Raw genomic sequence first — 57,671 nt, forward strand, 5'->3', positions numbered from 1 at the left:
CGGTCCGGTCCAGAAGGTGCGCCCGGTCGCGGTCGTCGAGCTCGCCGCGGAGCCGGTGGCGGATATCGCCGCCGCGGTGCGGGAGACCGCGGGCATCGGATTCGATGTGGCCGAGCAGGTCCCGGTGCGGATCCGGCTGCTGCGCGCGGCCACCGACGATCACACGCTGGTGCTGGTGGTGCACCACATCGCCGCCGACGGTGTGTCCATGGGCCCGCTCCTGCGCGATCTGATCATCGCCTACGCGGCCCGCCGCGAGGGACACGCACCGCAGTGGGCACCCTTGGCGGTGCAGTACGCCGACTACGCGCTGTGGCAGCAGCAGATGCTCGGCGACGACGCCGATCCCGCATCGGTGGCCGCGCGGCAGCTCGAATTCTGGACCGCCGAACTGGCCGATCTGCCCGCGCAGCTCGATCTTCCGGCGGACCGTCCGCGTCCGGAGCAGGCCTCCTATCGGGGCGCGGTCCACGAATTCGGCATCGACGCCCGGCTGCGTGCCGATATCGACCGCCTGGCCGCCGAGACTCGCTCCACCCCGTTCATGGTGCTGCACGCCGCGCTCGCCGCCCTGCTGGCCCGGCTGTCCGGCACCACCGATATCGCCATCGGCACCCCGGTCGCGGGCCGTGGTGCGGCCGAACTGGACGATCTGGTCGGCATGTTCGTCAACACCCTCGTGCTGCGCACCGATGTGCCCGCCGGGCTTCCGTTCGCCGATCTGCTCGCCCATGCCCGCGACCGCGATCTGCGCGCCTTCGCCCACAGCGACGTCCCGTTCGAGCGTCTGGTCGAGGTGCTGAACCCGGCCCGCTCCCAGGCCAGGCACCCGCTGTTCCAGGTGGCGCTGTTCATGCAGAACCTCGGCCCGCTCGCCCTGGAACTGCCGGGACTCACCGCCGAAACGGTGGATTTCGGCGCCGAGTTCGCCAAGTTCGACCTGCAACTCACCATCTCGGATGCCGGCGACGGCTACCGTGCCGAATTCACCTATGCCACCGACTTGTTCGATGCGGCGACGGTCGGCGAGTTCGCCGTGAAGTTCCTGCGGCTGCTGGGTGCCGCACTCGCCGACCCGGCCACGCCGGTCGGGGATATCGAGCTGCTGGACGCCGGCGAACTGGACTACGTCACCGCGAGCTGGAATGCCAGCGGCCACAAGGTGGCCGACCGTTTCCTGCACGAGGGTTTCGACAACCAGGTGCGCCGCAGCCCGAACGCCCTCGCCCTGGTGGCCGAGGATCCGGTGCCGGTCGAGCTGACCTACGCGCAGCTGTCCGAGCGGGTCAACCGCCTGGCCCGCTTCCTGATCGGTACCGGCGTGGGCCCGGAATCGCTGGTGGTGCTGGCGATGCCGCGTTCGGTGGAGCTGGTGGTGGCCATGTACGCGGTGGCGCGGGCCGGCGGCGCGTACGTGCCGGTGGACCCGGCGCATCCGGTCGAACGGATCGGCCACATCCTCGACACCGCACGGCCGCACTGTGTACTGAGCACGCGGGCGGCGGGTTTCGCGGCGGCGACGGAAGCGCCGGTGCACCTGTTGGACGCGCTGGACCTGTCCGAGGTGCCCTCGCGCGCCATCGCCGAGAGCGAGCGCCGAACCCCGTTGCGCCCCGATCATCCGGCGTACGTGATCTTCACCTCCGGCTCGACCGGCAAGCCCAAGGGCGTGGCGGTGCCGCATCGCGCCATCGCCAACCAGCTGGCCTGGATGGAGCACGAGTACCGCCCGCGCACCGGCGATGTGTATCTGCAGAAGACCGCGACCACCTTCGACGTGTCGCTGTGGGGCTATTTCCTGCCGCTGCGCACCGGCGCGACCCTGCTGCTCGCCGCGCCCGACGGGCATCGCGACCCCCGCTACATCGCCGAGACGATCGCGCGCCACGGTGTCACCCTGACCGACTTCGTGCCGTCCATGCTGACGGTGTTCGCCGCCCACGCCCGCCGCGAGGAGCTGGACTCGCTGCGCGATGTCTTCGTCATCGGCGAGGCGCTGCCGCCGGAGACCGTGACGGCGTTCCACGCGGTGAGCGACGCCGGACTGCACAACCTCTACGGCCCGACCGAGGCCGCGGTCTCGATCACCTACCGTGAGGTCACCGCGGCCGATGCGCCGCTGGTGCCGATCGGTGAACCGGAATGGAATTCGCAGGTTTACGTGCTGGATTCGCGGCTGCGTCCGGTTCCGATCGGGGTGCCGGGCGAGCTGTACCTGGCCGGCGAGCAGCTGGCGCGCGGCTACCACGGCCGCGTCGACCTCACCGCGGACCGGTTCGTGGCCAATCCGTTCGAGTTCGACGGTGCGCGGATGTATCGCACCGGCGATCTGGTGCGCTGGACCGCCGACGGCGAACTGGTGTATCTGGGCCGCGCCGACTTCCAGGTGAAGTTCCGTGGACAACGGATCGAACTGGCCGAGATCGAGAGCGCGTTGCTGGCCGATCCGCGGGTGAGTCAGGCGGCGGCGCGGTTGGTCAGCGGCGCGGAGGGGGATTTCCTCGCCGGTTACGTCATCGCGGCGGTGGGCGCGGACCTGGACGTCGCCGAGCTGAAAGATTCGCTGTTCCAGCGGCTTCCCGCGTACATGGTGCCGACCGCGGTGGTCGAGTTGACGGAGTTCCCGCTCAATACCAGCGGCAAGCTCGATCGTAAGGCGCTGCCGGTGCCGACCTTGCGGACGGTGCGTTTCCGCGCGCCCGTCGACGCCGATCAGCGGCTGGTCGCCGAGGTGTTCGCCGAGGTCCTGCGGGTGGAACGGGTCGGCCTGGACGACGATTTCTTCGCCCTCGGCGGCAGCTCGCTCGACGCCACCCGGGTCACCGCGCGTGCCGGTGCGGTGGCCGGTGTGCGGATCCCGGTGCGCGCGCTGTTCGACGCCCCGACCGTCGCGGGCTTCGCGGCCGCCGTCGCGGAACTGCGCGCCGGAGCACACCCGCGCCCCGCGCTGACCCGCCGCGAACGTCCCGAGCGCATTCCGCTCGCGCCCGCCCAGCAACGGCTGTGGTTCCTCAACCGCCTGGAAGCCCAGGGCTCGGCGGCTACCGGCGTCTACAACCTGCCGGTGGTCTTGCGGTTGACCGGAACTCTTGATCCGCGAGCCATGCGGCAGGCTGTGCTCGACGTGCTGACCAGGCACGAATCACTGCGCACGCTCTACCCGGAGAGCGAGTCCGGGCCCTATCAGTCGATTCTGCCCGCGGCGGCGATCGGCCTCGACGTGCCTCCGGTTGCGGTGCGCTCCCGCGATATCGCGGCGACGGTGGCCGCCATCGCGCGCGGCGGATTCGACGTGACCACCGAACTGCCGGCGCGGGTCGCGCTGCTGGCCGTCGACGGCACCGACGAACACCTGCTGGTGTTCGTGGTCCACCACATCGCCGCCGACGCACTGTCGCTGACGCCGCTGGTGACCGATCTGATCGCCTCCTATACGGCACGGGTCGCCGGCACCGCACCCGAACTGCCCGAACTTCCGGTGCAGTACGCCGACTACAGCCTGTGGCAGCGCGAGCTGCTCGGTGCCGCCGACCAGCCCGGCGATCCGGCCCATCAGCAACTCCGGTTCTGGCATGCGGTGCTCGACGGGCTGCCCGCCGATCTGTCGCTGCCCACCGACCGGCCGCGTCCGCCACAGCCGACACAGCGCGGTGCCGTCGTCGAGTTCGCCGTCACCGCAGCAATTTCCGAGGGGCTGCGCGCCCTCGCGCGTCGGGCGAGCGCCTCCCTGTTCATGGTCGTGCACGCGGCGTTCGCGGCGACGCTCGCGCGGCTGAGCGCCACCACCGACGTCGTCGTCGGGACCCCGGTGGGCGGGCGCGGCGCACGTGAGCTGGACGCGCTGATCGGCATGTTCGTCAATACCGTCGTGCTGCGCAGCGAGGTGCGGCCCGAGGCCACCTTCACCGAACTGCTCGACGCGGTGCGCGCCACCGACCTCGCGGCCTTCGCCCATGGCGAGCTGCCGTTCGAGCAGCTGGTCGACAGCATGGATGTCGACCGGAGCAGCGGCGCGCATCCGCTGTTCCAGGTGATGCTGAGTTTCGGTGAGCAGCGCGCTGCGGCCGAGGCGATCGAGTTGCCCGGGCTGCGGGTGCAGCCGGTGGACATCCCCGACGAGACCGTCAAGTTCGATCTGCATCTGGTGGTCACCGACACCGGTGACGCCGCCCTGACGGGCAACCTGCGCTACGCCACCGATCTGTTCGACGCCACCACCATCGAATCGCTGACCGTGCGTTTCCTGCGCGTACTCACGGCCGTCAGCCAGGATCCCGAGGTCCGGGTGGGCGATATCGAGCTGCTCGACCCGGCCGAGCGCACGCGGATCCTCACAGCCTGGAACGACACCGTCCACCCGGTCCCCGCCGGGACCCTCGCGGACCTGTTCGCCGAGCAGGCCGCCCGCACCCCGGACGCTCCTGCGATCACCTTCGACGGGGAAATCGCCGAGCGTACTTCCTCCGGCCAGAACACGGCCTCCGGTCGGCCGGAGCCGGCACCCGTCGGGCAACCGTCGGCGAGCTCGTTGGACGACCAGGTGCGCGCCGAGGAAGAGCACTCGGCCCGCAGCGCGCACCGGTTCGGGTCGGCAGCCGGCGACACCCTCTCCTACGGCGAGTTCGCCGCGCGGGTCAACCGGCTCGCCCGGTATCTGATCGCGCACGGCGTCGGCCCGGAAATGCGGGTCGCGCTGGAGATGCGCCGGTCGATCGACCTCGTGGTCGGTATGTACGCGGTGACCGTGGCCGGCGGCGCCTATGTGCCGCTCGATCCGGATCATCCGGTGGAGCGCACCGCGCACATCCTCGAAACCGCCGCACCGCTGTGCGTGCTCACCTCCGATATGGATGCGGAACTCCCGGTCGAGGCGATCCGCATCGATCGCCTCGACCTCGCGCCGTACTCGTCGGCTCCGGTGACCGACGCCGACCGTCGCGCTCCGCTGCGCGCCTCGAACACCGCGTATGTGCTGTTCACCTCCGGTTCCACCGGCCGCCCCAAGGGGGTGGCGATGAGCCACGGCGCCATTGTGAACCGGCTGCGCTGGATGCAGTCGGCGTACGTGGCGATCGACTCCACCGACGCGTTGCTGCAGAAGACGCCCGCGACCTTCGACGTCTCGGTGCCGGAGTTCTTCTGGCCCTTGCAGGTCGGGGCCCGGATGGTGCTCGCCAAGCCCGACGGCCACCGCGACCCGGCCTATCTGGCCGACCTGATGCGCCGCGAATCCATCACCGTCGCGCATTTCGTGCCGTCCATGCTGGCCGCCTTCCTCGCCGAAGAGCCGGTAGACGTCCCGGCGCTGCGGCACATCTTCTGTTCCGGGGAAACCCTGCCCGCCGCCATCGCGCATCGCGCCCGCGCGCTGACCGGCGCCCGCGTGCACAACATGTACGGCCCCACCGAAACGGCCGTGGAGATCACCGCGCACGAGGTGACCGATGCCGACGACACCGTGCTGCCCATCGGCGGGCCGGTGTGGAACAGCCAGGCTTACGTCCTCGACAGCCGGCTGCGCCCGGTCCCCGCGGGAGTGCCCGGTGAGCTGTACCTCGCCGGTGCCCAGCTCGCGCACGGCTATCTGGGCCGCCCCGACCTGACCGGCGACCGTTTCGTCGCCAATCCCTTCGGCGCTCCAGGCTCCCGCATGTACCGCACCGGCGATCTGATGTCGTGGACCGCGGACGGTGAATTGAACTTCCTCGGCCGCACCGACTTCCAGGTGAAGGTGCGCGGCCTGCGCATCGAGCTGGGCGAGGTCGAGGCCGCGCTGCTGGCATTGCCTGCGGTGGCCCAGGCGGTTGTCCTGGTGCGCGACGATCACGGGTCCGGTGCCCAGCTGGTCGCGTACCTGGTGCCCGAGGCCGCCGCGGACACCGTTACCGCGCCCAGCACCGATATCGAGTCCATCCGCGCCCAACTGGCCCGGGTGCTCCCCGCCTACATGATCCCCACCGGTTTCGTCGTGCTCGACGCGTTCCCCGTGAACGCCTCCGGCAAGCTGGACCGCAAGGCGCTTCCCGCTCCGGTCGCGGCACTGGTCGAGTTCATCGCTCCCGAGGGCGCCGCGGAAACCCTGGTGGCCGAGCTCTTCACCGCGCTGCTCGGCGCACCGCGGGTGGGTGCAGGCGACGACTTCTTCGGCTCGGGCGGCAACTCGCTCATCGCCACTCAGCTGGCCTCGCGCCTGAGCAAGGCCACCGGCAGGCAGGTGCCGGTGCGCGCGATATTCGACGCCCCGACCGTCCGCGAGCTGGCCCGCCTGATCGAGGCGGACGCGCCGGCCATCGCGCCGGACCTCCCGCCGCTGACGGCTCAGGACCGCACCGCGCCCATCCCGCTGTCCATCGCCCAGCAGCGCATGTGGTTCCTCAACCGCTTCGATGCCGCGAGCGCGGGCTACAACATTCCCTTCGCACTGCGGCTCACCGGCCCGCTCGATGTGGCGGCCCTGAACGCGGCCATCGAGGACCTCATCGCCCGCCACGAGACGCTGCGGACGCTCTACCCCGAACACGATGGCACCGCCTCGCAACTGGTGCTGCCCGCCGCTGCCCGGGCGCTGACGCTCGAGCCGCGCACGGTCACCGTTGCCGAGGTGCCGCACCTGGTGGCCACGGCCGCCGGGACAGGTTTCGACGTGACCAGCGAGGTGCCGCTGCGCATCGAGCTGCTGCGGCTGACCGGGCCGACGGAACCCGTCGACGACAGCGAGACCCATGTGCTGCTGTTCGTCATCCATCACATCGCCGCGGACGGCTGGTCCTTCGCCCCGCTCACCCGTGACCTGGCGCTCGCCTACCTCGCGCGGTCCTCCGGCACCACACCCGAATTCGCGCCGCTCCCACTCCAGTACGCCGATTTCGCGCTCTGGCAGCGCGCTGCCCTCGGCCGTCCGGACGATCCGAATTCCATGCTGTCCCAGCAGCTCACGTACTGGATCGAACGCCTCGCCGACCTGCCCGACGTGATCACGCTGCCCGCGGACCGCCCACGTCCCGCGGTCGCGTCCCATCGCGGCGCCGCGCTCACCGCACGTCTCGACGCCGAACTGCACCGCCGCGTCCAGAATTTCGCCACCGACCATCGCGCCACCCCGTTCATGGTGTTGCATGCCGCGTTGGCCACCCTGCTGTCGCGGCTGGCCGGCACCGATGACGTCGTGATCGGCACGCCGGTGGCCGGTCGCGGTGATCAGGCCCTCGATGATCTGGTCGGCATGTTCGTCAACACACTGGTGCTGCGCACCCGGGTGCGCCCGGACGTCACCGCCGCCGAGCTGCTCGCGCAGGTCAGGGCCGTCGATGTGGCCGCGTTCGAGCACGCCCACGTTCCGTTCGAGCAGTTGGTCGACGCCCTGAACCCGGTGCGTTCCCAGGCCCACGCCCCGCTCTATCAGGTGGCGCTGACCCTCCAGAATCAGGCCGCACCGGACCTGCGCCTGGACCGGCTCGCCATCAGCGCCCTCGACGTGGACGCCGCGCCGATTCAGCTCGATCTGGACTGGACGCTGACCGACCGCTATGCCGCCGACGGCGCCCCAGACGGCATCGACGTGCACCTGCACTACGCGCTCGACCTGTTCGACGCCGACACCGCCGCCCGCTTCCTGGCGGGCTTCGAGCAGGTGCTGCGTGCCCTGGTCGACACTCCGGACGCACGCGTCGGCGATCTCGATCTGCTGTCGCCTGCCGAACGCGACCTGCTGCTGGCCGAAGGCAATGCCACCGATCAGGTGCTGCCCGCGGAAACCCTGGACGACCTGTTCGCCGCCCGGGTCGCCGCTACCCCGGATGCCGTGGCGATCCGTTTCGAGGGTGTGGCCCTGACCTATGCCGCGCTGGGTTCGCGGGTGAACCGCTTGGCCCGCAGGCTCATCGCCGAGGGCGCGGGCCCGGAGACGATCGTCGGCCTCGGCGCGCTCCGCTCGATCGACATGCTGGTGGCGATGTACGCGATCGTCCGGTCGGGCGCGGCCTATGTCCCGATCGATCCCGATCATCCGGCCGAGCGGATCGCGCAGGTCATCGCCGGAGCGGCGCCGCTGCTCGTGGTGCGGGCCGGTGGTGCCCGGCTCCCGGAACTCACTGTGCCCGTGCTGGATTACCCGACGCTGGATCTGTCCGAGGTCGATGACGCGCCGGTCACCGATGCCGACCGCAGGCATCCGCTGCGCCCGGACAACGCCGCCTACGTGCTGTTCACCTCCGGCTCCACCGGCCGCCCCAAGGGCGTGTCGATCTCCCATCGGGCGATCACCAACCAGCTGCGCTGGCTGGAATCCCGGTACGAGATCACCGGACGCGACCGCCTGTTGCAGCGCGCCCCGCTGACCTTCGACGTCTCGGTATGGGAATGCTTCCTGCCGGTCGTGGTCGGCGCGCCACTGATCGTCGCCCGTCCGAGCGGCCATCTCGACCTGGACTACCTGTCCGGCCTGCTGCGTGCGCACCGCATCACCTTCGCCGAGTTCGTGCCGTCGGTGCTGGCGGCGCTCATCGGTGAAGGCATGGGCGATGCGCTCGCCTCGCTGCGGCACCTGCACTGCGGTGGTGAGGCCCTCACCCCGGATCTGCTGGCCGCGCTGCGCGCCGATGTCCCCGGCGCGGTGCACAACTCCTACGGACCCACCGAGGCCGCGATCTCGGCGGTGTTCCACGAATTCACCGATCCGGACTCCGAATCGGACCGGGACGTGGCGATCGGGCGGCCCTGCTGGAACACCCGCGCCTACGTGCTCGACTCGCGGCTGCGCCCGGTACCGATCGGCGTCACCGGTGAGCTGTATCTCGCGGGGGAACAGCTGGCACGCGGATATCAGGGCCGGGCCGCGCTCACCGCGGAACGCTTCGTCGCCGACCCCTTCGGCGCGCCGGGACGGCTGATGTACCGCACCGGCGATCTGGTGCGCTGGAACCGGAACGGCGATCTGGTGTACCTGGGCCGCAATGATTTCCAGGTGAAGCTGCGTGGTCAGCGCATCGAGCTGGGGGAGATCGAGGCGGCGCTCACCGCGATCGCCGGGGTGCGGAACGCGGCGGTGGTCGCGGCCCGCGATGCGTCGGGGCAGGACTGCCTCGTCGGCTACGTCAGCGGTGACGCGCTGTCGGCCGAGGTGGTGCTGGACGAGGTGCGCGGCCGGCTGCCCGCCTACATGGTGCCCGCGCATCTGATGGTGCTCGAACAGATGCCGCTCACCACCGCGGGCAAACTCGACCGCAAGGCGCTGCCCGCCGTCGAGGTCGCCGCCGCCGGTCCGGCCTACCGAGCCCCGCGCGAAGGTGCCGAAGCGGTGCTGGCCGCGCTCATCGCCGATCTGATCGGCGCCACCACCCCGGTCGGCGCCGATGACGACTTCTTCGCCCGTGGCGGCAATTCCCTGCTGGCCATGCGGCTGGTGGCCCGAGCCAATGCGGCGCTGGGTTCGGCGCTGACGGTGCGCGAGGTGTTCGAGGCGCCGACCGTCGCAGGCCTCGCGGCGCGCGTCACCACGGAGTCGGCGGCGCGTCCGGAACTCGTGGCCGGCCTGCGGCCGGACCGGATTCCGTTGTCGCTGGCACAGACCCGGATGTGGCTGCTCAACCGGATCGACCCGGAGTCGGCGGTCTACAACATCCCGATCACCATCCGGTTGACCGGTGCGCTGAACGTGCCCGCCCTGGAGAAGGCACTGCGGGACGTGGTGGCTCGGCACGAATCGCTGCGCACGATCTTCCCCGCCGACGCCGAGGGGCCCACCCAGGTGGTGCTCGACCGCGTTCCCGCCGGCGAACTGAGCCTGCGCCCCGTCGAGGTGTCCGAGGCGGACCTGAGGGATGCGGTGCTGGCCGCCGTCTCCGGTGGGTTCGATCTGCGCACCCGTATCCCGGTCCGCGCGGCGCTGCTGCGCGCCGCCCCCGACGATCATGTGCTCGCGGTCGTGGTCCACCACATCGCCGCCGACGGCGTCTCGACCGCGCCGCTGGCCCGCGACCTGATGACGGCCTACACCGCCCGCACGGCGGGCGCCGAGCCCGGCTGGTCGCCGCTACCGCTCCAGTACGCCGATTTCACGCTCTGGCAGCACGCCGCGCTCGGTTCGGCCGACGATCCGGATTCGGTGCTGGCCGCCCAGATCGCGCATTGGCGGCAGGAACTCGCGGGTCTCGCGCCCGTGCTGGAACTGCCCACCGACCGGCCGAGGCCGGCCGTGGCCTCGGGGCGCGGCGCGGCGGTGGAGTTCGTCATCGGAGCCGAGCTGGCTGCACGGGTCGCCGAACTCGCTACGTCCCACGGTGTTTCAACGTTCATGGTGGTGCACGCCGCCTACGCGGCTCTGCTGGGCCGGTTGGCAGGCGTGGACGATATCGCCATCGGCACCCCGGTCGCGGGGCGGGCCGAGGAAGCGTTGGACGATCTGGTCGGCATGTTCGTCAACACGCTGGTGCTGCGCACCCGGGTCGATGCCGACAGGTCGTTCGCCGATCTGCTCGCCGAGGTCCGCGCGGCCGATGTGCGTGCCTTCGCCCATGGCGAGCTGCCCTTCGAGCGGCTCGTGGAGGAGCTCGATCCGGTGCGCTCGCAGGCACATTCGCCGATCGTGCAGACGCTGCTCACCTTCGAGCACCGCGAGGACACCGTGCTGCGGCTGCCCGGGCTCGAGGTCGCCGCGTATCCCATCGACAACCGGGTCGCGCAGTTCGATCTGGCGCTGGAACTGAGCGAACAGGCCGACGCCTGCGCCACCGTCCTGCGTGGTGTGCTGCGCTATGCCACCGACCTGTTCGACCGGTCCACCGCGCGGTCGGTGGCCGAGCGGTTCGTGCGGCTGCTGGAGGCCGTCGTCGCGGCGCCGGAGCTGCCGGTGGGTGATATCGACCTGCTCGGTGAGGCCGAACGCCGCGCGCTGGAACACTGGAACGACACCGCGCACCCGGTCGACCCGGCGGCGACGCTGGTCTCGATGTTCGAGGCGCAGGTCGCCCGAACCCCCGACGCGACCGCGGTGACCTTCGAGACGGCGGGCATGTCGCGCGGCCGTATCAGCTACGCCGAGTTCGCGGACCGGGTGCACCGCGTGGCGCGCTGGCTCGTGGATCAGGGCGTCGGCTCGGAATCGGTGGTCGCGCTCGGTATGCGCCGGTCGCTGGATCTGGTGACGGCCATGTACGCCGTCACCGCCGCGGGCGCGGCCTACCTGCCGCTGGACCCGGACCATCCGGCCGAACGCACCGAGTACGTGCTCACCACCGCCCGCCCGGTATTCGTGCTCACCTCCGGTCTCGATCTCGACGCCGGCGTCACCCGTCAGGTGCGGATCGACCGGCTCGATCTGTCCGGCTACGCCACGCACCCATTGACCGCCGCCGACCGCATCGGCACGCTCACCTCCGGTTCCACCGCCTACATCATCTTCACCTCCGGCTCCACCGGCCGTCCCAAGGGCGTCGCGGTGCCGCATCGCGCCATCGTCAACCGGCTGGTGTGGATGCAGGAGCAGTACGCGCTGACCGCCGCCGACACGGTGGTGCAGAAGACCCCGGCCACCTTCGATGTGTCGGTGTGGGAGTTCTTCTGGCCGCTCCAGGCCGGCGCTCGGCTGGCGCTCGCCCGGCCCGACGGGCACCGCGACCCGGCCTACCTGGACCGCCTGATCCGCGAGGAGCAGGTCACCGTCGCCCACTTCGTGCCGTCGATGCTCGCGATGTTCCTGGACGCTCGGGCAGCCGACGATGGGCGTTGCGGCGGCCAGGGCGCGGGCCAGACCCTGCGCCTGCTGTTCGCCTCCGGCGAAGCTCTGCCCGCCGCCACCGCGCAACGCGCCCGCGACCTGACCGGCGCGGCCGTGCACAACCTCTACGGCCCGACCGAGGCCGCGGTCGACGTCACGTTCCACGAGGTCTCCGATGACGACCAGACCTCCGTGCCGATCGGCCGCCCAGTGTTCAATACTGCACTGCTGGTGCTGGATTCGCGCTTGCGGCGAGTTCCGCCCGGCGTCGCGGGTGAGCTGTACCTGAGCGGTGCGCAGCTGGCCGCCGGATATGTGGCCAGGCCCGAGCTGACGTCGGAGCGTTTCGTCGCCAACCCGTTCGGCGCGCCCGGCGAGCGGATGTACCGCACCGGCGACCTGGTGCGGCAGCGGGCCGACGGCGAGGTGGAATACCTGGGCCGCACCGATTTCCAGGTCAAGCTGCGCGGCCTGCGCATCGAGCTGGGTGAGATCGAGTCGGCGCTCACCGACCTCGACGCCGTGCGTCGCGCGGTGGTCGTGGTGCGCGCGGACGCACGGCTCGGCGACCAGCTGGTGGCCTATATCGTCGCGGCCGACGGCGGCCTCGACACCGACGCGATCCGTACGGAACTCGCCGCCGCGCTGCCCGGGTACATGGTGCCCGCGGCGTTCGTCGTGCTCGACGAGTTCCCGCTGAACTCCTCCGGCAAGCTCGACCGCGCCGCCCTGCCCGCCCCGCGGTTCACCGCCGCACCGTTCCGTGCGCCTGCCGCGGGCCTGGAACAGACCGTGGCCGCTCTGATGGGTGAGTTGCTCGGACGCGAGACCGTCGGCGCAGACGACGATTTCTTCGCCCTCGGCGGCAACTCCCTCATCGCCACCAGGCTGGCCGCCCGGCTCGGCGCCGAGATCGACGCCGAGATCCCGGTGCGGCTGCTGTTCGAGGCGCCGACGGTCGCCGCGCTCGCCGCGCGGGCGGGAGGATTGCGTGGCAGCGGCGCCACGACGGCGCCGACCCGCAGGGAACGCCCGGACACGGTGCCGCTGTCGCTCGCTCAGCAGCGCATGTGGTTCCTCAACCGGTTCGATCCGGACGAGACGGTCAACAACATCCCGATCGCGATCCGGCTCACCGGCGGCCTCGATACGGCAGCCTTGACCGCCGCCGTCGCCGATGTGGTGGGCAGGCACGAAACACTGCGTACGGTCTACCCCGATATCGGCGGGGTCGGCAGCCAGCGGGTGCTCGATGCCGGGCAGGTGCCGCCCATCGTCGCACTGGACGCGCGGCATGCCGCCGAGGCCATCGCCGAATTCGTCGGCACCCCGTTCGATGTGACGAGCGAGGTCCCGGTCCGCATCGGCCTGGCCCGGCTCGACGCCGATGACCACATCCTGGTGCTGGTCGTGCACCACATCGCGGCCGACGGATACTCGATGGCACCGCTGGCCCGCGATATCGCCACCGCCTACGCCGCCCGCGTCGCCGGCCGCACACCGAGCTGGCGCGAGCTGCCGGTGCAGTACGCCGATTACGCGCTGTGGCAACGCGAAACGCTCGGCGCCGAAGACGATCCGGCATCGCCCGCCGCCACCCAGCTGGCCTACTGGCGGCACCGCTTGCGTGGCCTGCCCGCCCAGCTCGACCTGCCCGCCGACCGGCCCCGCCCGGCCATCGCCTCACACGCGGGCGCCACCGTCACCATCGGCCTGAGCGCCGAACTCGGCGACCGCATCGCGGCACTGGCCGCGCGCACCGGCAGCACCCCGTTCATGGTCGTGCACACCGCCTTCGCCGTGCTGCTGGCCCGGCTATCGGGTACCTCCGATATCGCGATCGGCGCACCGGTAGCCGGCCGCGGTGACGCCGCGCTCGACGACCTGGTCGGCATGTTCGTCAATACCGTGGTGCTGCGCACCGACGTCGACGCGGCCACCGGCTTCGCCGAACTGCTACGCCGGGTGCGCGAGCGCGATCTGGAGGCCTTCGCGCACGCCGAGCTGCCCTTCGAACGCCTGGTGGAGGTGCTGGATCCGCCGCGTTCGCAGGCCAGGCATCCGCTGTTCCAGGTCGCGCTGTTCTTCCAGAATCTGGAACCGGTGCGGCTCGAACTCGACGGGCTCACCCTCAGCGAATACGACCCCGGCCACGACACCATCCGCTTCGATCTGCAACTCACCGTCACCGAGGACCAACTGCGGTTCGGTTATGCCACCGACCTTTTCGACGCCGATACCGTCATCGGATTCGGCACCCGGCTGTTGCGCCTGCTGAACGCGGCGGCAGCGGACCCGGACCTGCCGGTCGGCGATATCGACCTGTTCGGCTCCGGCGAACGCCACCGCGTGCTCACCGAATGGAACGATTCGGCACACACCGCCTACATCCCGGAGCTGCTGCTCGACGAATTCGAGGCGCAGGCCGTGGCCACGCCGGAGGATCCGGCGCTGGTCTACGCCCCCGATGACGGTTCCCCGGCGATCACCCTCGCCTACGGTGCGCTCGACAGCCGCGCCAACCGGCTGGCCCGCCACCTCATCGCGCTCGGTGTCGGCCCGGAATCCCTGGTGGCCTTGTCGATTCGCCGCTCCGTCGACCTGGTGATCGCCATGTACGCGGTGCTGAAGGCGGGCGGCGCGTACGTGCCGATCGACCCCGATCATCCGGCGCAGCGCATCGCCCACATCCTCGGCACCGCGCGGCCCGCCGCGCTGCTGACCACCGAACGCGATCGGATCGACGTCGGCTATCAGGGGCCGACGGTGTGCGTCGACACGGTCGAACTCGAGCTCTCCGACGAGCCGATCACCGCCGAGGAACGCACCGGCGCCCTGCTTCCCCAGCATCCGGCCTACGTCATCTTCACCTCCGGCTCCACCGGAAAGCCCAAGGGCGTCACGATCTCCCATGCGGCGATCGTCAACCAGCTGAACTGGATGCAGCACCGGTATCGGCTCGACGGCGACGACGTCTACCTCCAGAAGACCGCCACCACCTTCGACGTGTCGCTGTGGGGGTACTTCCTGCCGCTGCGGGTGGGCGCGACGGTCGTGCTCGCCACACCCGACGGCCACCGCGATCCCGGCTACTTGGCCGAGGTGATCGGCGGATACGGGGTCACCGTCACCGATTTCGTGCCGTCGATGCTGAGTGTGTTCGCCGCTGAGGTAGCGGCGGCCGGTCAGACCGGCGCGCTGCGGTCGTTGCGGTCGGTGTTCGTCATCGGTGAGGCGCTGCCCGCCGAAACCGTGCGGGCCTTCGGCGCGGTGAGCACCGCCGGACTGCACAACCTGTACGGGCCCACCGAGGCCGCGGTCAGCATCACCTACCGCGAGGTGACCGGCGAGGTCGAGCGCACCGTCATGCCGATCGGCAAACCCGAATGGAACAGCCGGGTGTACGTGCTGGACGCGCGGCTGCGGCCGACGCTGCCCGGCGTCGCGGGTGAGCTGTATCTGGCGGGCACGCAGCTGGCGCGCGGCTATCACGGGCGCCCGGCCATCACCGCCGACCGGTTCGTCGCCAACCCGTTCGGCGCCCCGGGCGAACGGATGTACCGCACCGGCGATCTGGTGCGCTGGGAACACACCGCCGACGGCGCGGAACTGGTGTACCTGGGCCGCACCGACTTCCAGGTGAAGTTCCGCGGCCAGCGCATCGAGCTCGGTGAGATCGAAGCCGTGCTGGCCGCCGCACCCGGCGTCGCGCAGGCCGCGGCCCGCGTGGCCGGTGAGCATCTGGTCGCACACGTGACCACACTGCCGGGCACGGCGGTGCACCAGGACGAGTTGCTGCGGGTAGCGGCCGCCGCGCTGCCGTCGTACATGCTGCCCTCGACGGTCATGGTGCTGGACAGCTTCCCGCTCAACGCCTCCGGAAAGCTCGACCGCGCCGCGCTGCCGGATCCGGTGTTCGATCGCGTCGCCTACCGCACGCCCGTGACACCGGCCGAGCGGCTGGTGGCCGAGGCCTTCGCGGCGGTGCTCGGCGTCGAGCGCGTCGGCCTCGACGACGGCTTCTTCGACCTCGGCGGCAATTCGCTGTCCGCCACCAGGGTGCTCGCGCGGCTGGGGGAGCGGCTGGGCCGGCGGGTGCCGGTGCGGCTGCTGTTCGAAGCGCCCACCGTGCACGGACTGGCCGCCCGCCTCGGCGAGGCCGGTGAGCAGGCCGTCGAACTGGTCGCGGGCCCGCGCCCCGAGCGGATTCCGCTGGCGCCGGTGCAGCGTGGCATGTGGTTCCTCAACCGGCTCGATCCCGCGTCGGCGGCGCACAACATCCCGGTGGCGGTGCGCATCCGCGGCGAGCTCGACACCGCGGCCCTGACAGCGGCCTTCGATGACGTCATCGCCAGGCACGAAGCGCTGCGCACCGTCTACCCCGTCGATGACGCGGGCACCGGCCACCAGGTCGTGCTGCCGGTCGAATCCACGGGCATCGCGTTGCGCCTCGAAACACCGGCCGGTTCGGTCGAGGATCGCATCGCCGAGTTCATCGCAGCCGGTTTCGATGTCACCACCGAGGTGCCGGTGCGCGCGACGCTGTTGCGCGAACACGACACCAGCCATGTGCTCGTCGCGGTGGTGCATCACATCGCCGCCGACGGCTACTCGATGAACCCGCTGCTGCGCGACCTGCTGGCCGCCTACCTGGCCCGCGTCCTCGGCAGCACACCGATGTGGCCGCAGCTGACGGCGCAGTACGCCGATTACGCGCTGTGGCAGCACGCCGGGGTGGCCGCGGTGGCCGACGAGCAGCTGGCCTACTGGGCGCAGACCCTGCGGGACCTGCCCGAAGAACTCGCGCTGCCGATGGACCGGCCGCGTCCGGCCGTCGCCGCCAAGCGCGGGGCGAGCATCCGCGCCCGCATCGGCGGCGAGGTCGGTGCCCGCGTGCGCGAACTCGCGGCCGAGCACCGGGCCACCCCGTTCATGGTGCTGCATGCCGCGCTGGCGGCGCTGCTGGCGCGGTTGTCGGGCAGCACCGATATCGCCATCGGCACGCCGGTGGCCGGTCGCGGCGCCGCGGCGCTCGACGATCTGGTCGGCATGTTCGTCAACACGCTGGTGTTGCGCACCCGGCCCGAGCTCACGCTGACCTTCGCCGAACTGCTCGACCACACCCGCGAGGCCGATGTAGCGGCCTTCGCCCACGCCACGGTGCCGTTCGACCAGGTGGTCGACGCGCTCGGCATCGAACGCACCCAGGCCCGCCATCCCCTGTTCACGGTGGCGCTGAACTACCTGAACACCGGATCCGGCACCTTCGCGGTGCCCGGGCTGGAAGTGACGCCGGTGCCGTTCGACGAGCCGGTGGCCCGCTTCGATCTGCAATTCACCGTCGCCGCCGAACCCGACGCGGACGGGCACCTGGGCATCGAACTCGATTACGCCACCGACCTGTTCGATCGCAGCACCGCCGCCGGACTGCTGCGCCGCTTCGGCCGCTTGCTCGGCGTGCTCACCGCCGATCCGGAACAGCCCATCGGCGCCGCCGAACTGCTCGCGCCGCTCGAACGCGCGCATCTGCTGGCCCGCCGCGGCGCCGCGCCGGTGCCGCCGTGCACGCTGGCCCAGCTCATCGCGGCCGCCGTGGTCTCCGATCCCGGCGCCGTCGCGGTGGTCGAGGGCGAGCGCGAACTGACCTACCTGGCCATGGACGAACAGTCCTCGCGGCTGGCCCGGCTGCTGATCGGCGCCGGTATCGGCGCCGAAGACGTGGTGGCGGTGGCCATTCCGCGCTCGGCCGAATCGATGCTCGCGGTCTGGGCGGTGGCCAAGACCGGCGCGGCGTTCGTGCCGGTCGACCCGACCTACCCGGCCGAACGCATCACCCACATGCTGACCGATTCCGGTGCCGCGCTCGGGCTCAGCACGGTCGCCGCGCGCGCGGGCCTGCCCGGCGACGTGGATTGGCTGGAGATCGACGCCCCCGCCACCGCCGCCCGGCTGCGGCAGGCCAGTGCCGCACCGATCGCCGCCACCGAACTGGTGCGGCGGGTGCGCATCGGCAATCCGGCCTGGATGATCTACACCTCCGGGTCCACCGGCGTGCCCAAGGGTGTCGTCGCCACCCATGCCGGCATCGCCGGAGTCGCGGTGGCGCAACGCGATCGGTACGAGGTCGGCCCGGCGTCGCGGGTGCTGCACGTCGCCTCGCCCAGTTTCGACGCCTCCATGCTGGAGCTGCTGCTCGCGCTCGCCGCGGGTGCCACGCTGGTGATCGCGCCGGCCGGGGTGTACGGCGGTAGCGAACTGACCGCGCTCATCCGCGATCAACGGGTGAGCCACGCGTTCCTGACCCCCGCCGTCCTGCAGACGCTCGACCCCGCCGAACTGGACTGCTTGGTTCGGCTGACCGTCGGCGGCGAATCGTTCGGCCCGGAGGTGGTGCGCCGCTGGGCGGGCCGGCGGCGCGACGTCCACAACACCTACGGTCCGACCGAGACCACCATCATCACCACGATCAGCGCTCCCATGCGTCCGGGCGACCCGTTCGACATGGGCACACCGATTCACGGCATGTCCGCGGCGGTGCTCGACGCACGGCTGCAGCCGGTGCCGGTGGGCGTCACCGGTGAGCTGTACCTGCGCGGCCCCGGCCTGGCCCGCGGCTATCACGCGCGGGCAGCGCTGACCTCCCAGCGGTTCGTCGCAGACCCCTACGGCCCGGCCGGCGGGCGGCTGTATCGCACGGGTGATCTGGTGCGCTGGACGGCCTCCGGCGCGATCCAGTACGTCGGCCGCTCCGACCAGCAGGTGAAGGTGCGTGGGCTGCGGATCGAGCTGGGGGAGATCGACGCCGTGCTCGCCGCGCATCCGAGCGTGGAGTACGCGGTCACCGTCGGTCATACCGGCAGCGCGGGCATGGTGTCGCTGGTGTCGTATGTCGTTGCCGCACATGGCCACGTCATCGACACCGATGCCCTCACCGCGCATGCCGCCGAATCGCTGACGGCCTACATGGTGCCGAGCGCCATCATGGTCCTCGATGAGCTGCCGCTGACTCCGGTCGGCAAGCTGGATCGGAAGGCATTGCCGGAACCGGAGTTCCGCACCGCCGAATTCCGCGCGCCGACCACGGACACCGAGCGCACGGTGGCCGCGGTCATCACCGGCGTGCTCGGGCTCACGCCCGCCGAGACCGACGCCTCCGCCGATGCGGCGGTCTCGGAAAAGCCGCTCGTCGGACTCGATGACGATTTCTTCGCCCTCGGCGGGAACTCGCTCACCGCCACGCAACTGGCCGCCAGGCTGGGCAGCGCGCTCGGCGTCTCCGTCGGTGTGCGGACCATCTTCGAGAACCCCACCGTCGCCGCGCTCGCCGCCGTCCTCGATGACGCTCGCGGCGGCGCGGAACCGGCCCGCCCGGTGCTGGCCCGGCGCACCGGCGACGGTCCTATCCCACTCTCGCTGGCTCAGCAGCGCATGTGGTTCCTCAACCGGCTCGACCGCCAGTCCACCGCCTACAACATCCCGCTGGCGGTGCGGCTGTCCGGTGCACTCGACGTCGCCGCGCTCAATGCCGCCATCACCGATGTGGTAGCCCGGCACGAGGTGCTGCGCACCGTGTATCCGCAGCAGCAGGACGGCCCGGTGCAGCTGGTACTGCCGATCGAGCGGGCGGGTACGCCGGTGCTGGCGCCGATCGCCGTCACCGCCGACGATCTCGGCGCCGCCGTGGCGGACTTCGTCGGTGACGGTTTCGACGTCACCGATACCGTGCCGATCCGGGCCCGGCTGCTCGCCCTCGCCCCGGAAGAGCATGTGCTGGTAGTGGTCGTGCACCACATCGCCGCCGACGGCTCCTCGCTGGCCCCGCTGGCCCGCGATGTCATGCTCGCCTACGCCGCCCGCAAACGCGGCGCCGCACCCGACTGGGCTCCGCTGCCGGTGCAGTACGCCGACTACAGCCGCTGGCAGCGCGAACTGCTCGGCAGCGAGGACGATGCCGATTCGCTGATCTCGCGTCAGCTGGCATTCTGGACCGACGCCTTGGCCGGGCTACCCGCCCAGCTCACCTTGCCCACCGACCGGCCACGGCCGGCCGTGGTGTCCACCAAGGGCAGGCACCTCGATTTCAGCATCGACGCCGCCCTGCACGCCCGGCTCACCGAACTCGGCCGCGCGGCGGGCGCGACATTGTTCATGGTCACCCACGCCGCCTTCGCGGTGTTGCTGGCTCGGCTGTCGGGCACCACCGATATCGCGGTCGGCACCCCCGTCGCCGGACGCGGTGAGGCGGTCCTGGACGAGCTCGTCGGCATGTTCGTCAACACCCTGGTGCTGCGTGCGCAGATCGAACCCGCGGCCGGGTTCACCGAGCTGCTCGACCGGGTGCGCGCCGCCGACGTCGCCGCCTTCGCGCACGCCGATGTGCCGTTCGAGCGGCTGGTGGAGGTGCTCAACCCGGAACGCTCCACCGCACGCCATCCGCTGTTCCAGGTCGGCTTCTCCTTCCACAACCAGGTCGAAGCCGATTTCGCACTCGACGGATTGACCGTCACCGCAGCGGATTTCGATTCCGAGGTCGCCCAGTTCGATCTGCACCTGGTGGTGACCGACCGCTACCACGCCGACGGCACCCCCGCCGGGATGGCCGCCTCGCTCACCTACGCCACGGCGCTGTTCGACGAGTCGACCGTCGCCGGATTCGCGGGCCGCCTGCACCGGCTGCTCACCGCCATCTGCGCGGCACCGCGGACCCCGGTCGGTGATCTGCCGCTGCTGGATCCCGCCGAATCCGAACGAGTGCTGCGCGCCTGGAACAGCTCGGCCCACGCATTCGCCCCGGCACTGCTCACCTCGGGCTTCGAGGCGCAGGTGACCCGCACGCCGGGCGCGATCGCGGTGCTCACCGCCGACACCGCCCTCACCTACGCGGACTTCGCCGCCAGGATCAACCAGGTGGCCCGGGTGCTCATCGACCGCGGCGTCGGACCGGAAACCCTGGTGGCACTGGCGATGCCGCGCAGCATCGATCTGCTGATCGCCATGTACGCGGTAGTGACGGCGGGCGGCGCGTACGTCCCGCTCGACCCGTCGCATCCGCTGGACCGCACCGCCGCTGTGCTCGCGGCGGCGACACCGGCACTGGTTCTCAGCTCGTCTCGGGCGCCGATGCCGCTGCCGGAGAGCGACACCACGGTGCTCGACATCTGGTCCGCCGACGCCGCCGCTGCCGCCGCCGCACCGGTACGCGCACATGAGCTGCGGGCTCCGCTGCGGCCGACGAACACCGCCTACGTCATCTTCACCTCCGGATCCACCGGCACTCCCAAAGGTGTGGCGGTCCCGCACGCGGCGGTCGCGCATCAGCTCGACTGGACGCAGGCCGAATACGGGCTCGGCGTCGGCGATGCGGTGCTGCAATCGACCTCGGCCGCCTTCGACCTGTCGATCTGGGAACTGTGGTGGGCCACCCGCACCGGCGCCCGCATCGTGCTGGCTCCGCACGGCGCCCAGCGTGATCCGCACCGACTGCTCGATGTGATCGAGCGTGCGGCGGTGACCACGCTGACCCTGGTGCCGTCGCTGCTGGCGATGCTCGTCGAGGCCGCCGGCGAACGTCCGCTGCCCGCCTCGCTGCGCAGGCTCCTGGTGATCGGTGAAGCGCTGCCCGCCGCGACCGTGCGGCGCGTCGCGGCGTGCACCGACGCGCGCATCGACAACCTGTACGGCCCCACCGAAGCGGCCGTGTCGGTGACCCGGTTCCGCACCGAGCGCGGCACCCGGCAGCCGGTCGTACCCATCGGCACCCCCGAATCCGGCAATCAGGTGTACGTGCTGGACGACCGGCTGCACCCGGTGCCCGCCGGGGTGAGCGGCGAGCTGTATCTCGGTGGCGCGCAACTGGCCCGCGGCTACCAGCACCGCCCGGAGCTGACCGCGGAACGTTTCGTCGCGAATCCGTTCGGCGCACCGGGCAGCCGCCTCTACCGCACCGGCGATCTGGCCCGCTGGAACGCCGACGGCGAACTCGAATACGTGGAACGCCGTGACTTCCAAGTGAAGGTCGGCGGTTACCGCATCGAGCTCGCCGAGATCGAACACGCGCTGCGGTCACGGCCCGAGGTGGTCGACGCCATCGTCGTCGCGCATCGCACCGACGGCGAGAACGCCGTGCTGGTGGGTTATTTCACCGCGGCCGAACCGATCGAGGAGGCAACTCTGCGCGCCGCGCTGACGCAGCTGCTGCCCAGCTACATGGTTCCGGCGGCGTTGATGCGGCTGCCCGCGCTGCCGCTGACCGCGAACGGCAAGGTCGATCGCCACGCACTGCCGCGCCCGACGGCCGGCAGCCGGGAGTTCCGTGCCCCGGTCACCGAGCTGGAACGCACGGTGTGCGAGGCATTCGGCGAAGTTCTCGGAGTGGATCCGGACGTGGCGACGCCGGCGCGTATCGGCTTGGACGACAACTTCTTCGAACGCGGCGGCAACTCCCTGCTTGCCACCCGCCTGGCCGCCCGGCTCGGTGCCGCGCTCGGTGAACAGATCCCGGTGGTGTGGTTGTTCTCCGCGCCCACACCCGCCGGGCTGGTCGCTCAGATCGAGCAGCGCCGGGCGGGCCGTGGCCACATCGACACCGACGCCGCCTTCGACGTCCTGCTGCCATTGCGGCCGGTCGGCTCGCGCGAACCCCTGTTCTGCGTGCATCCGGTGGGCGGCGTGGCGTGGTCGTTCGCCGGCCTCGCCGCCCATATCGAACCAGATCGCCCGCTGTACGGGCTGCAATCGCCGGTGCTCAATTCGGCTGAACCGCAGGCCGGTTCGATCGAGGAATGGGCTCAGCGCTACGTCCGGGAGATCCGGGCGGTGCAGCCGGAAGGCCCCTATCACCTGCTGGGCTGGTCACTCGGCGGTGTACTCGCCCACGCCATCGCCGTGCTGCTGCAAGACCAGGGCCAGCACGTCGCCACCCTGGCCATGATGGACAGTTCGCTCACCGGCGAGGTCGATCCGGCCGTGCCGATCCCGGTGGCGGAACTACTCGGCGGCCTGCTCGGCGATGACGCCGACATCGACCTGGAACCCGGCCGGCTGGCCGGGTACCTGTCCGAACTGCCGGAGCCGTTCGCCTCCTTCGGCGCCGACCGGCTCACCAGGGTGCTGGCCTCCGGCACCGAATCGCTGCGCTTGATCGCCCGCTACCACCCCCGTCCCTACAAGGGCGAGCTGGTGTATTTCACCGCAGCGGCCGACGACCCGACCGGCGCCACCGGCGCCGCCACCTGGTCCGACGCCGTCGACGGCACCGTGCACAACCACGCCGTCCAGACCACCCACTGGCGCATGACCACCGATGCCGCGCTCGCCCGCATCGGTCACGTCCTCACCAGCCGCTGGACCGACCACGACCGCGCATAACCCTATCCTTGCGCACTATCGAAAGGCCCCACCGTGACCAACCCGTTCGACAATGACGACGCCCAGTTCTACGTCCTGATCAACGCCGAGGGCGAACACTCCATGTGGCCGACCTTCGCCACCGTCCCCGGCGGCTGGACCATCGCCCACGGCCCGACCACCCGTAAGGCCTGCCTGGACTACGTCGAAGCGCACTGGCTCGATATGCGTCCGAAATCGCTCGTCCGAGCCATGGGGGCGGACGCGAATTGAGATAATCGCGCCGAATCCTTCTCATCGGCCGCCTCCCCGCGCGACGATGAGGTATGGCCACACGCGCGTCCATCTCCACCGCATCTTCCGACCGGCCCGCCTCCGGCGACGGCACGCGGACCGGGCTTCGCACCTGCCCGCTGTGTGAAGCGGTCTGCGGGCTCGAGCTGACCCTCGACCGCGACGACCGGGTGCTCTCGGTCCGCGGCGACCGGCAGGATCCGTTCAGCCAGGGCTTCCTCTGCCCGAAGGGCGCCAGCCTCGGCACCCTCGATGCCGATCCCGACCGCCTGACCGAGCCGATGGTCCGCGATCGCGCCACCGATACCTGGCGCACTACCTCATGGGATGACGCGTTCGACCTGATCGCCGAGCGGTTCCCGGCGGTGACGGCCGAGTACGGCAAGCAGGCCGCCGCGCTGTATCTGGGCAACCCGAATGCGCACAGTGTGGCCGGTGCGCTGTATGTGCCCGCGCTGATCCGTGGGCTCGGCACCAAGAACCTGTATTCGGCCAGTACCGCCGATCAGATGCCCAAGCAGGTCGCGTGCGGTCTGATGTTCGGTGATCCGCTCGCCATCCCGGTGCCCGATCTCGAGCGCACCGATTACCTGCTGATGCTCGGCGCGAACCCGCTGGAATCCAACGGTTCGCTGTGCACCGCACCGGATTTTCCCGGCCGATTGAAGACTCTGCGCGCTCGCGGCGGGCGGCTGGTGGTAGTGGATCCGCGCCGCACCCGCACCGCCGAGCTGGCCGACGAGCACCTGTTCGTCCGGCCGGGCAGTGACGCGTATCTGCTGTTCGGCATCGTGCACACATTGTTCGCCGAGAACCTCATCGATATCCGGACAGACGTGCACGGCCTCGACGAGGTGCGCGCCGCCGCCGCTGATTTCGCACCAGAGGCGGTCGCGCGCCGTACCGGCGTACCTGCCGAGACCGTGACCCGGCTGGCTCGTGAACTCGCCGAGGCGCCGACCGCCGCCGTGTATGCCCGGATCGGCACCTGCACCGCCGAGTTCGGCACGGTGACCCAGTGGCTCGTCGACGTGATCAATACCCTCACCGGAAATCTGGACGTACCGGGCGGGGTGATGTTCGCCTCGGCCGCGGCGCTCGGCATCGTGCGCACCAAACCATTCCGGCTGGGCCGCTGGCGCAGTCGGGTCCGGGAACTACCCGAGGCGATGGGCGAATTCCCGATCGCCACCCTGGCCGACGAGATCACCACCCCGGGCGAGGGCCAGGTGCGCGCGTTGATCACGGTGGCCGGAAATCCGGTGTTGTCGGCGCCCAATGGTGCCCGGTTGGATTCCGCGTTCGCCGAACTCGACTTCATGGTGAGCGTGGACTGCTATCTGAACGAGACCACCCGTCATGCCGATGTGATCTTGCCGCCGCCGCCCCCGTTGCAATCGCCGCATTATGATTTCGCGTTGCTGCAATTCGCGGTCCGCAATTACGCACGCTACTCCCGCCCGCTGGTGCCGCTGGGGGATCGGCCGTCCGAGGCGGCGGTCATCGCACGGTTGGCCGCGGCGGTCACCGGAGCGGATCACCGCGGCGCCGACGGGCGCGACGCCGTCTCCGTATTCGACGAATTCGTCATCGCAGGCACCCTGCACAAAGCCGGTCTGGCCGAGCGCAGGGGCGAACTGGCGGGGGTGAACACCACCGAGCAGCGCATCGACATGATGTTGCGCCTCGGGCCCTACGGCGCGTGGAACGGCGGAAGCCTCAGCCTGACGACGTTGCTGGAGAATCCGCACGGTGTGGATCTCGGGCCGCTGCGACCGCGGCTGCCCGAGGTGCTGCGCACCGAATCCCGTCGCGTCGAACTCGCGCCGCCGCAGCTGCTCGCCGACGTCGACCGGCTGCGCGCCGGATCGACCGCCGCCGCACCGGACATGGTGTTGATCGGGCGTCGTCACCTGCGCTCCAACAACAGCTGGATGCACAATATGCCGCGCTTGGTGAGTGGGACGAACCGTTGCACGCTGCACATCCATCCCGATGATGTCGCCCGGCTCGGCCTCGGCGATCACGCGGTGGTGAAATCGGCCGCCGGTGAGCTCACCGTGGATCTGGAACCGACCGAGGCGATCATGCCCGGCGTGGTGAGTCTGCCGCACGGTTGGGGTCACACTGTCGGCGGTCAGCGGGTGGCGCGCGAGCACGCCGGTGTGAACACCAATGTGCTCACCGATGACACGGTGATCGACATTCCGTCCGGGAACGCGGTGTTCAACGGAGTACCGGTGTCGGTGACGCCGGCCTAGCCGTCGCGGCTGACCGGCCGGTATCGGTATTCGGTATCGCCCGGGTGATCACAGTTCCCGCCCGGGCGATTTCGAAACCGTTCCCGCACAACGATAAACGCGCGTACCCTCGCACGGCGAGAACCCACCCCCGTCGCGCGGGGAATTCCGCGCCCGGTCGCGGACATTGTCTTGATTGGCATGGAATCGGGTATATCCGTTATGTTTCGCACGGCACTGGCTGTGCTGTCACCTGTGTTCGATACCGGGTGACACGACCATGATCTGGATAGCAGGAGCGGCGACAATGGCCAAGAGATTCACCGATGCGGAAAAAGCCAGGGCGGTCAAGAAGGTGGAAAAGCTCCGCGCCGAAGGCAAGTCGTTGAACGCGGCATGCGAGGAAGTGGTGCAGAAGGCGGGCTGGCCGTCGGTGGGCGCCCTCACCAACTGGGTGAAGGCGGCGGCCAACGGCGCCGCAGCCGAGGAGCCCGCCGCCGAGGCCGAGGCCCCGGCGCCGCGTAAGCGCGTGGTGAAGAAGGCGCCGAAGGCGCGTGCCACCACCGCACGTAAGCGGGCCGCGTCGACCAACGGTTCGGCTCCGAAGAAGGCCGCGCCGAGCCCGCAGGCCGTTGTGGCGACCGCCGCGACGCTCGTCGCCGAGCCCGAGCCCACCCCCGTCGTCGAGGAGGTCACCGCCGTGGCCGAGGCGCCCGCGGCGGACGAGGCCGCGCAGCCGGAGCAGCGGGAAGCCGCGCTCGTCGCGGTGACCACCACCCCGACCCAGACGGTAACCCCGGTCGCCGACCCGGAATTCGGCCATCGCAGCGCCGACGACCTGGCCAACGAGGTCCGCCGCCTGCGCATCGCGCTCGAGGAACTTCACGGCGAGAACCGTGCCCTCAAGGACCTGGTCGGGATCTACGTCCGCCGGTGAACCGAGCGAGCTACCCCGGCGGGATCGGTCCGGGGTAGCGCGCGATCACCCGCATCCGGCGGTGCCGCGCTGCGCCGCCGGTGCGCGTGCTTCTCAGATCAGGCTCTTCTGCTTGCGGATACGCCTGCGCAGATCCGTCATCAGCGCGTGCGATCCGCCGAACCGCAGGAACCTGGGGATGAATCGGTTGACGAAACCGACGAACAGGAAAAGGTTGTCGAAGCGCCGCTGATCGGCCTCGGACCATTCCACCCGCAGCTGTTCGCGGAAGTAGGGCGCGAGGAATCCGATGGTCAGGAATTTCAGCAGCCCGCGGAACGGGATTCGCAGATACCAGTGGATCATCCGCAGGTTGAGCAGATCATCCAGGTAGCCGCGGACGAAATCGTCGAGCACGGCCTCGCGGGCCATCGTGTTCCAGTAGGCGTCGAAATCCTTGCGGGTGGCCGGCCACATCTCCCGCGGCACCTGCAGGCCCGTCGCCAGCGGCGAGGAGGTCTGATAGAACTGCTCGGCCTGCTCATCGGTCATCTTCCCGTTGAGCAGCTGGTAGGTGTCCTCGAATCCGATGAACAGGCATGCCGCCACCCACAGCTGTAGCTGCCGATCGAAGGCGTTGTACTTCACCTTGCTGTCCGGGCCCGAGCGCACCTGCCGATGCGCCACATTCACCGCCTCGCGGAACGCGTCCTTCTCCTCCTGAGTGCCGAGGATGGACACGGCCAGATATTGCGTGGTCGTGCGGGCCCGCTTCCACGGATGAACCATGAGCGCACCGGATTCGACCCGGCTCTCCGCGACGCCGTAGCCCACGCCCGGGCGCGCCATCTGCATGACGACATTGGCGGCGGCGCCGCCGAAGCTCCAGAAGTCCAGCGCGTCGGTCAGTGCCAGGGGGCGTTTGGTGAACGGCCGGTGGTGGGTGCGGATCGGGATGCGGGTCTGCTCGGTGGTCAGCGGCGGCAGGCCATGCTGCTCGAAGGATCGCGCGACTGCGGTCATGGGCATATTTCCGTTCTCTTGCCGGTGCGCCGGACGGGCCGAGTGTGGCTCTCCGGGTGCCACTGCGCCCATTATGTTACTCGCGATTCTTCCTCGCAAGGCTGCTTCGGCTAGCGAACAGTCGATAACTTATGTGGCCGCTCCGCTGGCATCGTGCCTGGCTGGTCTGGTCAACCTCGCCAGAGCTCGATGGAATCTTGCCGAATCACTTCCGTATCGAGCGGAATGGTGCGTAACATACCGATCCAGCCGGACCGGTTGGGAGGCGCGCCGTACACGTGCGGCGCTGCGCCTGCGCGCGGCGGCGGGGATCGTGCGCCGGACGGGGTCGGCCGGCAGGAAAGGACTAGGGCGATGCTCAAGAAGCTGGATCGAATATTCAGCTACGAGATGAAGGTCTCCGAATTTCTCGGGACGCTCATCATCCTCGGCATTCCATACGGGCTGATCGGCGTCATCTGGACGCTGACGCACACCGCTCATCTACGCGATATGCACGGAATCGATGTGGTGATCTCGTTTCTCGGCTCGATCGTGTGCTGGCCGGTGCTCACCTTCGCGAATGTGTGCATGACCTGATGATGATCCTGGTGTGGCTCATCGACATCTTGGTGATCGGCGTCAAGATTCTCGGCGGGCGGATGAAGGTGAACCCGATTCTGCGATTCGGGCTGTGGCTTGCAGTGCTGAGCACCGTGGCCGCCGGCGTCGCGGTGGTGGGGTACGGGCTGGTGGCGCTCGAGCATCAGCTCAGCGGTGAGGTCGCAGCGATGGGAATGCGGAGCCGATGACGACAGTCGAAAAGCCCTCCCCGCCCACGGATCTGGAGCGGGCGCTGGCCGATGCCAGGGGCCTGTGGAAACGTCATCCGCAGCGTTCGCTGGAAACGCTCGGCCGCCAGGTCACCCTCGGTCGCGATGCGCTCATCGAAACCTTCCGCGCCATATTCGCGCGGCGTTTCCCGTTCCACGAGTTCATCAAGCAGTGCGCTTTCATGGCGAACGTGTCGGCCGCGCCGACGGTCTTCGTCGCCATCCCGATCGCGGTGGTGGTGTCGATCCAGGTGGGCGCGCTGGTGAACCAGGTCGGCGCGACCACCTTCATCGGCGCGGTCGCCGGCCTTGGCATCATCCGCCAGGGCGCGCCGCTGGTGACCTCGCTGATGATCGCGGGCGCGGTCGGTTCGGCGATCTGCGCCGATCTGGGATCACGCACCATCAGGGAGGAGATCGACGCCATGATGGTGATGGGCGTCGACCCGGTGCGCAGGCTCGTCGCGCCACGGTTGGTGGCTGCGGTGCTGGTGAGCATGCTGCTGTGCGGGTTCATCGTCTTCGTCGGCTTCGCGACCGCCTACATGTTCAACGTGTACGCGCAGTCGGGGACGCCGGGTTCGTTCATCGGTTCGTTCGCCTCCTTCGCCGTCGCCAACGATCTGATCGTCGCGCTGGTGAAGGCCGCGGTATTCGGCCTGCTGACCGCGATCATCGCCTGCGATATCGGGTTGCACGCCAAGGGCGGCCCCGGTGGCGTGGCCGACGCGGTGAACTCGGCGGTGGTCAGCTCGGCGCTGATGTTGTTCGCCACCAACATCATTCTGACTCAGCTCTACAACACCCTGTTCCCGACGAAGGTGATCTGAGGTGGGCAGCTCCTACACTCCGCCCGCGCTGAAACCGGTGCGGATGGCCGGTGCGGCGGCCGCGGTCCCGATTCAGGCCAACCGCAGGGTCGGCCACCAGGCGATCATCTTCTTCCAGGCGGTGGGCGCGATTCCGTTCGTGCTGCGGCATTACCGCAAGGAAGTACTCCGATTGACCGCCGACGTCGGCTTCGGTAACGGCTCACTGATCGTCGGCGGCGGCACCGTCGGCGTGGTGATCATTCTGTGCGCGTTCGGCGGCATCACCGTCGGCATGGAGTCGTTCACCGCGCTGAATCTGCTCACCATGGGCCCGCTGACCGGCGCCATCTCCGGTTTCGCGACCACACGCGAGCTGGCGCCCATCCTGGCCACGCTGGCCTTCGCCATCCAGGCCGGCTGCCGCTTCACCGCGCAACTGGGGTCCATGCGGATCTCCGAGGAGATCGACGCCCTCGAGTCCATCGCCATCCGGCCGCTGCCGTATCTGGTGACCACCAGGATGATCGCGGCGACGCTGACCATTGTCCCGCTCTACAGCATCGGCCTCGCGGTGGCGTATCTGGCGACGAAGTTGTCGGTGCTGTTTCTCGGCGGCACCTCGGCGGGCACCTACGACCACTATTTCTTCCAGTTCCTCATCGGTCCCGATGTGTTCTTCTCACTGCTCAAGGTGATCGTTTTCGTGATGTTGTCGACGTTCATCCAGTGCTACTACGGCTATTTCGCCTCCGGCGGCCCGGAAGGTGTCGGCGTGGCGGCGGGCCGGGCGATCAAGATGGTCATCGTCGTGATGGTGTTCGCCAATCTGTTCCTGACCCTCGCGATCTGGGGTATCGATCCCGGATTCCGGATCTCGGGGTAGGCGCGATGATTCTGGATCCGAGTGGGCGTGGACCCACCGCCCGTCAGCTGACCTTGTCCGGGCTCGCGGTGCTGGCCACCATGGTGTTGCTGCTGAGCCTGCTGGCGCTGCGCTACACCGGCTACTTCGAGGCGAAGGTGCCCGTCACCGTCACGCTCACCAGCACCGGTGACGGGCTGCCCGCGCGCGCGGATGTGAAGTTTCGCGGCATGGTGGTCGGCGCGGTGAGCGCGGTCGACGTGGTGGCGGCCGGGCAGAGCCAGGAAGTGTTCGTCGATCTGAAACCCGCGGTGGCCGAGACCATCCCGGACAATGTGACCGCCCGGGTGATTCCGAACAACCTGTTCGGTGTCACCGCGATCGAACTGGTCGACAACGGCCCGTCCGAGGGTGTCCTGCACGCGGGTTCGACCATTGCCGAGGACACCAGCGCAGGCACCGTCCAATTGCAGACCACGCTGACGGTGCTGCGCGATGTGCTCGACAATATCCAGCCCGAGAAGCTGGGCCGGGTGCTGGCGACCTTCTCCGCGGCCCTCGATCCCGGCGCCCGCGTGCCCGGCTCGACCATCGAGCGGCTCGACAACTGGATCACCCAGGTGCGTGCCATCGACGGAGTGGGCGAGCTGCTCGGCGATCTCGGCCGCGCCACCACCGCGCTGAGCCAGTCGGCGCCCGAACTGGTCGGCGTCCTGTCCGAATCGGTGACGACCGCGCGCACCCTCACCGAACGCCGCGACAAACTGATCGCCCTGCTGGCCAATGCCAGCGGCGCCGTCGACTCGGTGAACAGCCTGTTCGCCCGTAACCCGAACGCGGCCAAGGAATTGGTGCCCGGCCTGGACGAACTGTTCGGCTCATTGGCCCGCGACCCCGACGCCATCCCGTACACGGCGGCCAACCTCAACGCGACCTTGGAAAAGATGCAGTCGGTGTTCAGCTTCGGCCCACGCAAGCAGATGGTATGGAAAATGGACGTCTCGTTCACCCCGTTCCAGCAGTACACGGCCGAGGATTGCCCGCACTACGGCGACATGTACGGCCCGCGCTGCGGTGGGCCGACGGTGCCGACAGTGGCGCCGCCGCAGGAATATCCGCCGCAGATGTTGCCGCGGCGGCTCGATTCGGCGGGCCCGGCGCCGGCCGCGATCCCGGTGCCCGGTGTCGCGCCTGCGCCCCCACAGCCCGGCGCGCCCGCCATCCCCGGCTTGCCGTTCATTCCCGGGCTGCCCGCGATTCCCGGGATCACCGCGCCGGCTCCCGCTGCTCCCGCGCCAGCGGGCGTGGTGCCGGGGGCCGCTGGTAGCGCACCTGGTGGCGTGGTGCCGGGGGCCGCTGGTCGCGGACCTGGTGGTGCGGCGCCTGGTGCCGCCGGTAGCGCACCTGGTGGTGCCGCACCAGGGGCCGCCGGTGCGCCCGCTGGTTCGGCTCCGGGAGCCGCTGGTGCCGCGCCCGCGGCTGTGGCACCTGGACCGGCTGATGCCGCGCCTGCGGCCTCCGGCCCCGGATCGGGTGGTGCGTTACCTGACGTCGCCGCGCCCGGTGGTGCTCGCGTCGATTCCACCGGCGGCGCTCCGGTCGCGGCACCTGTGCCGGCAGGCCCGAAGCGCGTCGTCCCCCTCTCGGGTGCGACGGGTGCCCGTCCGGTCGCCACGGTGCGCGGTCACGCGGCGGTCGCCCAGATCGTCGGCGGCAAACCCACTGCCGCTCAGCTCCTGCTGCTCACGCCGCTGCTGGCCGGTGGATCCGTGGAGGTCTACGTATGAAGTCGAGCAAGGCGCTGATCGGATTCAGCCTGTTCGCGGTGCTGGCAATCGTGCTCACCTACACCATCTGGTCCACCTTGCAGCGCTCGGTGTCCGGCGATACACACAGCTACTCGGCGACCTTCTCCGATGTGCTCGGCGTGCGCGTCGGTGACGACGTGCGCATGGCAGGCGTGCGGGTCGGCCGGGTCGACAGCATCGAATTCGATGCCGACTACAAGGCCCGGCTGGAATTCCGTATCCAGGACCGGCAGCGGCTCACCACCACCACCAAAGCCCTGGTGCGGTATCAGAATCTGATCGGCCAGCGCTATATCGCGCTGATTCCCGGCGAAGGCGACGGCACGGTGCTCGAACCGGGCAGCCATATTCCGCTGGAGCGCACCGAACCGTCGTTCGACGTGTCGGCGCTGCTGTCGGGTTTCGAGCCGCTGTTCTCGGTGCTGCAACCAGACCAGGTGAATTCGCTGTCGGAGACGCTGATCCAGGCCCTCCAAGGTGACGGTGTATCGCTGAGTGCGCTGATCACGCAGGCGGCCGAGCTGGCCACCACCTTCGGCGAACGCGACGAGATCCTCGGCCAGGTGATCACCAATCTGAGCAGCGTGATCGCCGGCCTGGCCAATCGCAGCAAGGAATTGGAAACGCTCATCACGCAGGCCAGATCGCTGGTGGAAGCGCTGTACACCGAGGGTGAATCGTTGAAGAGTTCGGTCGACCAGGTGGCGACCTCCACCGATGCGCTGGTCGGGTTGATCACCCAGGTCAAACCGGATATGGCACGGGCGCAGAACATGGCGACCAGTGGTGTGGCGTTGCTGCTGCTCAATGGCGCCGCACTGGATCAGGCCGCGATCGAGCTGCCGAATGTGCTCAATGGCCTGGCCCGGTTCACCAGCTACGGCGCTTACGCCAATGCCTATATCTGCCGCCTCGATGTGTCGCTGTGGGGCGTGCTGCTGCCACCGGGACTGTTCTCGCAGGTCGGTGGCGAATCCCAATCGGAGGTGTGCCGGTGATGGCACGAATACGACTGCCGAAGTATTCCTCGAATCGGTTTCTGTGGCTCGGGGTCGGCGCTGCCGCGGCGGTGGTGCTGCTGCTGGTCGGTTCCAGCGTGATCTCCCAGGCGCGGTTGTCGGACAAGACCATTCAGGTGGAGTTCGCGCAGGCGGCCGGTTTGCGGCCGGGGGCGACAGTGGATGTCTCGGGCATCGAGGTCGGTGCGGTCCAGGCGGTACAGCTGGTCGACGACAAAGTGGTGGTCGATCTGCGGATTCGCCGCGATATGCGGCTGGGCCCGGATGCCCGTGCCGCAATCAAGATGTCGACCATTCTGGGCCGACTGCACATCGAGCTCACCCCGGGCGACGGTAAGGGGTTGCCGGACAACCGGATTCCGATCGAGAACACCTCGGTGCCCTACAACCTCGGCAAGGTGATCCAGGACTCGAAGTACAAGTCCTCGTTCGAACGCATCGAACGCATCGATCCGGAGAAATTGCGCACGGCACTGGATGTGTTCGACCAGCAGATGGGTGAATCCCCGGAGCTGGCGATCACCGCGCTCGACAGCATCGGTGCGCTGGCCAAGGTGATCAATGATCGCCGCGACGAGGTCGATGTGCTGTTGAAGGGCCTCGACCAGGTGTCGCAATTGGCTGCCGACAATCAGAACAGTGTGCTGTTGCTGCTCACCCGCGGCGAGGCGATCGGCAACGCGGTCGCGCTGCGGCAGAACCTGCTGCGGCAATTGCTCGACAATGTGGCCGCGCTGTCGGCACTGCTGCGCGAGATGGGCATCGAGAACAACGATCAACTCGGGCCGCTGATCCAGAACCTGAACACCATGACCCAGGGGCTGGAGAAGAACCGCGACAACCTGGACCGGCTCTACGAGATCATGCCGATCGCCCTGCGCCAGTTCAACAATGCCCTCGGCAACGGGCCCTACGGCGATGTCTGGGCGCCGTGGTTCCTGCCGGACAACTGGCTGTGTTTCGCCCAGGCCGTACAGGGGTGCAGCTGATGAGAATCCGCACGATCATTCGCACCGCCGCGTTGTGTGTCGCGGCGACGCTGGCGGCGGGATGCGCGCTGCTGCCGGAGAGCATCAGTTCGCTGCCGAATGAGTATCTCGGCGAACACATGCGGATCAGCGCCGATTTCGAGAATGTCGCAGGCCTGTACGCGGGCAATGAGGTGGCCATTCTCGGCGTGCCGGTGGGCCGGGTGGACACCGTCACGGCCAAGGGCAGTTATGTCCAGGTCACCATGTCCATCGATAAGGGCGTCAAGGTGCCCGAAAACGCGATGGCAGCGCTCATTTCACCGCAGCTCATCACCAACCGGCACGTCGAATTGGCGCCCGCCTATTCGGGGGAAGGCCCGCTGCTGGCCGACGGCGCGCATATTCCGCTGGAACGGACGCGGGTGCCGGTGGAGCTCGATCGCATTCTGGAGAACTTCGATCAGCTCGGCGCCGCGCTCAAAGGCGATAACGCCCAGGGCCCGATGGCGAGCCGGGTGCTGTTTCCGCTGCTGGAAGGCAATGGCGATCGACTGCGCGCGACCCTGGACGCGCTGTCGTCGGCGTTCGAGGTGTCCTTCGCCAACAAGGACCAGATCGCCAACACCATCATCAAACTCAACGAGATCACCCAGATCATCGCCCAGAACGATCAGACCGTCCGCGATTTCAGCGGCAGGCTCACCGAGCTGGTGCAGTTGATGGGCGAGCAGTCACCCGGCCTGCAGGCGGTGCTGACCCAGCTCAACGATTTCGTGAACAACACCTCCTCGGTGGTCGGCCAGAATTCCGATCAGCTGGCCGGTGCGTTACAGCGGTTCACCACCATCACCGCCCAGATGCGCGCCAACGCGCGCGGCCTCACCGAATTGGTCGACGTCGCGCCGCTGTTCTTCGAGAACTTCTCCAACGCCGTCAGCCGTGAACACCGGGCACTGCGGTTGCACGGACTGCTGGACAAGGCGGTGCTCGACGGCGAGGTGCTCTCACTGTTCTGTGAGCGCGTGCAGATGCGCTCCGACGGTTGCCGCACCGGCAAGATCCAGGATTTCGGTCCCGATTTCGGGCTGACGGCCGCATTGCTCGGACTCACGAAATGAGAGTGATGATTCGCAGGACAGTGCTGATCCGCAGGACACTCGGCGCCTTCGCCGTCGTACTCACCGTGGGCGCCGCGACCGGCTGCGGGATCACGGTGGAGAACGTGCCGATGCCGAAGCCGGGTATCGGCGGCCCCGGCTACACCATTCGCGCGGCCTTCCGTGACGCGCTGAATCTGCCCGATCGCGCGCATGTGAAGATCGGCGGCACCGATATCGGTGTGGTCACCGATATCTCCACCACCAATTTCATCGCCGATGTGGAAATGCTCATCCGCGAGGACATCGAGCTGCCGCGCGGCACCACCGCCGAATTGCGCCAGGCCACCCCGCTCGGTGACATCTTCATCGCGATGACTCTGCCGCCGGCCACCGCCGAGACCGAGCTGCTGCAACCCGGCGACGTCATCAGCACCGAACACACCGGGGCCGGCGCGTCCGTGGAAGAGCTGATGGTGTCGGTATCGATGCTGATCAACGGCGGCGGTCTCAATCAGGCCGCCGAGATCACCGCGCAGATGGATTCGATGTTCGGTGGGCGCGCACCCCAGGTGGCGCACATGATCACCGAACTCACCAGCGTGCTCGCCGCGCTCAATGCCCGCACCGGCGATATCGACAGTGTGCTGTCCGGGGTGAATGTGCTGACCGGCGAACTCGCCGCGCGCAAGGCGGAATTGGGCCAGGCGGCCGACACCTTCCCCGGACTGCTCGGACTGGTGGCCGAGAACAATCGCGATATCTCCGCGCTGATCAACAAGGTGTCGGTCACCATGGCCGCACTCGGCGATTTCACCAACACCACCGGCGACGATTTCGTGAGCCTGTTCGACAGCATCCAGCGGTTGATGTCGGGGTTCACCCAGATGGGCGGCGATCTCGGGCAGCTGCTCGAACGGTTCCATTCGATCTACCCCTCACTGGAAGCCACCCTCGAGGGGCCGACGCTGGCCGTCGCGGCGACGGTGTCGTACCTGAGTGTCGGCGCGCTGACCGATCCGACCGGCAGCCGGCTGCCCGAGGTCGGCGATGTGCCCGCGTTCATCGGCAGCCTCGCGCAGGTGATCCAGAAGGTGATCGGCCGGGTCACCAGTCCGCCGCAGCCGGTGCCGGGGCAGCCGGCGCCGCAGCCCGCTCCGCAGGATGGTGAGCGGTGAACATCCCGCTGTGGAATTACCTGGTTCGTCGTCGCGTCGCGATCGCGAACCTCGGGCTCGTGGTGATCCTGGTGCTCGGGTCCTGGTATCTGGGTGCCGAGGTGCTGCGGATCAATCCGCTGCCGAACACCTACGCGGTGACCGTCGAACTGCGCGGTTCCGGCGGGTTGCTGGCCGGCAACGACGTCACCTTCCGCGGCACCAGGGTCGGCCGGGTGCGCGAGGTGCGGGTGACCGAGACCGGCATCGCCGCGGTGGCCGAGATCGACTCGTCGGCCCGGATCCCGGTGGGCGGCACCGTCGCCGTCGGGCGGCTTTCGGCGGCGGGCGAGCAGTACCTCGATTTCCGGCCGGATGCCGATACCGGGCCCTACCTGGACGACGGCGCGGTCGTGGATGTGGCGAACACCTCGACGCCGGTGTCGGTGCAGTCGGTGCTGACCAATGTCAGCGGTCTGATCGGCGGGCTCAATCCCGAACGGCTCACCGTCATCGTGAACGAGCTGGACAAGGCGCTGGCCGGCGGCCCGGATCGGTTGCGCAACATGATCTCCGGGATCAGCCGGGCCATGGCCGGGCTCAATGATCTGCTGCCGCAGACCCGTCAGCTGATCGAGAATCTCGGCGTCATCGCCGAGACCACCTCGCACGCCCAGCCCGACCTGACCACCCTCACCACAGGTGCGGGTGCGCTGTTCGACCAGCTCACCGCCGCCGACCAAGAGGTGCGCCGGTTCCTGGATCTGGCTCCGGATCAGCTCGCGACTCTCGGCGGCTTCGTGCAGGCCACCGAGGATCCGATCACCAACCTGGTCACCAATTTCGTCGCCATCACCAAGGCCGCGAAACTGCGCGCCCCGGCCATCGCCGCACTGTTCCCGGCGCTGCGCGAAGGGTCGGCCGCCATCGGCATCCCCGCCCACGACGGCGCCTATCACACCCTGGTGGACCCCTGGCCGCGCCCGACCTGCGAATACGACACCATCCCCGTCGTCCCGACCACCGCGACCGCGGACACCCGGGTGCGCCTCTACAACTACTGCATCACCACCAACCCGGCCTTGCAGGTGCGCGGTTCCGCCAATGCCCCGCGCCCGAACGTCCCCGACAACACCGCGGGCCCGCCGCCGGGCGTCTCCGGCAACGAACTCTCCCGCCCGATCCCCGGCAGATAGGACCGAATCAGTATGAGCACCAAAGGCACCGACCCTGCCGCCACGGACGCGGTGAACGAGCTGAGCATCGCGGTGGAACGGACGGAAACGCGGTCGCGCGGAACCGCCGCACCCAGCTCGGCAAGCTCGGCTACTGATCCAGTTGCCGAACACGGATCCGAGTCCGCCGTGGTCGGCGCGCCCGCAGTGACCGCCGATGCGTCCGCCGGCGAACAGGACGCGGCGGCGACCGAAACGGTTCAGCAGGCAGACAGCGATCCAGAGTCGACCGTGGCCCCCGCACTCTCGAAGCAGGACCGCCCGGCCGCCCCGCCGCCGTCCGAGGAGGCGACCACACCCGGCGAACCGCCCGCCACGCGCATACGCCCACTCGGGAAGCTGACCGCCATGGTCGGCCGGCGTGGCGGGCAACGACCGACCGCGCGCGTCCTGGCCGCCCGGTGCGCCGTGGTGGTGCTGCTGGTCGCCGCCGCCGCGTCGACGTTGTACTTCTACCTCCAGGATCGCGACAAGGACGCGGTGCTGGACGCGCAGGAACAGGCGCGGCAGGCGGCCTGCGAATACGCCCCGGTACTGGCGAATTACGACGCGAAGAACCTCGACCCGTACTTCCGCGCGGTGCTCGACGGTGCCACCGGCGACTGGCGCCAGCAGTTCGAAGCCACCAGCCAGGAGTTGCGCGACGTGCTCGCGCAGGGGCAGGTCGTCTCGGCGGCCAGTGATGTGCAGTGCGCGATCAAATCCGGTGACCAGACCTCGGCGGAGGCCATCGTGGTGATCGGCCAGACCATCACCAGTCTCGGCACCCAGGGGCAGCCCGCGCCGGGGCAGCTGTCGATGGTGATGCGGATGGAGAAGTCCGGGGACCGCTGGCTGGTCAACGACATGAACGCACCGCTGGCGCCGTCACCGCAGCCCTGACGGCCGGGCTCACCGCCCGAACAGCACCTGCCGCATCAGCGCGGCCACCCGCCGGCGGGAGCAGGCCGGGTCCACCGAACCGAACCGCTGCCCGAGATCGACCACCATGGCCAGCGCGGCATGCACCAGCACCCGCGCGGATGCCGCGGGAAGTTCGGGCCGCACCGCCATCAGCAGCTTGGCCCACTCTTCGACATTGAGCCGCTGGATGTTTCGCAGCACGGTGCGTTCCTCGGCGGGCACATTACTCATCTCGGCGTAGTAGACGAAGGTCAGCTCGCGTTCGGCGAATGAGCCGTCGACGAACAGGTCGATGAGGGTGTGCAGGGCCTGCTCGGGGCCGTCGGATCCGGCGACGGCGGGGCCGATGGCGGCCGAAACCCGGTCGGCCGCACGGCGAAACGCGGCGGCCAGGATATCGCCCTTCCCGCGATAGAAGCGGTACACCGCCGAGGAGGCGGGCAGCCCGGCGGCGGTCGCGATGTCCTCGACACTCACATTCGGGTAGCCGCGTTCGTGGAACAGTTCCACCGCGCGCACCAGCAGCAGTTCGTGTTTGAAGGTCAGCGGGATCTCGCGCGCCGTGGTGGCCTCGGTGTCGTCGCCGGGCATGGGCAGCCGGGTGTCGGCCAGGGCGCGGCAGGCGGCGCCGAGCTGATCGGTCAGTGAACGCACCGGGATCGCCACATGGTGGTCGCCGATGCTGCTCAGCACGCTCAGCAGCGCCGCCGTCAGCACCGCGCGGTCGCGTACCGGCAGGTCGGGGCGGTAGTCGCCGAGGGCCTCGCGCAGTGCGCTGTCGACCACCGTGAGCTGGGTGTGCAGCAGGGCGGCGTCATCGGGTTCGAGGTAGCGGCGTTGCCAGCGCAGCAGCGCGGCACTGCGCCGGTTGACGATGGAGGCGCCGATCAGCGCGTCCAGCTCGTGTTCGAGCCGCTCGCGCGCGGTCCACTGCCGTGCGTCCTCGGGGAGCCGCACCGCTTCCACGCTCAGCCTGCCCAGCCGCAGCGTTTCCTCACGGAACAGCGCGTATTTGCTCGGGTAGTGCCGATACAGCGCGGTGGAACTGATATCGAGGCGCGAGGCGATGTCCTCCATGCTCACCCCGTGATAGCCGAGCGATCCGAACGCTTCGGCCGACGCCGCGGCGATCTGCGCGCGGCGGTCGCGCGGCCTGCGCCGCACCGACCGAGACCCGGTGGTCTCGCCCGCGGCCGTCTCCCGCGTCGCGCGGCGATTCCGGGCACCCATGCGGCGATGATAGCCCGGCCGTGCCCGTGCTCACCCCAACTTTCTCCCCGGGCGGGAGAAGTGAATTAGAAATCACAAAAGAGTCCGTAACGACTACAATTGCCGCATTGATAGTAAGAATGACCCATAACTTACCGTGCGCGGGATGAGCAGGGTCGAGCCCCGTCGGGCCATCGGGGAGAGCGGGAATCAGACCTGGGCGCGGCGCCCGAACAACACGATCTGCATCAGCGCCGCCACCCGCCCCTGCGAGGCGATCGGCGCGGTACCGAACGAGCGCCCCAGATCCACCACCAAGGCGAACGCGGCGTGCACCAGGAACCGGGATTCGGCAGGCGCGAGCTCCGGACGCACCTCACGCACCAGCCGCGCCCATTCCTCCACGCTGAGCCGCTGGATATTGCGCAGCACCGTGCGTTCCTCGGCCGGAACGTGCTGGAACTCGGTGTAGTAGACGAAGGTCAGCGCCCGCTCGGTGAACGAGCCTTCCACGTACTGGTCGATCAGCGAGACCAGCGCGGCCTCGGCGCTGTCGGCGGAGGCGACCGCGGGGCCGATCGCGCTCGAAACCCGTTCGGCCGCACGGCGGAACGCCGCGGCCAGCAGATCGCTCTTACCTCGATAGAAGCGGTACACCGCCGACGCCGCCGACAGCCCGGCCGCGGTCGCGATATCTTCCACGCTGACATTCGGATACCCGCGATCGTGGAACAGCTCGACCGCCTTGCGCAACAGCAGTTCGTGCTTGAACGAATCCGGGATCTCCGCCGCCGCAGCGGGTTCCACCGCATCGCCGACGGCGGGCAGCTCGGCCCGCGCGATATCCCAGCAGGCCGAGGACAGCAGGCGGGTAAGCGATTTCGCGGGCAGCGCGGCGTGGTGGTCGGCGATGCTGGTGATGGTGCTCAACATCGCGGCGCGCAGGACCCGGAGATCGTCGCCGTCGAGCTCGGGGCGCAGCGCGTGCAGCTCCGCGCCCAGTGCGTCGACCACCGTCGCCTGCTGTTCGTTGAGCAGGTCCAGATCCTCGGCCTCGAGGTAGCGGCCCTCCCAGCGCACCAGGGTGACGCTGGCCCGGTTGTCGATGGTGGCGGTGATGAGCGCGTCGAGCACCTGCCGCAGCCGCTGCTCGGGACCGGCGTCGGCGGCGGCCTCGGGTAGGTGGACCGATTCGGTCATGGCCCGGCCCACGCGCAGCAGTTCCTCCCGGAAAAGGGCGTACTTGCTGGGGTAATGCCGGTAGAGCGCGGCCGAGCTGATGCCGAGACCCGAGGCGATGTCCTCCATGCTGACACCGTGGTAGCCGAGGGAGCCGAAGGCCGAGGCGGCGGCCGCCGCGATCTGGGCTCGCCGGTTCTTCGGCCTGCGCCGGATCTCCCGTGGCGCCGAGTCGCCGTTGCCCTTCGCACGCACCGTACGGCGATTGTCGACACTCATTCCGACATGGTATCGCTCGGTAACCAGCGGCAATGTGGCGCTCCCCGCCGTGAGTCGTGGATCACCCGCGCCCAGGGGGACGAATCCGCGCGTACCAGTCGAGCAGATCGGGATCGTCGACGGCGCTGCGTTCGACGACACGGGCCGGGTCGGCGCCCTGGAACAGCTTCTTGATCGGCACCTCGAGCTTCTTGCCGGTGCGGGTGTGCGGGACGGCGGGCGCGGCAAGGATCTCGTCGGGCACATGCCGCGGCGATACCTCGCGGCGGATCACGTCCTTGATCCGTTCGGCCAGCTCATCGGTCAGTTCCGTGCCGGGCGCCGGCACCACGAACAACGGCATCCAGTAGCCGCCGTCGGGTTGCTCGGCCCCGATCACCAGCGCCTCGGCGACCTCGGGCAGTCGTTCCACGGCCTGATAGATATCGGCGCTGCCCATCCGGATGCCGTGCCGGTTCAGCGTGGAATCCGAGCGTCCGTGCACGACGACCGAGCCGTGGTCGGTGATGGTGATCCAGTCGCCGTGCCGCCACACACCGGGGTAGGTATCGAAATAGGCGTCGTGATAACGCTTTCCGTCCGGATCGCGCCAGAAACTCACCGGCATGGACGGCATCGGCCGGGTGACCACCAGCTCGCCGACCTCCCCGCGCACCGGATTGCCCGACTCGTCGTAGGCATCCAGTGCCACACCCAGATACGGCGCCGACAGCTCGCCCGGCCATACCGGTACCGTGCGTACCCCGCCGATGAACGCAGACACCACATCGGTGCCGCCGCTGATCGAGGAGATCGGAATATGGTCGCCGACGTTGTCGCGCAACCACAGTGCCGACGACGGTGGCAGCGCCGAGCCGGTGATGCCGATCATCCGCAGGGCCGACAGATCATGCTCGTCCTTGGGCACCGAGCCCGCCTTGATGCAGGCCAGCACATAGCCGGGGCTGGTACCGAGCACCGTCGCGCGCACCTTCGCCGCGATCCGCCACAGCGCGTCCGGCTCGGGATAGGTGGGGCTGCCGTCGAAACAGACGATGGTCGCGCCCGCGAGCAGTCCGGCCACCTGGAAGTTCCACATCATCCAGCTCGGGCTGGTGTACCAGAAGAACGTATCGTCGGGTCCGATATCCGATTGCAGCGCCACGGCTTTCAGATGTTCGAGCAGCACGCCGCCGTGACCGTGCACGATGCCCTTGGGCAGGCCCGTGGTGCCGGAGGAGAACACGATCCACAGCGGGTGGTCGAAGTCGACGGCTTCGGTCTCGATCACCGGATCGGCGTCGGTGCCCGCGACGGCGTCGGTCCAGGCCAGCGTGCCCGGCATATCGAGTCCGAGGCGGGAGACCACGATGGTCTCGCGCACGCTGCTCAGGCCGGCGCGCAGCTGCTCGATATCGGCGCGCTTGTCGTGCGCCTTGCCGCCGAAGCGGTAGCCGTCGGCGGTGACCAGCACCGTCGGTTCCAACTGGCCGAGCCGGTCGAGGGCCGCCTTGGCGGTGTAGTCCTGGCCGCAGGCGCTCCACACCGCACCCACCGCCGCGGTACCGAGGAACGCGATCACGGCCTCGGGGATATTGGGCAGATAGCCGGCGACTCGATCACCCGGACGCACCCCGAGCGAACGCAGGGTCCGGGCGAATGCTGCGGTGCGGTCGATCAATTCGGTCCAGGAGACCTCGGTGACCTCTTCGCCGCCGTCACCGAGCGCCACGATCGCCGGGCGGTCGGTACGGAATTGCCGCACCACCTGATCCACATAGTTCAACCGGGTGCCGGGGAACCAGCGCGCACCGGGCATGGTTTCCTCGGCCAGCACCTCGCCCGCGGTCTCGCCGAGCTCGAAGTAATCCCACAGCGCCTGCCAGAAACCCGCCAGGTCCCGCACCGACCACTGCCACAGCGCGGCGTAATCGGGTGTGGGGACACCCGTGCGTGCGGTGACGAAACGGGCGAAATCGGTGATCTTCGCTTCGGCGATATCCCGGTCGGTGGGCACCCACTGTGGCTGCATCGTGGTTCTCCTGGCTCGGTATGTGGATCAGCGGCGGGCGCGCCGGACGACTTGCTCGGCGTGCCGCAGCACGGGGGCGTCGACCATCCGGCCCTGGTAGGCGAAGACACCGCGATGCTGCGGTGCCTCGTCGAGAACGCCACGTGCCCAGGCGAGTTCGTCGTCGGTGGGGGCGTAGGCGTCCCGGATGACGGCCACCTGGCTCGGATGGATGGCCACTTTGACGTCGAACCCGACGGCCACCGCGTCCTCGGCCTCGGCCCGCAGACCGTCGAGGTCGGCGATGTCGAGATACACCGAGTCCAGGGCCAGCCGCCCGTGTGCCTTGGCGGCCAGCAGCGAGGTCGAGCGCACATGCCGGGCGACGTCGCGGTAGCTGCCGTCGACGTGCCTGCTGGACGCGCCGCCGAGTCCGGCGACCAGATCCTCCGCACCCCACATCACGCCGATGGTGTTGTCGGCCGCCGCCGTGCGCGCCACCTCCAGCGCGCCGAGCGGCGATTCGATCAGCGCGATCACCTCATACGCCGACAGCGCCGCCAGCTGGGCGGTCGACTCGCATTTGGGCAGCATGAGCCTGCGATAGCCCGTCTCGATGAGCGTGGCCAGGTCGTGGCGGTGCTCATCGGTGCCCGCGGCATTGACCCGCACGATCGTGGTCTCCGGGTCCAGCGGGGTCTCGACCAGTGCCTTGCGCGCGGCGGCCTTGTCGTCCGCGGCGACACCGTCCTCCAGATCGAGGATCACCACATCCGCGGCGGCGGCCGCCTTGGCGAACCGCTCCGGCCGGTCGGCCGGGCAGAACAGCCAGGCCGGGCCCGCGGGCACCCAGGGTTCGCTCACGCCGCACCGTCCCCGGACTGCGGCCGGACGCGGATCATCGCATTGCGGACCGCCACCGCCACCACCGTGCCGTGCTGGTTGCGCGCGGTGTGCCGGAAGGTCACGATGCCTTCGCCGGGCCTGCTCTTGGACAGACGCTTGTCCAGCACCTCGGTCTCGGCGTAGATGGTGTCGCCGTGGAACAGCGGCGCCGGGAACTTCACCTCGCTGAAGCCCAGGTTCGCGACGGTGGTGCCCTGGGTCAGATGTGCGACCGCGAGGCCGACCATGGTGCCGAGGGTGAACAGCGAATTCACCAGCCGCTGATGAAACGGCTCCTGCGCTTCGCTGTAGGCGGCATCGATATGCAGGCCCTGCGGATTCATCGTCAGCGTGCTGAACAGCACGTTGTCGGTTTCGGTCATGGTGCGGCCGGGCCGGTGCTCGTAGATGACGCCGGTCTCGAGTTCCTCGAACCACAGTCCGGTCTGCACGACGCGGCGCATCTGGGCGGGCGCGGTGTTCTGCTCGGCGCTCACAGGCCCAGCTCCCGTGCGATCAACATCAACTGCACCTCCGTCGTGCCCTCGCCGATTTCCAGGATCTTGCTGTCGCGGTAGTGCCTGGCCACAGGGTATTCGTTCATGAAGCCGTAGCCGCCGAAGATCTGCGTGGCATCGCGGGCGTTGTCCATGGCCGCCTCGCCGGCGATCAGCTTGGCGATCGAGGCCTGCTTCTTGAACGGCTTACCGGCCAGCATCAGCGCCGCCGCGTCGTAGTAGGCCGCACGTGCGGTGTGTGCGCGTGCCTCCATCCGGGCGATCTTGAAGGCGATGGCCTGGTTGGTGCCGATCGCGCGGCCGAAGGCCTCGCGTTCCTTGGCGTAGCGCACGCTCTCGTCCACACAACCCTGCGCCACACCGGTGGCCAGCGCGGCGATGGCGATGCGGCCCTCGTCGAGGATGCGCAGGAAGTTGGCGTACCCGCGGCCGCGTTCACCGAGCAGGTTCTCCTGCGGCACCCGCACATCGGTGAACGAGAGCGGATGGGTGTCGGAGGCGTTCCAGCCGACCTTGTTGTAGGCCGGTTCGGCGACGAAACCGGGGGTGTCGGTGGGCACCAGGATGGTGGAGATCTCCTTCTTGCCGCCCGATTCGCCGGTCACCGCCGTCACCGTCACCAGGGTGGTGATGTCGGTGCCGGAGTTGGTGATGAACTGCTTGCTGCCGTTGATCACCCAGTCACCGCCGTCGGCGACGGCGGTGGTGCGGGTGCCGCCCGCGTCGCTGCCGGCGCCGGGTTCGGTGAGGCCGAACGCGGCCAGGTTGCGGCCGCTGGTGAGCTGGGGCAGCCACTGCTGCTTCTGCTCCTCGTTACCGAAGCGGTAGATCGGCATCGCGCCCAGTGACACACCGGCTTCCAGGGTGATGGCCACGCTCTGGTCGACCTTGCCCAGTTCCTCGAGGGCGAGGCACAGCGCGAAGTAGTCGCCGCCCATGCCGCCGTACTCCTCGGGGAACGGCAGCCCGAACAGGCCCATCTCGGCCATGCCCTGCACCACCTTGTACGGGAAGGTGTGGTTGGCGTCGTGTTCGGCGGCGACCGGGGCCACCACCTGGTTGGCGAAATCGCGGACGGTGAGCGCGAGGTCGCGGTAGTCGTCGGGAAGTGTTCCGGTGGAAAGGAAGTCGGTCATCGTGTGGTCCTATCGGTCGGTAGCCGTTGTGGCAGCGGGGGAGTCGGTCGCGGGCGCCGGGGCGGCGTGGATCCTGGCGAGCACCTGGTCCAGGCTCACCTGATCGCCTGGCCGCACCAGCACTTCGACGGTGCCGGCGGTCGGCGCGGTCAGCGAATGCTCCATCTTCATCGCTTCCACCACGACCACCGGCGCGCCCGCGGCGACCTCGGCGCCGGGTTCGACCGGCACCGCGATCACCGAACCCGGCATGGGACTGCGGATTTCGGCGTCACCCAGATCGGCGTCGCCGGCGCGGACGTTCACCTCGGCCATCTCGCGCAGCGAGCAGACACCGGACGGGCCGGCCACCCACAGCCGGTTGTCGTGTTCGGCCAGGCGGTAGTCGTGGCGCACATCGTCGACGGTGATCGTCAGCGCGCCGGGGGCGGTGAGCTCGGCGGATACCGAGACCGGCGAACCGTCCTCGCCGATCCACAGCTGCGCCGCCGCCGGGGTGCCGGTCAGGTAGACGTGCTCGGTGCGGTTACCGCCCTCGAGCCGGATCGAGGTGGGTGCGGCGGATCCGAGGCGCCAGCCGGTCGGCTGATCCCACGGGTCGCCCGGCCGGGTAGGCCAGCGGCGCAGCCAGTGGTAGACGGCGGCCGCGGCGAACGCGTCGTCGGGCACCGGCGCAGGCGTGAAGTCGACGGCTCGGCGATCCAGCAGCGCGGTGTCCAGACGCCCGGCCACGACATCGGGGTCTTCGAGTAGGAACCGCAGGAACTCGATATTGGTGGTCACGCCGAGCACGACGGTCTCGTCCAGCGCCCGATCCAACGCCGCAAGCGCGGCCGCGCGGTCGGGACCGTGCGCGATGACCTTCGACAGCATCGGGTCGTAATCGCTGCCGACGACGGTGCCGACCCGCAGCCCGGAATCCACCCGCACGCCCTTGCCGCCCGGTTCGGCCAGATCGACCACCGTGCCGCCGGTGGGCAGGAAGCCGCGCCCGGGATCCTCGGCGTAGACCCGCGCCTCGACGGCATGCCCGATGAGCCGGATGTCCTCCTGCGCCAAGGTGATCCGCTGCCCGGCCGCCACCCGCACCTGACATTCGACCAGGTCGACACCGGTCACCATTTCGGTGACCGGATGCTCCACCTGGAGGCGGGTGTTCATCTCCATGAAGAAGAACTCGTCCGGGCGGTCGGCCGAGACGATGAATTCCACCGTGCCCGCGCCCACGTAGTCGACGCTGCGCGCGGTATTGCAGGCCGCCGCACCGATCCTGGCCCTGGTGGCCGCGTCCAGCAGTGGCGAGGGCGCCTCCTCGATCACCTTCTGATGCCTGCGCTGCAAACTGCATTCACGTTCGCCCAGGTGCACCACATTGCCGTGCTGGTCGGCGAGGATCTGCACCTCGATATGGCGGGGCCTGGTGACGAACCGCTCGATGAACAGGGTGTCGTCGCCGAACGCCGCCGCGGCCTCGCGGCGGGCGCTGACCAGTGCGGCGGGCAGCTCACCCGGTTCGTGGACCAGCCGCATTCCCTTACCGCCACCACCCGCGGACGGCTTGACCAGCACCGGGTAGCCGATGTCGGCGGCGGCCGCGATCAGCGCGTCGTCATCGAGGCCGGGCTCGGCGATACCCGGCACCACCGGCACGTCGAACGCGGAGACGGTGTTCTTGGCGGTGATCTTGTCGCCCATCACCTCGATCGCCTTGGCCGGCGGACCGAGGAACACGATGTCCTTTTCGGCCAGCGCGGCGGCGAAAGCGGCGTTCTCGGACAGGAATCCGTAACCGGGGTGCACGGCCTGGGCGCCGGTGCGCACGGCGGCGTCGACCACCTTGGCGATATCGAGATAGCTCTCGCGGGCGGGCGCGGGACCGAGCCGGACCGCGACATCGGCCTCGCGCACATGCCTGGCACCGGCGTCGGCATCGCTGTAGACCGCGACCGAGCGGATGCCCATGGAGCGCAACGTGCGGATGACGCGCACCGCGATCTCGCCGCGATTGGCGACCAGAACGGTGTCGAAACCGACGGGATGATTCGTGTTCAGCATGGTCATCACATCCGGAAGACGCCGTAGGAGACAGGTTCCAGCGGAGCCTGCGCACAGACCGACAGGGCGAGGCCGAGCACGGTTCTGGTGTCGGCGGGATCGATCACGCCGTCGTCCCAGATCCGCGCGGTGGAGTAGTACGGGTTGCCCTGCCGCTCGTACTGATCCCGGATCGGGGCCTTGAACGCCTCCTGATCCTCCTCGGTCCAGGGCTTTCCGCTGCTGTCGAGCTGATCGCCGCGCACCGTCGACAGCACCGACGCCGCCTGCTCACCACCCATCACCGAGATCCGGGCATTGGGCCACATCCACAGGAAGCGCGGTGAGTACGCGCGCCCGCACATGGAGTAGTTGCCCGCACCGTAGGAACCGCCGATGACGACCGTCAGCTTCGGCACCCGCGCGCACGCCACCGCCGTCACCATCTTCGCGCCGTGCTTGGCGATGCCGCCCGCCTCGTAATCGCGTCCCACCATGAACCCGGTGATGTTCTGCAAGAACAGCAGCGGGATCTTGCGCTTATCGCACAGTTCGATGAAATGCGCGCCCTTCATGGCGGATTCGCTGAACAGCACGCCATTGTTGGCGACGATGCCGACCGGATGGCCGTGGATGTGGGCGAATCCGGTGACCAGGGTCTTGCCGTACTCGGCCTTGAATTCGTGGAAGCCGCTGCCGCCGTCGGGATCGCCGTCGACGATGCGGGTGATCACCTCGCGCACGTCGTACGGGGTGCGCAGGTCGACCGGCACCACATCGTAGAGCTCCTCGACCGGCGCCGCGGGCTCGATGGGAGTGCGCACCTCCCAAGGGCTTTCGGGCCGTGGGCCGAGCGTGCCCACGATGCGGCGCACGATGCGCAGCGCGTCCTGATCGTCGTCGGCGAGATGGTCGGTGACGCCGGAGGTCCGCGAATGCAGCGCGCCGCCACCGAGCTCCTCGGCGGTGACCACCTCGCCCGTGGCCGCCTTCACCAGCGGCGGACCGCCGAGGAAGATGGTGCCCTGATCGCGCACGATCACCGCTTCATCGCTCATCGCGGGCACATACGCGCCGCCCGCGGTGCAGGAACCCATCACCGCCGCGATCTGGGCGATGCCCTTGGCGCTCATATTCGCCTGGTTGTAGAAGATCCGGCCGAAATGCTCGCGGTCGGGGAACACCTCGTCCTGATGCGGCAGGTAGGCCCCGCCCGAATCGACCAGGTACACGCATGGCAGATGGTTCTGCAACGCGACTTCCTGGGCACGCAGATGCTTCTTCACCGAGAGCGGGTAGTAGGTGCCGCCCTTGACCGTCGCGTCATTGGCGACGATCACGCATTCGCGCCCCGACACCCGGCCGATGCCGGTGATGACGCCGGCGCCGGGGCATTCGTCGTCGTACATGCCGTTCGCGGCCAGCGGTGAGAGCTCGAGGAACGGACTGCCCGGGTCGAGCAGCTGATCCACCCGCTGCCGCGGCAGCAGCTTGCCGCGTGCGATATGGCGCTGCCTGGCCTTCTCCGGGCCACCGAGCGCGGTCGCGGCGAGCCGGGCACGCAGATCGGCGACCAGCGCCTGATGCGCCGCGTAGTTGTCGGAGACCGCAGCGCTCGCGCGCGGGTCCTGAGTCATCGTCATCACGCCATCCTGCCGGTCAGTTAATCGCTGATAACTGGAATACAGGTTAATCTTGACTAACCGAGTTGTCCAGACCGGCTGGGAGGAGCGCCGATGACCGGCACGGAAACCGGCACGCTCACGCGCCGTGAACAGCAGAAAGCCGAGCGCAGGCGGCAGTTGCTCGATGCCGGCGCGCGCCTGATCGCCGACCGCGGCTTCCTCGGCGTGCGGCTGGACGATCTGGGCGCGGCCGTCGGCATCAGCGGCCCCGCGGTGTATCGGCACTTCCCGAACAAGGAGGCGCTGCTGGTCGAACTGCTGGTCGGGGTCAGTCGCCGGCTCTTCGAAGGCGGCGAAGCCGTGGTCGCGGATGCCGGTTCGCCCCGCGAGGCGCTCGGCAGGCTGGTCGATTTCCATCTCGATTTCGCGCTCGGCGAGCCCGAACTGATCCGCATCCAGGACCGCGATCTCGACAACGTCCCCGAACCCGCGCGCCGGGAAGTGCGCCGCTTCCAGCGCCGCTACGTCGAGATCTGGGTGGGCGTGCAGCGCGAACTGCATCCGGAACTGGCCGAGGACGCGGCCCGGGTGAAGGCGCACGCCGCGTTCGGCCTGATGAACTCCACCCCGCACAGCGCGACCCCGGCGACGGCAGCGCGGGCGCGGGCGATCTTGCGCGATATGGCGATCGCCGCGCTGAGCTGACCGGTGCGCGGGGTGGCGAGTGCTGGACATGTAATGGCTGTGACCGGCCCGGTGGGCGCCGCACCCTGCTTGGCTGTGAACGGTCAAGTAGGCGCCCTGCTCGCGACGGCTGCGCTCGAGGCGCGTGTCAGGGTTGCGGCCGCCTGGCCGGATATGGCGGCTGTCGGTGTGCCGGATCGGCCCCCTCATAGCGCCGACCCGGCACGTCGGGTGCTGGAGCGAGCGGCGCGGCCTCTGGCCTGACCAGGTGGACTTGCCGCGGTCCCGCGCACCGGCACCCGCCACCGACCGATCACCGGGCGCTCCAACCTCCGTCCATCGTGTAGGACGCGCCGGTGACCATGCCCGCCTCCGGCCCGGCCAGCCAGGCGGTGAGCGCGCCGACCTCCTCCGGCTCCACCAGCCGCTTGATCGCGCTCTCGGTGAGCAGAATGCGTTCCAGCACTTCGCTTTCCGCGATGCCGTGGGTGCGGGCCTGGTCGGCGATCTGCTTGTCGACCAGGGGGGTGCGCACATAGCCGGGGTTGACGCAGTTGCTCGTCACACCGTGCCTGCCGCCCTCCAACGCGGTGACCTTGGAGATGCCCTCCAGCGCGTGCTTGGCGGCGACGTAGGCGACCTTGTACTCCGAGGCGCGCAGCCCGTGCACCGAGGAGATATTGACGATCCGGCCGAACCCGTTGGCATACATGTGCGGGAGCGCGGCCCGGATCAGCAGGAACGGTGCCTCGGCCATCAGCCTCATCAGGGTGCGGAACCGCTCGGGCGCGAATTCGGGGATGGGGTCGATGCTCTGGATACCGGCATTGTTCACCAGGATCTCGACCTCGAGCGTCAGCGCTTCGAGTTCGCCCACCGCCAGCAGATCGACGCCCCACGCGCTGCCGCCGAGCTCCTCGGCCAGCGCCTTCGCGCCGACCTCATCGATATCGGCGACGGTGACGTGGGCCCCGCGGGCGGCGAGCGCCCGGGCGCAGGCCGCGCCGATCCCGCTCGCCCCGCCGGTCACCAGGGCGCGGCGCCCTTCGAGCGTGTTCACCGCGCCGCCCTTCGAGTGCATGGGCTCGCAGCGGATGTGCTGGTTCTCGCGCGTCCGGGCGCGGTGCCGGGACGGTCGTCCCGGCCGACCGGCCCACGCTGGATGCCGATCATTTCGCCGTCACCGGGGCCGGAGTGGGTGCGGGTGCGGTGGCCCGTGCGGCCTCGCCCGCCAGGTACTTCGCATCGGCCGAGTCGATCTCGGCCAGATCCAGCCCACTCGTCTCGCGGGCGACGATCACCGCGACGGCGGTGAGCGCGCAGGCTCCGGCCAGGTACCAGGCGATGGGCACCGAGGAGTCGAAGGTGTCCAGCAGCCGCACCGCGATGATCGGGGCCAGCGAGCCCGCGACGATCGAGGTCACCTGATAGCCGAGCGAGACACCGGAGTACCGCATCCGGGTCGGGAACATCTCGGCCATGATCGCCGGCTGCGCGGCGTACATCAGCGCGTGGAACAGCAGGCCGATGATGATGGCGGCCAGGATGACCGCGTTGTGGCCGCTGTCCATCATCGGGAAGGCGAAGAAGCCCCAGGTGCCCGCGGTGATCGCGCCGAGCAGGTACACCGGGCGCCGGCCGAACCGGTCGCTGAGCCTGCCGACCATCGGGATCGCGAAGAAGTGGATCGCGTGCGCGATCAGCAGCCACCACAGGATGGTGTCGGTATCGACGTCGACCTGCACCTTCAGGTACGTGATGGTGAACGTGACGACCAGGTAGTACATGATGTTCTCGCCGAAGCGCAGGCCCATCGCGGTGAAAACCCCACGCGGGTAACGCTTCAGCACCTCGACCACGCTGAACGAGGTGGCACGGGCCTTCTCGGCCTCCTGCTGCGCGGCCACGAAGATCGGCGCGTCGGTGACCTTGGTGCGCACGTAGTAGCCGATCAGCACCACCACCGCCGACAGCCAGAACGCGACCCGCCAACCCCAGCTCAGGAATGCCGCGTCCGACAGCGTGGAGGTCAACGCCAGCAACACCACCGTGGCCAGCAGATTGCCCGCGGGCACACCGGCCTGCGGCCAGCTCGCCCAGAATCCGCGGCTGCGGTTGGGGCTGTGCTCGGCCACCAGCAGCACCGCGCCGCCCCATTCACCGCCGACGGCGAATCCCTGGATGAACCGCAGGATCACCAGCAGCGTCGGCGCCCAATAGCCGACCTGGCCGAAAGTGGGCAAACAGCCCATCAGGAACGTCGCCGCACCCACCAGCAGCAGGCTGAACTGGAGCAGCTTCTTGCGGCCGTACTTGTCGCCGAAGTGACCGAAGACGACGCCGCCGAGCGGGCGGGCCGCGAAGCCCACCGCGTAGGTGACGAACGCGGCCAGGATCGCATCCAGATCGCTGGTGGTCTCGGCGAAGAACACCTTGCTGAACACCAGCGTCGCGGCGGTGCCGTACAGGAAGAACTCGTACCACTCGACCACCGTGCCCGCCATCGACGCGGCGACCACTCTCCGCAGGCCGGTCGGTACTCCTTTGTCATCGGTCTTCGCCGCGTCGTGCACGCTCATCGTCGAAACTCCCTCATCATCGCGACCACATCACTGATCGAATGTGATGGCCGCCACAGGCCATGACGATGAGTATCAGCGCACACCGATGTCGGCGGCAATGACCAGATGCGCAGGGCGTATCTGCAAAAATGCAGAAATGAACGCGTCCGCTCCGGGTCCGGCTCGTCGTCCCAGCGCCGATGATCTGCTGGTCCTGCTGGCCGTCGGACGGTCGGGACGCTACGTCACCGCGGCGAACGAGCTCGGTATCAACCACACCACCATCGCCCGCCGGATCGCCGCGCTGGAACAGGCCCTCGGCGGGCGGGTGCTCACCCGAGCCGCGGGCGGCTGGGAGCTCACCGAACTCGGCCGCACCGCGCTGGTCGCGGCGGAGACCATCGAGACGGCCGTCAAGTTCATGGCGGGCCCGCGGGGGCAGCGCGAGCTGGAGGGGGTGGTGCGGATGTCGGCGACCGACGGTTTCAGCGCCTATCTCGCCGCGCCCGCCGCCGCGCGGGTGCGGCGAGAGCATCCGCGGGTGGCGGTCGAGATCGTGGCGACGACTCGGCGCGCGTCCCAGCAGCGGTCCGGGTTGGATATCGAGGTGGTGGTGGGCAAACCACAGGTGCAGCGCGCCAAGGCGATTCGACTCGGCGACTATTGTCTCGGCCTCTACGGCTCCCGCGATTACCTGGCCGAGCACGGAACGCCTGCGTCCATCGCCGATCTGGCCGGACATCCGCTGGTCTACTTCATCGACTCCATGCTCCAGGTGGACGATCTGGATCTGGCCTCCAGCTTCGTCCCTACCCTGCCCGACTCGGTGACCTCCACCAATGTCTTCGTCCACGTCGAAGCCACCCGCGCCGCCGCGGGCCTCGGCCTGCTGCCCTGTTTCATGGCCGACCGCCACGCCGATCTGGTCCGCGTCCTGCCCGAAGCCGTCGCCATCCGGCTGTCCTACTGGCTGGTGTCGCGTCCCGAAACCCTGCGCCGCCCGGAGGTGTCGGCGGTCGTCGACGCTCTGGTGCAGTTGGTCGCCGAACAGCAGCCTGCGCTACTCGGCAGGCACTGAGGGTTCGTGCGGTCCGGCGCCACGCCCGTTCACCGGCGCCGGACCGTTGACGGCAGATGCCCCTTCCGGTACCACTCGACCACCGATCGCGAGGCGTGGGCGATATCGGTGCCGGGGACGACGACCGTGTACCACGTGCCGAGGCCGTGCAGCCCGTTGATCGAACATTCGTAGCCGATGCGATGTGCCAGGCCGCGCACCCAGCGGATCGCTTCCGCCCGCTCCGCCGGCGACGTTCGACCGGCGTCGCAGACGATGAGCAGGCGGCGTGCGGCGATGCTCAGCGCTGAATTGGTTGCCATATCCCGCATCTGGCGTTCGATCGAGCGGATTCGCCGGGCGCGGTCGAGCCGCCGGATGACCGTCGCGCTGCCCGTCCGGTCGCCGAACGAGAACTCGATCAGCGAGCGATCCACGAGGACGATGATCGCCGCGGTTCCGGGTTCGGCGGCCGTCGGTGGGCTCGTCTTCCCGGTCGCTGGGTGGTGGTTTCGATCTCGATCGTCCACCCGGTGGGCCTCGGGCAAGGGCACCGAAATATTAGGTGCGCCACCGTAGCTCGCGGGTATGCCGTTGCGGCGGAGCTCTGCGACCACCGCCTCGAGTAGGCGCGTCGGCCGGCCGATCACGGCCGGTGATCGTCCGGCTGCCGAGAGTGTCGACGGCGTACAGCGTTGCGGCCGCGCGCGTATCGCGCTGCCGCTACGGTTCCCCTTCGTCACGATCACGACTGCCGTTCCCGTCTGCTCGTACGTGCTGCGTCCTCGCGTCGAACATGTCCTTGATGCGGGCCTTGATCTCCGCGGTGCTGAAACTCGACCCGCGATGTGTTCTTCGCTCCGCGATTCCGGATGAAGTCATGAGTACTCCTCAGGTAAAACGACCGGCCTTTTAACGGCAACCGCCGCGCTTTTTTTGCACGGCGGTACATCCTGCTGTGAATCCCGTATTCGACCGGGAAAAAATAGTCGCCAACTAGTCGGTGTGAATTTTCTGGGTGCTGTGGATCGAAACGCCGCCTGCCCGGTTCCGTGTGGCTCGGCGCGAGCGAAAACCCGATCAGCCCTTGCGCTTACGGACGATCACCGACTCATTCGCCGCCTGCTCGCGCTTCGCGGCCCGGCGCTCCTTGATCGTGCTGGCCGGCTTCTTCATGGTCTTGCCGCGAGATTTGTCACCCATTGTCGCTCCTGCTTTCGAAGTTCCAACTGGCTTCGACCATACGTCAGAAAAAAATAAAAGCCAGTCCGTTCGCGGCGGGTGCGAAAACTGCTGATGGGCGTGATGACCACCTGGCCCTTCGGCGCCGACCGACCGGAGCGGGCGTGACATGCGTTCGTTGTGCGCGGGCATCGGACGATCGCGGCTCTAGGCTGGGCGGATGGCTTCGTTGACGGATCCGAAGGTGCGTGAGTTTCTCGGTCACGGCACTCGCACGGCCAAGGTGGCGTTCACGGCGGGGGACGGGCGGCCGGTGGTGGTTCCGGTGTGGTTCATCGTCGAGGGCGAAGAGCTGGTGTTCAACACCGGCAAGACCTCGGCCAAGGGCAGAGCGCTGGCCCGCGACAACCGCATCGCGCTGTGCGTGGATCTCGAGCAGGAGCCGTATGCGTTCGTGCAGGTCCAGGGCACGGCAACACTGTCGGAGGACCTCGACGAGTTGGTCCGCACCGCCACCGCGATCGGCGCCCGCTACATGGGTGCTGACCGGGCCGAGGAGTTCGGCAAACGCAACGGCGTGCCAGGGGAGCTGGTGGTGCGGGTGCGGCCGCACAAGGTCATCGCGGCCTTCGATATGACCGGCTGAATAGACTCACCCGCATGACCGTGCACTTCATCGGCGCCGGCCCGGGCGCCGCGGACCTGCTGACCGTCCGCGCGGTCGAACTGCTGCGCAGCTCCCCGGTCTGCCTGTACGCGGGCACCTACCTCGACCCGGAGGTGCTCGCGCACTGCGCGCCCGGCACCGAGCTGATCGACACCCAGCACCTGGATATCGACCAGATCATCGCCCACCTGGTGCGCGCCCACGAATCCGGCCGCGACGTCGCCCGCCTCTGCTCGGGCGACCCGTCGATCTATTCCGCCCTCACCGAACAGACCCGCCGCCTCGACGCGCACAACATCCCCTGGGACGTCACGCCCGGCGTCCCCGCCTACGCCGCCGCGGCTGCCATCCTCGGCACCGAACTCACCGTCCCCGAGGTGGTGCAATCGGTAGTCCTCACCCGCACCCAGGCCCGCTCCACGGCCATGCCCGAATCCGAGGCCCTGGCCGAATTCGCCCGCACCGGAGCCACTCTCGTCCTGCACCTGGCCATCACGCGCATCCGCACCCTGGCCGCCGAACTCGCCGAGTTCCACGGCCCCGATTGCCCCGCGGCGGTCGTCTACCGGGCCAGCCAGCCCGAGGAACTGGTCTTGCGCGGCACGCTCGCCGATATCGCAGACCAGGTAGACGCCGCGGAATTGCGCCAGGCCGCCGTCATCCTCGTCGGCCGAGCCCTGCAATCTGGAATCTCCTGTGTGGGGTCCCATTTGTACGACCCGGGCCGGGACCGTGACCTCGGCGGTGCCGGATCGTTCGGCGGTTAGCGTCGCGATCCAGCTGGCACGCAGCCGTCATCGAGTGCGTTGTCGCCTCGAATCCGGCGTGATGCGCCCGGCCGCAACCAATGTGACGAACGCGGCGCGCTTACGAGCACAATCGTGCTCGCGGTGATGCTGCATCGCGCGATGCGCGTCCTCGAGCGAGAGCGGCGCCAACGGCAACCCGCAGGTCCACGCCGTCGGATCGAAGCCCGGCACCGTCGGCCGCGTCGCACGCGCCCGCCGAGGTGCCGGCGGTTCCGGCCGGTCGGCCGGCCACACGCACCCCACGATCAACACTGCCGCACCGCACCCCGCGAGCGCCGACACAACCCCCGTCAACACATGCCAAGAATCCACCCCGCTCACCCCCGCTCCACAAGCCGCACCAGCCCATCACGAACCGCCACCAACATCGCGACCTCCCTTGCCAACTCCTCGTCCGACATCTGACGAGGGGGACATGGGACCGGCCGCTGCGGCGCGCAGCCCGCCTGACGTCGTCGAATCGCTGTGTCCATGGGTGCCTTTCGGGTCGGGTACTCGGCGCCGGGGGCTTTCGCCACCGGGCGGCGGCCTTGCCGGTCGGTGTGCCGAGTGGATCGGCATCGGCCCGGCGCCGGGTGCGGGATCAGCTTCGCGGGCGGGCGGGGGTGCGGCGACGCCGAAAACTGCGCAGCAGTGATGTGCAGAATCTGCCGTTGACATCCCTGACGTGCGGTTTCGGGGCTAGAGTTCGCTGACCGCACATCGCAGGGGGCAATGGATGGACGACGAAAAGCTCACCAACGCATGGGAAATGCCCGCGTTCCGCACGCTCCTCGCCGCGGGCAGGCCCGGCCGGGCGCTGGCCCTGGTGCGCCAACAGATGGGCCTGTCCCAAGCCGACTTCGGGGCACTACTGCACTGGGATCGCACGCACACCGGCCGAGTGGAGCGCGGCGAAGTCGGCACCATCTTCGACGTGCGCGAACTGTGCCGCGCCGCCGACGCACTGGGCATCCCACGCACGGCCCTCGTCCCACTCTTGCTCGGAACCGAAGGTCCGGGGACCATCGGAAGCGGGGACGAAGGAGCCGAGGACGTGAACCGCAGACAGTTCGGCCTGGCAACGACGGTCGCCATCACCGGCGCCGCCGCCGATACCTCTGGCCCGGTGAAGGTCGGCACCCCGCACATCACCTACCTCCACGACCTGACCCGCCGACTGTGGGAGCACGACAACCGCTTCGGCGGGGGAGGGATCGCGCGCTACGCGCTGGAGCAGTACCGGTTGGCGCGGAGGTTGCTCGATTACGGGGAGTACGGGCCGCGCATCGGTGCCGAATTGATCGCCGCCACCGGCTGGCTTTCGAGCTGCGTCGGCTGGCTCACCTACGACGCGAACGAGCGTGCTGTGTCCCGCCGCTGCTACACCGACGCTGTCATGCTGGCCGAGCACAGCGGCGACGACGACCTGATGGCCGGTGCGCTGGGCGGGCTCAGCATCACCTTGACGGACCGTCCGACAAAGAGCCGCGAATCGATCCGCGTGACGCAGCGAACCAGTGAGCTGGCCAGGCACGTTCCCTCGGCGCGTCTCAACGCGCTACGAACCGCCCGTTTGGCTACCGCCTACGCGGCGGTCGGTGAGCACCGGGAGTTCGAACGTGCAACGAATTCGGTATGGCGCGAAGTCGATCGCGGTCTCGATGAC

General features: G+C 69.1%; 33 protein-coding genes (1 of these 33 running past the window's edge). 20 read left to right on the forward strand and 13 right to left on the reverse strand.

Features of this window, described 5'->3' with window-relative positions; all coding sequences use genetic code 11:
- The 4 genes from GV790_RS21070 to GV790_RS21085 all read left to right on the forward strand — a co-directional run.
- Nucleotides 1–23,080, forward strand: a 23,080-nt coding sequence (locus GV790_RS21070) for a non-ribosomal peptide synthetase (RefSeq protein ID WP_256673434.1), incomplete at its 5' end; no start/stop codon positions are given.
- 33 nt (nt 23,081–23,113) lie between these two features.
- Nucleotides 23,114–23,332 carry an MbtH family protein gene (locus GV790_RS21075; protein WP_163815218.1) on the forward strand — a complete coding sequence of 73 codons (219 nt, stop codon included), beginning with the start codon at nt 23,114–23,116 and terminating at the stop codon, nt 23,330–23,332.
- 53 nt (nt 23,333–23,385) lie between these two features.
- Nucleotides 23,386–25,614 (forward strand): molybdopterin oxidoreductase family protein, encoded by a 2,229-nt coding sequence (locus GV790_RS21080; protein ID WP_256673435.1) that lies wholly within the window; start codon nt 23,386–23,388, stop codon nt 25,612–25,614.
- Between the two features lie 286 nt (nt 25,615–25,900).
- Nucleotides 25,901–26,530, forward strand: coding sequence for a hypothetical protein (locus GV790_RS21085; RefSeq protein WP_163815220.1), 630 nt, complete (start codon nt 25,901–25,903; stop codon nt 26,528–26,530).
- A gap of 93 nt (nt 26,531–26,623) precedes the next feature.
- Here GV790_RS21085 and GV790_RS21090 read toward each other — a convergent pair whose 3' ends face one another.
- Complete coding sequence (locus GV790_RS21090) at nt 26,624–27,532, reverse strand: oxygenase MpaB family protein (RefSeq protein WP_163815222.1); 909 nt, start codon at nt 27,530–27,532, stop codon at nt 26,624–26,626.
- Nucleotides 27,533–27,886: 354 nt separating this feature from the next.
- Here GV790_RS21090 and GV790_RS21095 point away from each other — a divergent pair, with 354 nt between their 5' ends.
- Genes GV790_RS21095 through GV790_RS31270 form a run of 11 tightly spaced genes read left to right on the forward strand, consistent with a single transcriptional unit; the run spans nt 27,887 to nt 38,187 of the window.
- Nucleotides 27,887–28,111, forward strand: coding sequence for a hypothetical protein (locus GV790_RS21095; protein WP_138455458.1), 225 nt, complete (start codon nt 27,887–27,889; stop codon nt 28,109–28,111).
- On the forward strand, nt 28,111–28,323 hold the full coding sequence (locus tag GV790_RS21100; RefSeq protein ID WP_163815224.1) for a hypothetical protein: 213 nt from the start codon (nt 28,111–28,113) through the stop codon (nt 28,321–28,323). Before GV790_RS21095 ends, GV790_RS21100 begins: the two co-directional genes overlap by 1 nt.
- Nucleotides 28,320–29,174, forward strand: coding sequence for an MlaE family ABC transporter permease (locus GV790_RS21105; RefSeq protein WP_163815227.1), 855 nt, complete (start codon nt 28,320–28,322; stop codon nt 29,172–29,174). Before GV790_RS21100 ends, GV790_RS21105 begins: the two co-directional genes overlap by 4 nt.
- A 1-nt stretch (nt 29,175) precedes the next feature.
- A complete protein-coding gene (locus tag GV790_RS21110; RefSeq protein WP_163815229.1) occupies nt 29,176–30,039 on the forward strand; it encodes an ABC transporter permease in 864 nt (287 codons plus the stop codon).
- A 5-nt stretch (nt 30,040–30,044) separates the two neighbouring features.
- Entirely contained in the window at nt 30,045–31,805 is a 1,761-nt protein-coding gene (locus GV790_RS21115; RefSeq protein WP_163815231.1) for an MCE family protein, read from the forward strand.
- A complete protein-coding gene (locus GV790_RS21120; RefSeq protein ID WP_163815233.1) occupies nt 31,802–32,824 on the forward strand; it encodes an MCE family protein in 1,023 nt (340 codons plus the stop codon). Before GV790_RS21115 ends, GV790_RS21120 begins: the two co-directional genes overlap by 4 nt.
- Complete coding sequence (locus GV790_RS21125) at nt 32,824–33,834, forward strand: MCE family protein (protein ID WP_163815235.1); 1,011 nt, start codon at nt 32,824–32,826, stop codon at nt 33,832–33,834. The genes GV790_RS21120 and GV790_RS21125 overlap by 1 nt, the downstream gene beginning before the upstream one ends.
- On the forward strand, nt 33,834–34,934 hold the full coding sequence (locus tag GV790_RS21130) for an MCE family protein (protein ID WP_163815237.1): 1,101 nt from the start codon (nt 33,834–33,836) through the stop codon (nt 34,932–34,934). The genes GV790_RS21125 and GV790_RS21130 overlap by 1 nt, the downstream gene beginning before the upstream one ends.
- A gap of 5 nt (nt 34,935–34,939) precedes the next feature.
- Entirely contained in the window at nt 34,940–36,091 is a 1,152-nt protein-coding gene (locus GV790_RS21135; protein ID WP_178128189.1) for an MCE family protein, read from the forward strand.
- The gene (locus GV790_RS21140; RefSeq protein ID WP_163815239.1) at nt 36,088–37,266 is read left to right on the forward strand and encodes an MCE family protein; all 1,179 of its coding nucleotides are present in this window, start codon (nt 36,088–36,090) and stop codon (nt 37,264–37,266) included. The genes GV790_RS21135 and GV790_RS21140 overlap by 4 nt, the downstream gene beginning before the upstream one ends.
- Before the next feature lie 12 nt (nt 37,267–37,278).
- A complete protein-coding gene (locus tag GV790_RS31270; RefSeq protein WP_256673437.1) occupies nt 37,279–38,187 on the forward strand; it encodes a hypothetical protein in 909 nt (302 codons plus the stop codon).
- A 9-nt stretch (nt 38,188–38,196) separates the two neighbouring features.
- Here the strand turns inward: GV790_RS31270 and GV790_RS21150 are convergent, their stop codons facing one another.
- From GV790_RS21150 to GV790_RS21185, 8 genes are all read right to left on the reverse strand, one after another.
- Nucleotides 38,197–39,438 (reverse strand): TetR/AcrR family transcriptional regulator, encoded by a 1,242-nt coding sequence (locus GV790_RS21150; protein WP_163815241.1) that lies wholly within the window; start codon nt 39,436–39,438, stop codon nt 38,197–38,199.
- Nucleotides 39,439–39,627: 189 nt separating this feature from the next.
- Entirely contained in the window at nt 39,628–40,875 is a 1,248-nt protein-coding gene (locus tag GV790_RS21155) for a TetR/AcrR family transcriptional regulator (RefSeq protein WP_163815243.1), read from the reverse strand.
- A gap of 61 nt (nt 40,876–40,936) precedes the next feature.
- Entirely contained in the window at nt 40,937–42,886 is a 1,950-nt protein-coding gene (locus GV790_RS21160; RefSeq protein ID WP_163815245.1) for an acetoacetate--CoA ligase, read from the reverse strand.
- 27 nt (nt 42,887–42,913) lie between these two features.
- Nucleotides 42,914–43,729, reverse strand: coding sequence for an HpcH/HpaI aldolase/citrate lyase family protein (locus GV790_RS21165; protein WP_309139022.1), 816 nt, complete (start codon nt 43,727–43,729; stop codon nt 42,914–42,916).
- Complete coding sequence (locus GV790_RS21170) at nt 43,726–44,214, reverse strand: MaoC family dehydratase (RefSeq protein WP_163815306.1); 489 nt, start codon at nt 44,212–44,214, stop codon at nt 43,726–43,728. Before GV790_RS21170 ends, GV790_RS21165 begins: the two co-directional genes overlap by 4 nt.
- Before the next feature lie 29 nt (nt 44,215–44,243).
- On the reverse strand, nt 44,244–45,404 hold the full coding sequence (locus GV790_RS21175) for an acyl-CoA dehydrogenase family protein (protein ID WP_163815247.1): 1,161 nt from the start codon (nt 45,402–45,404) through the stop codon (nt 44,244–44,246).
- Between the two features lie 9 nt (nt 45,405–45,413).
- The gene (locus tag GV790_RS21180) at nt 45,414–47,459 is read right to left on the reverse strand and encodes an ATP-binding protein (protein WP_163815249.1); all 2,046 of its coding nucleotides are present in this window, start codon (nt 47,457–47,459) and stop codon (nt 45,414–45,416) included.
- A gap of 5 nt (nt 47,460–47,464) precedes the next feature.
- Complete coding sequence (locus GV790_RS21185; protein WP_375139411.1) at nt 47,465–49,081, reverse strand: carboxyl transferase domain-containing protein; 1,617 nt, start codon at nt 49,079–49,081, stop codon at nt 47,465–47,467.
- Nucleotides 49,082–49,174: 93 nt separating this feature from the next.
- Between GV790_RS21185 and GV790_RS21190 the strand changes: the two genes are divergently transcribed.
- Nucleotides 49,175–49,768 carry an SACE_7040 family transcriptional regulator gene (locus GV790_RS21190; protein ID WP_163815251.1) on the forward strand — a complete coding sequence of 198 codons (594 nt, stop codon included), beginning with the start codon at nt 49,175–49,177 and terminating at the stop codon, nt 49,766–49,768.
- A 292-nt stretch (nt 49,769–50,060) separates the two neighbouring features.
- Here GV790_RS21190 and GV790_RS21195 read toward each other — a convergent pair whose 3' ends face one another.
- Nucleotides 50,061–50,828: a 3-hydroxybutyrate dehydrogenase gene (locus GV790_RS21195; protein WP_163815254.1), complete on the reverse strand. Its 768-nt coding sequence runs from the start codon at nt 50,826–50,828 to the stop codon at nt 50,061–50,063.
- An 88-nt stretch (nt 50,829–50,916) separates the two neighbouring features.
- Nucleotides 50,917–52,326 (reverse strand): MFS transporter, encoded by a 1,410-nt coding sequence (locus tag GV790_RS21200; protein WP_163815256.1) that lies wholly within the window; start codon nt 52,324–52,326, stop codon nt 50,917–50,919.
- 139 nt (nt 52,327–52,465) lie between these two features.
- Between GV790_RS21200 and GV790_RS21205 the strand changes: the two genes are divergently transcribed.
- Nucleotides 52,466–53,386 (forward strand): LysR family transcriptional regulator, encoded by a 921-nt coding sequence (locus GV790_RS21205; protein WP_163815258.1) that lies wholly within the window; start codon nt 52,466–52,468, stop codon nt 53,384–53,386.
- A 29-nt stretch (nt 53,387–53,415) separates the two neighbouring features.
- On the opposite strand, the gene GV790_RS21210 is transcribed toward GV790_RS21205, so the two are convergent.
- Together GV790_RS21210 and GV790_RS31275 are read right to left on the reverse strand one after the other, a co-directional pair.
- On the reverse strand, nt 53,416–53,802 hold the full coding sequence (locus tag GV790_RS21210) for a hypothetical protein (RefSeq protein WP_163815260.1): 387 nt from the start codon (nt 53,800–53,802) through the stop codon (nt 53,416–53,418).
- Between the two features lie 643 nt (nt 53,803–54,445).
- The gene (locus GV790_RS31275; protein WP_256673438.1) at nt 54,446–54,568 is read right to left on the reverse strand and encodes a hypothetical protein; all 123 of its coding nucleotides are present in this window, start codon (nt 54,566–54,568) and stop codon (nt 54,446–54,448) included.
- Nucleotides 54,569–54,767: 199 nt separating this feature from the next.
- Between GV790_RS31275 and GV790_RS21215 the strand changes: the two genes are divergently transcribed.
- From GV790_RS21215 to GV790_RS31670, 3 genes are all read left to right on the forward strand, one after another.
- Nucleotides 54,768–55,193: a PPOX class F420-dependent oxidoreductase gene (locus GV790_RS21215; RefSeq protein WP_163815261.1), complete on the forward strand. Its 426-nt coding sequence runs from the start codon at nt 54,768–54,770 to the stop codon at nt 55,191–55,193.
- 14 nt (nt 55,194–55,207) lie between these two features.
- Nucleotides 55,208–55,981, forward strand: a complete 774-nt coding sequence (cobM, locus tag GV790_RS21220) for a precorrin-4 C(11)-methyltransferase (RefSeq protein WP_163815263.1) — start codon at nt 55,208–55,210, stop codon at nt 55,979–55,981.
- A gap of 760 nt (nt 55,982–56,741) precedes the next feature.
- Nucleotides 56,742–57,671, forward strand: the 5' portion of a protein-coding gene (locus GV790_RS31670; RefSeq protein WP_163815265.1) for a helix-turn-helix domain-containing protein. It continues 372 nt past the right edge of the window; only the first 930 of its 1,302 coding nucleotides appear in the window; it begins with the start codon at nt 56,742–56,744; its stop codon lies beyond the right edge, outside the window.

It is taken from the genome of Nocardia cyriacigeorgica, assembly GCF_010858045.1.
Classification (GTDB): Bacteria; Actinomycetota; Actinomycetes; order Mycobacteriales; family Mycobacteriaceae; genus Nocardia; species Nocardia cyriacigeorgica_E.

Excerpts from the sequence above, each read along its gene's own strand:
- GV790_RS21130 (WP_163815237.1), top strand. The coding sequence starts at position 33,834 with ATGAGAATCCGCACGATCATTCGCACCGCCGCGTTGTGTGTCGCGGCG.
- GV790_RS21170 (WP_163815306.1), bottom strand. The coding sequence starts at position 44,214 with ATGCGCCGCGTCGTGCAGACCGGACTGTGGTTCGAGGAACTCGAGACC.
- GV790_RS21155 (WP_163815243.1), bottom strand. The coding sequence starts at position 40,875 with ATGAGTGTCGACAATCGCCGTACGGTGCGTGCGAAGGGCAACGGCGAC.
- GV790_RS21175 (WP_163815247.1), bottom strand. The coding sequence starts at position 45,404 with ATGACCGACTTCCTTTCCACCGGAACACTTCCCGACGACTACCGCGAC.
- GV790_RS21200 (WP_163815256.1), bottom strand. The coding sequence starts at position 52,326 with ATGAGCGTGCACGACGCGGCGAAGACCGATGACAAAGGAGTACCGACC.
- GV790_RS31270 (WP_256673437.1), top strand. The coding sequence starts at position 37,279 with ATGAGCACCAAAGGCACCGACCCTGCCGCCACGGACGCGGTGAACGAG.
- GV790_RS21080 (WP_256673435.1), top strand. The coding sequence starts at position 23,386 with ATGGCCACACGCGCGTCCATCTCCACCGCATCTTCCGACCGGCCCGCC.
- GV790_RS21115 (WP_163815231.1), top strand. The coding sequence starts at position 30,045 with ATGATTCTGGATCCGAGTGGGCGTGGACCCACCGCCCGTCAGCTGACC.
- GV790_RS21135 (WP_178128189.1), top strand. The coding sequence starts at position 34,940 with ATGATTCGCAGGACAGTGCTGATCCGCAGGACACTCGGCGCCTTCGCC.
- GV790_RS21215 (WP_163815261.1), top strand. The coding sequence starts at position 54,768 with ATGGCTTCGTTGACGGATCCGAAGGTGCGTGAGTTTCTCGGTCACGGC.
- GV790_RS21090 (WP_163815222.1), bottom strand. The coding sequence starts at position 27,532 with ATGACCGCAGTCGCGCGATCCTTCGAGCAGCATGGCCTGCCGCCGCTG.
- GV790_RS31275 (WP_256673438.1), bottom strand. The coding sequence starts at position 54,568 with ATGGGTGACAAATCTCGCGGCAAGACCATGAAGAAGCCGGCCAGCACG.
- GV790_RS21160 (WP_163815245.1), bottom strand. The coding sequence starts at position 42,886 with ATGCAGCCACAGTGGGTGCCCACCGACCGGGATATCGCCGAAGCGAAG.
- GV790_RS21100 (WP_163815224.1), top strand. The coding sequence starts at position 28,111 with ATGATGATCCTGGTGTGGCTCATCGACATCTTGGTGATCGGCGTCAAG.
- GV790_RS21150 (WP_163815241.1), bottom strand. The coding sequence starts at position 39,438 with ATGGGTGCCCGGAATCGCCGCGCGACGCGGGAGACGGCCGCGGGCGAG.
- GV790_RS21185 (WP_375139411.1), bottom strand. The coding sequence starts at position 49,081 with ATGACGATGACTCAGGACCCGCGCGCGAGCGCTGCGGTCTCCGACAAC.
- GV790_RS21120 (WP_163815233.1), top strand. The coding sequence starts at position 31,802 with ATGAAGTCGAGCAAGGCGCTGATCGGATTCAGCCTGTTCGCGGTGCTG.
- GV790_RS21085 (WP_163815220.1), top strand. The coding sequence starts at position 25,901 with ATGGCCAAGAGATTCACCGATGCGGAAAAAGCCAGGGCGGTCAAGAAG.
- cobM (WP_163815263.1), top strand. The coding sequence starts at position 55,208 with ATGACCGTGCACTTCATCGGCGCCGGCCCGGGCGCCGCGGACCTGCTG.
- GV790_RS21095 (WP_138455458.1), top strand. The coding sequence starts at position 27,887 with ATGCTCAAGAAGCTGGATCGAATATTCAGCTACGAGATGAAGGTCTCC.
- GV790_RS21205 (WP_163815258.1), top strand. The coding sequence starts at position 52,466 with ATGAACGCGTCCGCTCCGGGTCCGGCTCGTCGTCCCAGCGCCGATGAT.
- GV790_RS21125 (WP_163815235.1), top strand. The coding sequence starts at position 32,824 with ATGGCACGAATACGACTGCCGAAGTATTCCTCGAATCGGTTTCTGTGG.
- GV790_RS21180 (WP_163815249.1), bottom strand. The coding sequence starts at position 47,459 with ATGCTGAACACGAATCATCCCGTCGGTTTCGACACCGTTCTGGTCGCC.
- GV790_RS21195 (WP_163815254.1), bottom strand. The coding sequence starts at position 50,828 with ATGCACTCGAAGGGCGGCGCGGTGAACACGCTCGAAGGGCGCCGCGCC.
- GV790_RS21190 (WP_163815251.1), top strand. The coding sequence starts at position 49,175 with ATGACCGGCACGGAAACCGGCACGCTCACGCGCCGTGAACAGCAGAAA.
- GV790_RS21105 (WP_163815227.1), top strand. The coding sequence starts at position 28,320 with ATGACGACAGTCGAAAAGCCCTCCCCGCCCACGGATCTGGAGCGGGCG.